The 57,671-nt window shown below is 40.1% G+C and carries 50 protein-coding genes and 1 pseudogene (2 of these 51 cut by a window edge); 27 read left to right on the top strand and 24 right to left on the bottom strand.

What is annotated here, in order from left to right; all coding sequences use genetic code 11:
• The 4 genes from A33Q_RS17665 to trxA form a co-directional block, all read right to left on the bottom strand.
• Window positions 1–99, bottom strand: the 5' end (the start) of a protein-coding gene (locus A33Q_RS17665) for a YeeE/YedE family protein (RefSeq protein ID WP_009035388.1). The gene continues 483 nt to the left of window position 1, outside the view; the window shows 99 of its 582 coding nt (coding positions 1–99); its start codon is at window positions 97–99; the stop codon falls past the left edge of the window.
• Between the two features lie 20 nt (window positions 100–119).
• On the bottom strand, window positions 120–1,511 hold the full coding sequence (locus A33Q_RS17660; protein WP_009035389.1) for an OprD family outer membrane porin: 1,392 nt from the start codon (window positions 1,509–1,511) through the stop codon (window positions 120–122).
• A gap of 115 nt (window positions 1,512–1,626) precedes the next feature.
• Complete coding sequence (locus A33Q_RS17655) at window positions 1,627–3,048, bottom strand: MBL fold metallo-hydrolase (RefSeq protein WP_009035390.1); 1,422 nt, start codon at window positions 3,046–3,048, stop codon at window positions 1,627–1,629.
• Window positions 3,049–3,139: 91 nt separating this feature from the next.
• Window positions 3,140–3,460: a thioredoxin gene (trxA, locus tag A33Q_RS17650; RefSeq protein WP_009035391.1), complete on the bottom strand. Its 321-nt coding sequence runs from the start codon at window positions 3,458–3,460 to the stop codon at window positions 3,140–3,142.
• Between the two features lie 146 nt (window positions 3,461–3,606).
• Here trxA and A33Q_RS17645 point away from each other — a divergent pair, with 146 nt between their 5' ends.
• On the top strand, window positions 3,607–6,588 hold the full coding sequence (locus A33Q_RS17645; protein ID WP_009035392.1) for a glycosyltransferase family 117 protein: 2,982 nt from the start codon (window positions 3,607–3,609) through the stop codon (window positions 6,586–6,588).
• Between the two features lie 96 nt (window positions 6,589–6,684).
• Here A33Q_RS17645 and A33Q_RS17640 read toward each other — a convergent pair whose 3' ends face one another.
• On the bottom strand, window positions 6,685–7,461 hold the full coding sequence (locus A33Q_RS17640; RefSeq protein WP_009035393.1) for a class I SAM-dependent methyltransferase: 777 nt from the start codon (window positions 7,459–7,461) through the stop codon (window positions 6,685–6,687).
• 49 nt (window positions 7,462–7,510) lie between these two features.
• On the opposite strand from A33Q_RS17640, the gene A33Q_RS17635 reads away from it, so the two are divergent.
• Together A33Q_RS17635 and rlmB are read left to right on the top strand one after the other, a co-directional pair.
• Complete coding sequence (locus tag A33Q_RS17635) at window positions 7,511–8,761, top strand: GWxTD domain-containing protein (RefSeq protein WP_009035394.1); 1,251 nt, start codon at window positions 7,511–7,513, stop codon at window positions 8,759–8,761.
• Entirely contained in the window at window positions 8,734–9,510 is a 777-nt protein-coding gene (gene rlmB, locus A33Q_RS17630) for a 23S rRNA (guanosine(2251)-2'-O)-methyltransferase RlmB (protein WP_009035395.1), read from the top strand. Before A33Q_RS17635 ends, rlmB begins: the two co-directional genes overlap by 28 nt.
• A gap of 34 nt (window positions 9,511–9,544) precedes the next feature.
• Here rlmB and A33Q_RS17625 read toward each other — a convergent pair whose 3' ends face one another.
• Entirely contained in the window at window positions 9,545–12,052 is a 2,508-nt protein-coding gene (locus A33Q_RS17625) for a mechanosensitive ion channel family protein (protein WP_009035396.1), read from the bottom strand.
• A gap of 210 nt (window positions 12,053–12,262) precedes the next feature.
• Here A33Q_RS17625 and A33Q_RS17620 point away from each other — a divergent pair, with 210 nt between their 5' ends.
• The 3 genes from A33Q_RS17620 to fic all read left to right on the top strand — a co-directional run bounded on the left by A33Q_RS17620 (window position 12,263) and on the right by fic (window position 15,722).
• Window positions 12,263–12,691 carry an Hsp20/alpha crystallin family protein gene (locus A33Q_RS17620; protein WP_009035397.1) on the top strand — a complete coding sequence of 143 codons (429 nt, stop codon included), beginning with the start codon at window positions 12,263–12,265 and terminating at the stop codon, window positions 12,689–12,691.
• A gap of 191 nt (window positions 12,692–12,882) precedes the next feature.
• Window positions 12,883–14,379, top strand: coding sequence for a Do family serine endopeptidase (locus A33Q_RS17615; protein WP_009035398.1), 1,497 nt, complete (start codon window positions 12,883–12,885; stop codon window positions 14,377–14,379).
• 476 nt (window positions 14,380–14,855) lie between these two features.
• Window positions 14,856–15,722 carry a protein adenylyltransferase Fic gene (gene fic / locus A33Q_RS17610; protein WP_009035399.1) on the top strand — a complete coding sequence of 289 codons (867 nt, stop codon included), beginning with the start codon at window positions 14,856–14,858 and terminating at the stop codon, window positions 15,720–15,722.
• A gap of 715 nt (window positions 15,723–16,437) precedes the next feature.
• Here the strand turns inward: fic and A33Q_RS17605 are convergent.
• On the bottom strand, window positions 16,438–18,225 hold the full coding sequence (locus tag A33Q_RS17605) for a glycoside hydrolase family 9 protein (RefSeq protein WP_009035400.1): 1,788 nt from the start codon (window positions 18,223–18,225) through the stop codon (window positions 16,438–16,440).
• Window positions 18,226–18,339: 114 nt separating this feature from the next.
• Here A33Q_RS17605 and A33Q_RS17600 point away from each other — a divergent pair, with 114 nt between their 5' ends.
• Both A33Q_RS17600 and A33Q_RS17595 read left to right on the top strand, forming a co-directional pair.
• On the top strand, window positions 18,340–19,626 hold the full coding sequence (locus tag A33Q_RS17600; RefSeq protein WP_016255489.1) for a serine hydrolase domain-containing protein: 1,287 nt from the start codon (window positions 18,340–18,342) through the stop codon (window positions 19,624–19,626).
• Between the two features lie 65 nt (window positions 19,627–19,691).
• The gene (locus tag A33Q_RS17595; RefSeq protein ID WP_040490641.1) at window positions 19,692–21,173 is read left to right on the top strand and encodes an FAD/NAD(P)-binding protein; all 1,482 of its coding nucleotides are present in this window, start codon (window positions 19,692–19,694) and stop codon (window positions 21,171–21,173) included.
• Window positions 21,174–21,542: 369 nt separating this feature from the next.
• Here A33Q_RS17595 and A33Q_RS17590 read toward each other — a convergent pair whose 3' ends face one another.
• A complete protein-coding gene (locus A33Q_RS17590; protein ID WP_009035403.1) occupies window positions 21,543–23,180 on the bottom strand; it encodes an ABC-F family ATP-binding cassette domain-containing protein in 1,638 nt (545 codons plus the stop codon).
• 164 nt (window positions 23,181–23,344) lie between these two features.
• On the opposite strand from A33Q_RS17590, the gene A33Q_RS17585 reads away from it, so the two are divergent.
• A complete protein-coding gene (locus A33Q_RS17585; RefSeq protein WP_009035404.1) occupies window positions 23,345–23,617 on the top strand; it encodes a hypothetical protein in 273 nt (90 codons plus the stop codon).
• Here the strand turns inward: A33Q_RS17585 and A33Q_RS17580 are convergent, their stop codons facing one another.
• The 5 genes from A33Q_RS17580 to sucD form a co-directional block, all read right to left on the bottom strand.
• Complete coding sequence (locus tag A33Q_RS17580; RefSeq protein ID WP_009035405.1) at window positions 23,618–23,896, bottom strand: hypothetical protein; 279 nt, start codon at window positions 23,894–23,896, stop codon at window positions 23,618–23,620. It lies immediately after the preceding gene.
• Window positions 23,897–24,145: 249 nt separating this feature from the next.
• Entirely contained in the window at window positions 24,146–24,397 is a 252-nt protein-coding gene (locus tag A33Q_RS17575) for a DUF2442 domain-containing protein (RefSeq protein WP_009035406.1), read from the bottom strand.
• An 11-nt stretch (window positions 24,398–24,408) separates the two neighbouring features.
• The gene (locus A33Q_RS17570) at window positions 24,409–24,672 is read right to left on the bottom strand and encodes a DUF4160 domain-containing protein (RefSeq protein ID WP_009035407.1); all 264 of its coding nucleotides are present in this window, start codon (window positions 24,670–24,672) and stop codon (window positions 24,409–24,411) included.
• A gap of 195 nt (window positions 24,673–24,867) precedes the next feature.
• Entirely contained in the window at window positions 24,868–26,247 is a 1,380-nt protein-coding gene (gene nhaA, locus A33Q_RS17565) for a Na+/H+ antiporter NhaA (RefSeq protein ID WP_040490631.1), read from the bottom strand.
• A 323-nt stretch (window positions 26,248–26,570) separates the two neighbouring features.
• The gene (gene sucD, locus A33Q_RS17560) at window positions 26,571–27,452 is read right to left on the bottom strand and encodes a succinate--CoA ligase subunit alpha (protein WP_009035409.1); all 882 of its coding nucleotides are present in this window, start codon (window positions 27,450–27,452) and stop codon (window positions 26,571–26,573) included.
• Window positions 27,453–27,580: 128 nt separating this feature from the next.
• On the opposite strand from sucD, the gene A33Q_RS17555 reads away from it, so the two are divergent.
• The 5 genes from A33Q_RS17555 to A33Q_RS17535 are packed head-to-tail and all read left to right on the top strand — an operon-like array spanning window position 27,581 to window position 34,581.
• On the top strand, window positions 27,581–31,009 hold the full coding sequence (locus A33Q_RS17555) for an ATP-binding protein (RefSeq protein ID WP_009035410.1): 3,429 nt from the start codon (window positions 27,581–27,583) through the stop codon (window positions 31,007–31,009).
• 52 nt (window positions 31,010–31,061) lie between these two features.
• Window positions 31,062–32,240 (top strand): hybrid sensor histidine kinase/response regulator, encoded by a 1,179-nt coding sequence (locus A33Q_RS17550; RefSeq protein ID WP_009035411.1) that lies wholly within the window; start codon window positions 31,062–31,064, stop codon window positions 32,238–32,240.
• A 2-nt stretch (window positions 32,241–32,242) separates the two neighbouring features.
• Window positions 32,243–32,875 (top strand): ABC transporter ATP-binding protein, encoded by a 633-nt coding sequence (locus A33Q_RS17545; RefSeq protein ID WP_009035412.1) that lies wholly within the window; start codon window positions 32,243–32,245, stop codon window positions 32,873–32,875.
• Window positions 32,872–34,098 (top strand): ABC transporter permease, encoded by a 1,227-nt coding sequence (locus A33Q_RS17540; protein WP_009035413.1) that lies wholly within the window; start codon window positions 32,872–32,874, stop codon window positions 34,096–34,098. The genes A33Q_RS17545 and A33Q_RS17540 overlap by 4 nt, the downstream gene beginning before the upstream one ends.
• Window positions 34,099–34,140: 42 nt before the next feature.
• Complete coding sequence (locus tag A33Q_RS17535) at window positions 34,141–34,581, top strand: hypothetical protein (RefSeq protein ID WP_016255485.1); 441 nt, start codon at window positions 34,141–34,143, stop codon at window positions 34,579–34,581.
• Between the two features lie 10 nt (window positions 34,582–34,591).
• Here A33Q_RS17535 and A33Q_RS17530 read toward each other — a convergent pair whose 3' ends face one another.
• Window positions 34,592–35,416: an aminotransferase class IV gene (locus A33Q_RS17530; protein WP_009035415.1), complete on the bottom strand. Its 825-nt coding sequence runs from the start codon at window positions 35,414–35,416 to the stop codon at window positions 34,592–34,594.
• Between the two features lie 197 nt (window positions 35,417–35,613).
• Between A33Q_RS17530 and A33Q_RS17525 the strand changes: the two genes are divergently transcribed.
• On the top strand, window positions 35,614–36,075 hold the full coding sequence (locus A33Q_RS17525; protein WP_009035416.1) for a hypothetical protein: 462 nt from the start codon (window positions 35,614–35,616) through the stop codon (window positions 36,073–36,075).
• Here A33Q_RS17525 and A33Q_RS17520 read toward each other — a convergent pair.
• From A33Q_RS17520 to A33Q_RS17510, 3 genes are read right to left on the bottom strand one after another with little or no spacing between them, the layout of a single operon-like run.
• Entirely contained in the window at window positions 36,058–36,516 is a 459-nt protein-coding gene (locus A33Q_RS17520) for a c-type cytochrome (protein ID WP_009035417.1), read from the bottom strand. The genes A33Q_RS17525 and A33Q_RS17520 overlap by 18 nt on opposite strands.
• Window positions 36,509–37,177: an SCO family protein gene (locus tag A33Q_RS17515; protein ID WP_009035418.1), complete on the bottom strand. Its 669-nt coding sequence runs from the start codon at window positions 37,175–37,177 to the stop codon at window positions 36,509–36,511. Before A33Q_RS17515 ends, A33Q_RS17520 begins: the two co-directional genes overlap by 8 nt.
• The gene (locus A33Q_RS17510) at window positions 37,170–37,724 is read right to left on the bottom strand and encodes a CopD family protein (protein WP_009035419.1); all 555 of its coding nucleotides are present in this window, start codon (window positions 37,722–37,724) and stop codon (window positions 37,170–37,172) included. Before A33Q_RS17510 ends, A33Q_RS17515 begins: the two co-directional genes overlap by 8 nt.
• Window positions 37,725–37,773: 49 nt before the next feature.
• Between A33Q_RS17510 and A33Q_RS17505 the strand changes: the two genes are divergently transcribed.
• The 3 genes and pseudogenes from A33Q_RS17505 (at window position 37,774) to A33Q_RS17495 (ending at window position 39,977) form a co-directional block, all read left to right on the top strand.
• The gene (locus A33Q_RS17505; protein ID WP_009035420.1) at window positions 37,774–38,178 is read left to right on the top strand and encodes a hypothetical protein; all 405 of its coding nucleotides are present in this window, start codon (window positions 37,774–37,776) and stop codon (window positions 38,176–38,178) included.
• Window positions 38,179–38,275: 97 nt separating this feature from the next.
• Window positions 38,276–39,217 (top strand): annotated as a pseudogene (meaB, locus tag A33Q_RS17500) (methylmalonyl Co-A mutase-associated GTPase MeaB).
• Window positions 39,207–39,977, top strand: coding sequence for a DUF3298 and DUF4163 domain-containing protein (locus A33Q_RS17495; RefSeq protein ID WP_084328504.1), 771 nt, complete (start codon window positions 39,207–39,209; stop codon window positions 39,975–39,977). The pseudogene meaB and the gene A33Q_RS17495 overlap by 11 nt, the downstream one beginning before the upstream one ends.
• Here A33Q_RS17495 and dnaA read toward each other — a convergent pair.
• From dnaA to A33Q_RS17480, 3 genes are all read right to left on the bottom strand, one after another.
• Window positions 39,974–41,395 (bottom strand): chromosomal replication initiator protein DnaA, encoded by a 1,422-nt coding sequence (gene dnaA / locus A33Q_RS17490; RefSeq protein WP_009035425.1) that lies wholly within the window; start codon window positions 41,393–41,395, stop codon window positions 39,974–39,976. The two genes, A33Q_RS17495 and dnaA, sit on opposite strands and share 4 nt — an antisense overlap.
• A 121-nt stretch (window positions 41,396–41,516) precedes the next feature.
• Window positions 41,517–42,425: a bifunctional metallophosphatase/5'-nucleotidase gene (locus tag A33Q_RS17485; protein WP_009035426.1), complete on the bottom strand. Its 909-nt coding sequence runs from the start codon at window positions 42,423–42,425 to the stop codon at window positions 41,517–41,519.
• Between the two features lie 14 nt (window positions 42,426–42,439).
• Complete coding sequence (locus A33Q_RS17480) at window positions 42,440–43,192, bottom strand: 5'-nucleotidase C-terminal domain-containing protein (RefSeq protein WP_009035427.1); 753 nt, start codon at window positions 43,190–43,192, stop codon at window positions 42,440–42,442.
• 132 nt (window positions 43,193–43,324) lie between these two features.
• On the opposite strand from A33Q_RS17480, the gene A33Q_RS17475 reads away from it, so the two are divergent.
• From A33Q_RS17475 to A33Q_RS17445, 7 genes are all read left to right on the top strand, one after another.
• Window positions 43,325–44,746 (top strand): methylmalonyl-CoA mutase family protein, encoded by a 1,422-nt coding sequence (locus tag A33Q_RS17475; protein WP_009035428.1) that lies wholly within the window; start codon window positions 43,325–43,327, stop codon window positions 44,744–44,746.
• The gene (scpA, locus tag A33Q_RS17470) at window positions 44,743–46,869 is read left to right on the top strand and encodes a methylmalonyl-CoA mutase (RefSeq protein ID WP_009035429.1); all 2,127 of its coding nucleotides are present in this window, start codon (window positions 44,743–44,745) and stop codon (window positions 46,867–46,869) included. Before A33Q_RS17475 ends, scpA begins: the two co-directional genes overlap by 4 nt.
• Window positions 46,870–46,888: 19 nt before the next feature.
• On the top strand, window positions 46,889–48,775 hold the full coding sequence (locus A33Q_RS17465; RefSeq protein WP_009035430.1) for a DUF389 domain-containing protein: 1,887 nt from the start codon (window positions 46,889–46,891) through the stop codon (window positions 48,773–48,775).
• 340 nt (window positions 48,776–49,115) lie between these two features.
• The gene (locus tag A33Q_RS17460; protein WP_009035431.1) at window positions 49,116–49,583 is read left to right on the top strand and encodes a hypothetical protein; all 468 of its coding nucleotides are present in this window, start codon (window positions 49,116–49,118) and stop codon (window positions 49,581–49,583) included.
• Between the two features lie 47 nt (window positions 49,584–49,630).
• The gene (locus tag A33Q_RS17455; RefSeq protein ID WP_009035432.1) at window positions 49,631–50,470 is read left to right on the top strand and encodes a hypothetical protein; all 840 of its coding nucleotides are present in this window, start codon (window positions 49,631–49,633) and stop codon (window positions 50,468–50,470) included.
• Window positions 50,467–51,141 (top strand): response regulator transcription factor, encoded by a 675-nt coding sequence (locus A33Q_RS17450; protein WP_009035433.1) that lies wholly within the window; start codon window positions 50,467–50,469, stop codon window positions 51,139–51,141. Before A33Q_RS17455 ends, A33Q_RS17450 begins: the two co-directional genes overlap by 4 nt.
• 6 nt (window positions 51,142–51,147) lie before the next feature.
• Entirely contained in the window at window positions 51,148–52,467 is a 1,320-nt protein-coding gene (locus tag A33Q_RS17445) for a sensor histidine kinase (RefSeq protein ID WP_009035434.1), read from the top strand.
• A gap of 33 nt (window positions 52,468–52,500) precedes the next feature.
• Here the strand turns inward: A33Q_RS17445 and A33Q_RS17440 are convergent, their stop codons facing one another.
• From A33Q_RS17440 to A33Q_RS17425, 4 genes are all read right to left on the bottom strand, one after another.
• A complete protein-coding gene (locus A33Q_RS17440; RefSeq protein ID WP_009035435.1) occupies window positions 52,501–52,821 on the bottom strand; it encodes a 2Fe-2S iron-sulfur cluster-binding protein in 321 nt (106 codons plus the stop codon).
• Window positions 52,822–52,836: 15 nt separating this feature from the next.
• The gene (locus A33Q_RS17435) at window positions 52,837–53,841 is read right to left on the bottom strand and encodes an NAD(P)/FAD-dependent oxidoreductase (protein WP_009035436.1); all 1,005 of its coding nucleotides are present in this window, start codon (window positions 53,839–53,841) and stop codon (window positions 52,837–52,839) included.
• A gap of 96 nt (window positions 53,842–53,937) precedes the next feature.
• Entirely contained in the window at window positions 53,938–54,369 is a 432-nt protein-coding gene (locus A33Q_RS17430) for a MarR family winged helix-turn-helix transcriptional regulator (protein ID WP_009035437.1), read from the bottom strand.
• A gap of 83 nt (window positions 54,370–54,452) precedes the next feature.
• Window positions 54,453–55,319: a toxin-antitoxin system YwqK family antitoxin gene (locus A33Q_RS17425; protein ID WP_009035438.1), complete on the bottom strand. Its 867-nt coding sequence runs from the start codon at window positions 55,317–55,319 to the stop codon at window positions 54,453–54,455.
• A gap of 128 nt (window positions 55,320–55,447) precedes the next feature.
• On the opposite strand from A33Q_RS17425, the gene A33Q_RS17420 reads away from it, so the two are divergent.
• Window positions 55,448–56,650 carry a pyridoxal phosphate-dependent aminotransferase gene (locus A33Q_RS17420; protein WP_009035439.1) on the top strand — a complete coding sequence of 401 codons (1,203 nt, stop codon included), beginning with the start codon at window positions 55,448–55,450 and terminating at the stop codon, window positions 56,648–56,650.
• A 633-nt stretch (window positions 56,651–57,283) separates the two neighbouring features.
• Window positions 57,284–57,671, top strand: partial view of a DUF4421 domain-containing protein gene (locus A33Q_RS17410; protein WP_009035440.1) — the 5' end (the start) only. It continues 638 nt past the right edge of the window; the window shows 388 of its 1,026 coding nt (coding positions 1–388); its start codon is at window positions 57,284–57,286; its stop codon lies off the right edge, out of view.

Genomic DNA, 57,671 nt, shown 5'->3' with positions numbered 1-57,671 from the left:
GTTGCCTAGGATTAACAAGGCTGGGACAGTCAGTCCGATTAAAGGCCCTGCCACATACCATGGCCAAGGTTGGATGACCCATTCGATAAATTGTTCCATATTGTTTTTTTTTCTGTTATTTAAAATTTGTAATCCATAATAATATTAATATTCCATAAATCTACCCGGTTGATTCTCAGATTTTCCGGGACCAAACTGGGCTCTTTTGCTGTTTTGTTTGCGATGAGAAGCTGTAGGTTAAGTCCTTCAAAATAATCCTTGAATCTATAATCCACTGATCCTGTAAAGTGATAATAGGATGGAATTCCATACTTGTTTGTTCTAAAGTCGGTTACATCAGAATGGTTTACCAAACCTGCGCCAAATTGAGAAAATAATCCTTTCACAGGAGTCACCAAATCATATTTGACCACATAGGCTCTCATACTTCCTGATCCCTCGTACCTTTCTCTTGGAAGACTTGCATATAGATTTTCTCTTCCCCATTCTCTAGGAAAAAGAAATCTGCCATTGTCATTGATGCCAAGGAAGTTGAAAGAAAGGTTGTGCTTCCTGTAAAAAACTCCCAACTTTCCTCCCACTGCAGTCACATTTTCATTGGGCATAATGTATGTCTTTTCACTTTCTGAATTCCCACCATCATTGACGGCAAATTGATGCAAGCTTTGTAATCCTGCATGTAACCTGATGCCATTATCCAGGCTTTTCTGGTAATCTACTTGGCCAAATGTGAGATTGAACACATTTTCTGCCAGATAATTCCAGCCTTGAATGGTCCAGCCATTTTTATGAAACTGTGTCCCGAGCATCGCAATGCCTTTAGAATCCACATTTCCTTTATAACCAGATGGCTGGCCAAAAGGATTTCTTCCGAAAGGATAAACTCCATAAGAATCCTCTACACTATACCAATCTACGGTGCCTCGGATAGTTACAGATTCAATCCACATTGCCGTAAGCTTCCAATTGTTAGCCGCATACACAGCAGAAAGGCCTCCAAATACATTTGGCCGCATTCGGTTGTCCTGTTCGTTTAATAAAGGACTTTGAACTTTTTGTCTTCCCAATTTGAACCGGAATCTGTTTTTGCGGTAGCTGAGATACAACTCTTCTAAGCGATCCAGTTTGTTGGTGTTGTTGACATCATTCATGTCATACAAAAGGATTTCGTATCGATTGCCTGCACCTGTAGCAGGGTCGGCAATCCGAATGTTGTTTTCAAAGAGCTGAAAGGTAAAGAAGCCGTTGAACCTGACCTGAAATCCTTTCCATTCCGGAGTAGTATATCCAATGCCCGCCCCAGTGGCTAGGGTGGAATAATCTAATAATTCTCCCTTGTTGATGGTCGACATAAAGAAAGATTTGATGTGGAAATCCACTTCTCCTTTTTTCAGATCTTCCCCCAGTTTTCTGGATTGAAGGGCAGCGCTGTCCTGACTACTCAATTCATTTTGTGCATTTACTTGCATCGCAAAAAGCAATAAAATGAACAAAACCAGACTCCGAAACATTTTCAAAACTCTTTAAATCTATTTTTTAAAACTGTGACAAATATCACCTAGGCTGTTTATAAACTAAAAATGGCAGAACTCAAGTCCTGCCATTTTACTCGATATTATATTCTGCTTAAAGTAGGGTAGTCGGGCAAACGTATTCACTTACTTTAATTTCACCTGAATCCTTGATCGCTGCAAAGCCTCCTTTTACATCGATAAGATTTTCAAAACCTCTCGCTTTCAAGATGGATACAAAAATCATAGATCTGTACCCTCCTGCACAATGCACATAGTATGTCTTGTCTTTGTTCACTTTTGACATGCTTTCGTTGATGTAGTCCAAAGGTGCGTTTTCGGCTCCCAAAACATGTTCGCTGAGGAATTCAGAATTTTTTCTGACATCCAATACTTCCAAGTCCTGGTCCTTATCCATCAGGGAGGCCAATTCTCCTGCAGAAATGGATGTGATGGAATCTACTTCGTTTCCTTCATTTTCCCATGCTTCAAAACCACCTTTGAGATAGCCAATTGCGTGATCATATCCTACTCTTGCCAATCTGGTCACTACTTCTTCTTCCCTTCCTTCATCTGCAACTATCAACAACTCCTGCTTCAAGTCTGGAACTAAAGCTCCTACCCATACAGCAAAGCTTCCGTCGATGCCAATATTGATGGAATTAGGGATAAAACCTTTGGCGAATGTCTGTGCATCTCTGGTGTCAATCACAACGGCACCGGTTTCATTAGCAGCCGCTTCAAATGCAGCCGGGCTCAGCGGGTTGATGCCTCTGTTCAGTACCTCGTCAATGGAATCATACCCTTGGATATTCATCATTACATTTTGTGGAAAATAGGATGGTGGAGGAGTAAGTCCTGTAGTGACCTCTTTTATAAATTCCTCCTTGGTCATTTCCTGCAAGGCGTAATTTGTTTTTTTCTGGTTACCCAAAGTGTCCGTAGTTTCTTTGCTCATGTTTTTTCCGCAAGCACTTCCTGCTCCATGGGCAGGATAGACGATAATATCATCAGCCAAAGGCATGATTTTATTTCTCAAAGAATCATAGAGGTGTCCTGCGAGTTTGTCCTGCGTGAGGTCTTTTATGACTTTTTGTGCCAAGTCAGGACGTCCCACATCCCCAATAAATAAGGTGTCTCCGGTAAATAGAGCTTCTTCTTTTCCCTCTTCATTGATCAAAAGGAAACAAGTACTTTCCATGGTATGCCCAGGAGTATGGATCACTTTAAATTTGGCTTTTCCAAGAGGAAATTCCTGTCCATCTTCAGCAATGATTGCATCGAATCCCATCTTCATACTTGTAGGGCCAAATACAATCGGGGCACCCGTTTTGGAAGAAAGATCCTGATGACCGGATACAAAATCAGCATGGAAATGTGTTTCAAAAACATACTTGATTTTTGCACCTCTTCTCCCTGCCTTTTCAATGTAAGGCTGCACTTCTCTCAATGGATCGATGATCGCCGCTTCTCCATCTGACTCAATGTAATAAGCTCCTTGAGCTAGACACCCAGTGTATATTTGTTCTATTATCATTTTATTCTTTTGGTTAATTGTGTTTATAATTTCTATACAATATTAGCTTGTGATGAGGATTGCCTAAATGACTTTTGTCACTTAATTCTTTTTAGGCATCAACGGGAATATTTTGTTCAATTACCTTGACCAATTGGTGGGCAGGTACTACTCCCGATTGTCTCCAGACAGGTTGTCCCTTATGAAACAAAATAAGTGTGGGAACTCCCCTTACTTGAAATTTACTTGCGGCAAGTGGGTTTTTGTCTACGTCTACTTTGATGATTTTTACTTTTTCACCTACCTGCCTGGAAGTGTCTTCCAAAATAGGTTGCATCATCTGACAGGGTCCGCACCATGTGGCAAAAAAATCTACCAACACCGGTGTGTCACCTGCTATCAATTCGCTGAATGTTTTTGCTTTATCGCTCATGGCTGTTCTGTTAATTTACTTTACAAAAGTAGGCGAAGACTGGAGGGATATCAGTAATTTTTATCACAAACCTTTAAATGCTGTTAAAATACACCCCAATTATTAATTATTGATTAATTTCGCCCGACACATCATTTTCAAAAACAATGCTTGATTTCAAAAAGGTCAATAACCTGACAGGTTGGCTGGTTTTTCTGGTAGCTACTTTAGTCTATTCACTTACCGTTGAACAAACTGCGAGTTTTTGGGACCCAGGGGAGTTTATAGCTGTTTCTTACAAGCTTCAGGTGCCCCATCCTCCCGGAGCTCCGTTTTTTTTGCTCACTTACAGAATGTTTGGATTTCTGGCTTTTGGTGATGGGCTTTCTGTGGCCTATTGGATGAATATAGGGAGTGCTTTGTTTTCAGGCCTGACAATTTTGTTTTTGTTCTGGTCAATCACACTCTTCGGAAGAAAACTTTTTCAGATAGAAAAAGGAAAAGAAAGTAAGGGAGAGACTATTACGCTTTTGGGTGCTGGAATCGTAGGGGCTTTGGTCTATACTTTTACGGATAGTTTTTGGTTCTCCGCTGTAGAGGCTGAAGTTTACGCCATGTCATCTTTTTTTACAGCAATTGTAATTTGGGCCTTTTTGAAGTGGGATGTAATAGAAGATCCCAGAGATGAAAACAGGTGGATGATTTTTATCGCCTACTTGGTAGGGCTTTCTATAGGTGTCCATTTGCTCAATTTGGTTACACTGCCTGCTCTTGCTCTGATTTATTATTTCAAAAAATATAAAAATCCAAATCTCAAAGGTGGAATCATCGCATTGGCCTTGGGAGGCTTGGCATTGATCATTATCAACAATATCATCATCCCGGGATTGCCGAGTATGGCGGGGTCTATGGAGATATTTTTTGTCAACAGCCTTGGCCTTCCGTTTGGATCTGGTGTAGTTGTATTTATTGCGCTTTTTGTAGGCTCTTTGGTTTATGGAGTTATCTATTCCATCAAAAACAGCAAAGTTGTTCTCAATACTATTTTAGTATCATTGGTCTTTATCATGATTGGTTATGGATCCTATGCATTGATCGTTGTCAGGGCCAATCAGGATACCGTGATCAATCAAAATGCTCCTAAGGACATTATCAGTTATGTCTCTTATTTGAAAAGGGAACAGTACGGCTACAGGCCTTTGATGCATGGTCAGTATTTCGATGCTGAGCTTATTGATCAGGCGGAAGGTTCTCCGATCTATCTCAAAGGAAAAGACAAGTATGAGATCGTAGATTACAATACAGTGAATACTTACGATCCGGCCAGGACTACGATTCTGCCGAGAATTTATTCTACCCAGGAAAGGCACAAGCAAATATACAGGTCTAAGCTGGGATTGAGAGAGGGTGAAAAACCTACTTTTGGAGATAATCTTTATTTTATGTTTTCCCATCAATTGGGTCATATGTACTGGAGGTATTTTATGTGGAATTTTTCCGGAAGGGAAAGTGATTTCTCTGATGCGCCTTGGTTGGGGATTGGTGATTTTTTCTCGGATAAATTCCCGGATTATATCAAAGAGAACAAAGCACACAATAATTACCTGATGCTACCTTTGCTATTGGGGATTATAGGCTTGATTTTTCAGGCAAAAAATGACCCCAAGTCTTTTTACATCACCACCATGCTCTTTTTGATGATGGGAGTTGTATTGGTCTTGTACCTGAACTCTCCACCAATTGAACCCCGGGAAAGGGATTACATATATGTAGGTAGCTTCTATGCTTTTGCGATTTGGATAGGAATAGGAGTCATGGCCTTGGCCCATTGGATAGGTAAGCTCAACAAGAACCTGGCTTTTGCCGGAATCATCGCGACCTTGATTACTTTCCCGATACCGGTTTTGATGGCTTCTCAAAATTGGGATGACCACAACAGGCAGGGGAGGTTCTTTTCGGTAGATTCAGCCAGGAATTTCCTGGCTTCTTGCGCCCCGAATGCAATTTTATTTACAGGAGGAGATAATGATACTTTCCCGCTTTGGTATGTACAGGAAGTAGAGGGGTTCAGAACAGATGTAAGAGTGGTGGTGTTGAGTTATTTTGATACAGATTGGTACGTGGACCAATTGTCAAGGCCTGCATACGAATCGGAAGGTTTGCCTTTTTCGTTGGAATATGAAAATTATAAAAAAGGCACCAATGATGTATTGTATGTCATGGAGCGACAAAATTTGGAGGCGATTTCGGCTAAAGAATACCTCCGACTTCTCAAGAACAAAAGCGAGGTTTTGAAATTGTCTGCCGGAGGAAGAAGCAGTTACAATATGGTCCCTTCCAAAAACCTGATTCTGGATGTTGATATTCAAAATGTATATGAAAAAGGGCTTATCCCTGAAGGCATGGAGTCTTTGATGACTGACCAAGTGAATTTGAGGGTGAAAGGAAGTTACATGACAAGAGGTAATTTGATGCTTGTTGACCTGATTACAAGCAATAACTGGGAAAGACCCATATACTTCAACAATACATCGCTTGCAACCATTGGCTTGGATATAGAGGACTACGTGGTGCAGGAAGGCTTGACTTATAGGTTGCTTCCTGTAAGAAGACCGCAGAATATGAGGTCTGAACTTGTCAATGCAGACCTGGCATTTAAAAACGTCATGGAGGAGTTTGCCTTTAGAGGCATGGACAATCCGGACAATTACTTCGATGATGAGTTCAGGAGATTTACATCCAATCACCGTTCAGCGATCAATGCCATAGCCATCGCACTTTTGGATGAAGATGATCTTGATAGGGCAGCAGAGATTTTAAGATTCAGTTTGGAAAAAATGCCTCATGAAGCCGTTCCTTACGATTTGGCGAGTGGACAGATGGTACCTTTGTTGTTTGAGGTCGGTGAAGATGATTTGGCCTTGGATATAGTGGAAAAAATCTCCCACAAGTCTGTTCAGATGTTGGAATTCTATGCCAGAGAGGGCAGGGATTATGACAGGGAGGCAATGATTTCTATAGAGATGCTGAAATACTTTATCCCATTGCTGGACGAAAGAGGCTATACTGAACTTTCTTCTCAATTGAAGTCCGGTCTGGATAGAATCATGGGCTCTTCATCTGGAGGTTCATTATTGGACAGAAGATAAAAGGGAGCTCAAACTTATCATAAAAAATTCCGGGCTGAAAAGTCCGGATTTTTTTATGATAACTGACCTGATCTATCAGGTATATTTAAAGGGAAATCAGGATTTTTTCAAAATATAAAACAAGTCTAAACCTTTATCGGGATGGTCTACCAATAAGTAGTCTTCATGGGAAATATCTGTCACCTGATTGCCTTTTTGTTTGTGTAGCTTATTTCTGTTCAATCGGTTCAATACTTCATAAGGCCATTTTAATACACTTGCAGGCAGTTTGTGCTGCAGATCCAGGATGTCAAAACGCATGATTTTATTCACGGATTTTCGGTTTGCCTCGTGATAATCCCAGACTTTGGAATTGCCACCTATTCCCAAAGATTCCACTTCCTCAAATATGCTTTTGCAAAGCCGTGTCAATTCAGGTCCTGTATATTCCCGGATATGCCAAGGGTTCCTTGACAGCGTATGCCGGATATTTGGAGTGGAGATAATGGCTTTGCCTCCGGGTTTCAAGACCCTGTAAATTTCTTCTAAAAACAGTCTGTCGTTTTCTATATGCTCGATCACCTGAAAGCTCACCACTGTATCAAAATTATCACTGGGAAGCTCTGAGAATGGAGGGATCACCGCCTGCTGAAATGTAGCATTTGGGTATTTCTCGCTGAGAGAATTGATTACTTCCTGAATTTTGTCAATCCCCAGATAAGAATCTACATGTTTTAAAAGTACTTCTACCCCTCTGCCTTCTCCGCATCCTACCTCCAGCAACTTACCGTTCACAAGTGGTTTGGCAGCAATATATGCTTTAAGCAGTCGTTGGTGGATGGGGTTATCACTGACCAACTTATCAGAAGTGATTTCCGTTGTATAGGTAGCCATTCAAAATTTCGTTAATTTGAGCAAAATTAAGCTTAATTTTTAAAAGCAGATGATCAGACAAAAATTCCCTTCAAAAATAACACTCTTCATAGGCCTTGTAGTCATACTATTTTCCCATTCTCCATCAGCATATAGTCAGCAGACTTTGGAACAGCTCAATCAGGCATTGAGGTATTCCAGGTACTCTAGGATAGCACCTAAAGTTATTCCTGTGTTGGAAAGTGATCGGACTTTTATCTTGAAAATGCCAGTGGAAAAAATCGAGGAAAATATTGATTTCGGGGTATATAATTTTTCTTATGGGATTTTATCTTCCTTTCAAGAGCCGATAACAGCCCAAAATATGATCAACTTGGTGGAGGAAGATTTGGTGAGGGAGACAAATTTTCATTATTATTTTGAGAAAAAAGTCACTATTCCCGAAGGTCAGGAAATGGCATTTGCCCTTTTCCGGGCTACAGACACCCGTCAAGGTGATGAGTATTATTACCATGCTGATCTGATCAGTCCCTTTGTTTTTGGGTATTCGGATTTTTGGGCTTACTACGGAGATGATATTCCTTTTGACCAAAATTTCATTGTAAAAAATGACGCCTTGGTTTTCAAGGGAAGTGGTCCGGTAAGTCTTCATAATTTCCACTACCCGGCCAATTTTGATCCACCCCTGCCGCCCATGGAGATCAGACCGGCTTCAGTTCCCAGAGAAGTTACAGTGGATTATAAGGGGGACTTCCTGCTTAATACACCAAAACGATTTCCCGAGGATGGATATTTTTTTATACAGTCTGACACCAATTCCACAAAGGGGATGATGCTGAGGACTGTTCACGATGCTTTTCCCAAAGTCAGGGATTATGATGAAATGGCAGAAATGGTAGTATATATCTCTACCAGAAAAGAACATGAGTCTTTACAAGCTGCAGAAGATAAAAAAATAGCCCTGGATCAATATTGGATAGGCTTGACCAAGGATGAAGAGACCGCCAAAAAGCTGATCAGCGAATATTTCAAACAAATTGAGTTCGCAAATATCCTTTTTACTGACTTTAAAGAAGGCTGGAAAACTGACAGGGGAATGGTCTACACGGTGATGGGCCCACCAAATGAAGTGTCCTTTAAGCTTAACGGGGAGATATGGTCTTACCTTAGCGCCAACTCTAATTCAAAAATTACTTTTACCTTTGCACGCGTCAAAAATATTTTGACCCCTAATTATTATATACTCAACCGCTCCAGAAGCTTACAGCCGGAGTGGTTCAAAAGCATCACACTATGGAGAAGCGGACAGATGGATTTCTGATCAATAAAGGCGAACAGGATAAGGATTTTATTTTTGGGACCAGGGCAGTCATGGAAGCCATACATGCACAAAAGGAATTGGACAAAATTCTTGTTGATAAAGAAGTCAATAATGAGCTGATCAAAGAATTGTTGAAATTGGCGAAGGAAGAGCGGATTCCTGTAGTCAGAGTACCGGAGGGAAAGCTTAACAGAATCACCAGAAAAAATCATCAGGGAGTCATCGCCCATATGTCTTCCATTCAGTACGCTTCTTTGGATAATGTCATTGAGGAATGCTTTTCCAAAGGGATTGCACCTATGATTTTGGTTTTGGATAGAATTACTGATGTAAGGAATTTTGGAGCTATTGCCCGTACCGCAGATTGTGCAGGCGTTCACGCTATTGTAATTCCTGAAAAAGGGAGTGCACAAATCAATTCAGATGCCGTGAAAACATCAGCAGGAGCCTTGAATCACCTTCCTGTATGTAGGGTTAAAAACCTCTACTATACCCTGAAGGATCTTAAGAAAATGGGACTGAATGTAATCAGCGTCACGGAGAAAACAGAAAGGCTAATGTACGATGCAGATTTCACCTTGCCTACAGCTTTGATTATGGGTTCGGAGGAAGACGGGATCTCTCAGGAATTGATGGGGCTGTCGGACGAATTTGTTAAGATTCCTTTGGCGGGAAATATTGAAAGTTTAAATGTTTCGGTTTCTGCTGCTGTAGTGATATATGAAGGCATCAGGCAAAGAAGGTCCTGATCTAAACGCCTCTTTTAAATAACCCTGACAGATTTTAAGTTTTGTCAGGGTTTCTTTTTTCACCTTCATTCGCGCTTTCCTCTATATCTAAAGCTTTTGAAATACTTTCTTTGATCAGTCCAGGGAAGCTTTTGACATGTAGGTCCCTCTGAGGGAACGGAATTTCCACCTTATTTTCCTTGAATGCTTTCCAGATGCTGCGCATGACCTGGTCTCGGAGGATTACCCAAATATCGATGTCATTGACCCAGAAGAGTACCCTGAAATTGACGGAGTTATCAGCGAAAGTCTGCAGATAAACTCGGGGCTGAGGATTTTTGAGAATTTCTTCCTGGTCGAGTTCCTTTTGGATAAGCTCAGTCACGAGATCCATATCAGCATTGTAACTAACTCCGATGATCAGTTCCACTCTGCGTTGTTTGTCAGAGAGTGTCCAGTTTGTCAGTTGTTGGGCGAGAAGGTCACCGTTTGGAATGATCACCTCTGCACCGTCCCAGTTTTTGATTTTACTGGCCCTAATCCCAATTTCCCTGACAGTACCCTCTATACTTCCGACCTGTATGACATCCCCGATCTGAATGGGTCTTTCAAAGGCCAGAATTACTCCGGATACCAAGTTGTTGACTATGGTCTGCAGGCCAAAACCAATACCCACGGACAATGCCCCAAGGACAATGGCAATTTTGTCCACCGGTATGCCGGATGCCGCAATAGCGATCAGAAAACCTACGGTCAATACTGCAAGACGGATCAATAGAATAGAAGACCCCAGTCTTTTATTCCTGAAGTTCACATTTTGCTGGTCCTTGATATTGGCAAAATAAGCTACGGTGTTGGCAAGGAATGTGGAAATGTAAACCACCAATATAAATACAGCGATTTGTGCAAATGTGAATGTGGCATTAAGGATATTTCTAGGCTTGGAAAGAAATTCTCCTATTCCTTCCAGTAAGGTTTCCAGAATTGTAAGACTTTCAAAAAAGTAATATGCCCAGATGGCAATGGCCAGATAGGAAAAAAGGCTGTTGATTCTTTTTTGGATATCATAAAAATCAATGACCGAAGTGAATTCATTCTCATTTTTACGGCTGACTTCAATCTGAAGGTAGATGAATTCCTTGATGATGATGATGAAAATAATCAGACTAATAGCATGCAAAAGGCTGAGTGTCGCAGTGATTCCTATCATTTTTGCAAGACTAAATCTTCCAAAAATATTTGCTAGGATGGATACAGAGCAAAATGAGATATAAATTTTGGCCAAAATGTGGACATATTCCGGAATGGACTCTTTTTCCATTTTTTGCAATCTGATCAACTTCAGTCCCAATAAAATCCCAGCTACATTAAAAAATAACAGGTGCCATCTTTCTTGAAAGGCTATTTCCCAATATAGGTTGCTGGCAGCACTAATTACAAATAATCCGTAAAGAAGCAGCCAAACTTTCATTCCTCTTTTACCAATCCTAAGTCTGAGTAAAATGCCCGAAATGCTGACTGTCAGAATCAAAATAAATATAAAAAACGATACAGGAGGATTAGTGAATAAAAGAGGCGCTATTGCCAAAATAAATAATAAACTGGACAAAAATGGATGCCTGGGAAGGTACCTGATCCGGGCCATAATAATGGTGGCAAATTCCTTTTCACTTCGGATTTTTTTAAGGTTGGTGCTTGCCCATCGGTACATCAGCAAAGCCAATATGATCAAAAAGGCAGTCAGTCCAAGGTGATTGTTGATATAGCCACCCAGAATGATGATGTTGAATCTTAAGGAATCCCTGAAAATATCTATCAATCTTTCAGTGTTGGGAAACTCTCTCGGTTCCCAGATGTAATTGGTTTCTTTGGAAAACAAAGCCCTTTCCAATATCCTTTTTTCGCTGTGCAATCTTTCATCTATTTCCTTGATCCGAATGTTGAGATTGGCGACCCTTGATTGGAACCTTGCTACACTCAGTCTTTGGGCATTGAGGGTGCTGTCGGCAAGTTCTAAATTGGTTCTTAATGTTCTTAAAGACTGTTGGTATTCGGGAAGCAGCGTAGTATCCCTCAATTGGCCTCGGATAATATCATCCTGCCTTATGGAGTCGAGTTTTTGTTTGACCAATGCCAGTTGTTGAATACGATTGCTGATATTCTTGTCCTCATTATTGATTTTTTCTCCTATGCTTTCTCTCCAATTGAGAAGGGCATTGATGTATCTGAGGTTGATTTTGGATTCCGGATTGTCTAGCCTCGACTCTACCGTCTGGGTAAATCTATCTGCTTGAGGGATCAAAAGTGCAATATCCGTGGTGTCTAGTTCCTTCCTTAAAATCTGATTGACCCTTCCAATTTTAAAAGAGGCTTCCTGTGTCCGCTGAATACTGGCTTCAAGACTTGTTCTGGGCATGCTTGGGACGGTATCAACAGGGGGCTTGTCTCCATTGCTAATCAAGAGAGAGTCCACTGATCGACTTACACTTTCCTCTTGTCCAAAAACCGGCAAAAATGAAAGGCTTAGAAGGAGAAAACCTGAAAAAACAATTTTGAATGGCATACTGCTTCGATAATTAGCTGCTAAAAGATAGAGTGATTCTTACTCAAAGACAAATGTAGGATAAAACCCTTATTTTTACTGCCAATATGACCTGTTTATTGGTGATTTAGGTATTAACCACGTCAATATGGCGCAGAATATCCCCTGGTATATAATTTATGGAAGAGTAAGTGTGATCATTTTAATCAATAATCTAAAACTATTACCACTATGAAACTCGCAAGATATAACCAATTGGAGCCTCAGTATCCAGCTACATTTTCAAGTATGTTGGACAGATTCTTCAACGACAGCATAGGTCAGAGTGTGAAAAAATTCACACCGGCCGTGGATATTGCAGAAGATGATGAAAAATATGAAATTCAGGTTTCTGTGCCTGGAATGAAAAAATCGGATTTCAAACTTGAGATGGAAGATGGCAGACTGATCATTTCAGGAGAAAGGAAGATGGAAGAAAAAAAAGAAGGTAAAAATTACCATTCTGTGGAAACCCACTACGGCTCTTTCAGCAGGTCTTTTTATTTGCCGGAAGATGTAGATGGAGCAAATATCTCTGCCAAATATGAAGACGGATTGCTGAAACTCATGCTTCCGAAAACAGAAAAAAAGGCCAATAAAACCACTATTGAAGTAAAATAGGCAAGTGGGGAAACCCACTTCCTTTTTTTTTGTTTAGATTGTAGTAGTTTACAATAAACCAGCTTGATTCAATACTAATGATTCGGTTAAACCTTGTTAAAAGCGCTTAGGGTTTCTTGATTCAGTCTGATTTTTGCAAACGGTAGAAAGTAAATTACGTGTATCAAATACAGAACTTAAACCACGTTGAAATGAATAAAAAACAATTCTTCCTAGGGATTATCTTAGCTTCTTTGATTGGAGGAGTAGTTGCATTGGCCGGAGCCAGCTACCTTTCGAAGCAGAATTCCGCAACCAATTTTACAGATAAACAAGACACCAGTTTGGTCAACTGGCTATCCAATGACAAATTTACGGTACCTGATGGTATCAATTTCGTGGCTTCCGCACAAATGGTCACCCCTGCTGTAGTCCATGTCAAAAGTAGTGTGACTGTTTCCCAGAGGCAAAGAGGAGCAGATCCATTTGAAGAGTTTTTTGGTTTTAGATCTCCTGATAGGGGAGGCGCTCCAAGAGAAGGAAGGAGTTCCGGATCGGGAGTGATTATATCTGAAGATGGATATATTGTCACCAATAACCACGTGATAGAAAATGCCACAAGAATAGATATTTCTTTGGAGGACAATACAAGATACTCAGCAAGAGTAATCGGGACCGATCCTACTACTGATTTGGCTCTGATCAAAATTGAAGCTAAAGGGCTGCCTTTTGTTAGGTTTGGCGATTCCGATCAGGTAAATGTAGGTGAGTGGGTGTTGGCAGTGGGAAACCCTTTTGATCTCACCTCTACAGTAACCGCAGGAATCATCAGTGCCAAGGCTAGAAATATTGGCATTTTAAGAGATCTTGAAAATAATCTTCAGATAGAGGCCTTTTTGCAGACAGATGCTGTGGTCAACCCTGGGAATTCAGGTGGAGCTTTGGTTAACTTGGCGGGTGAACTGATCGGGATCAATACCGCTATTGCTTCCCGTACAGGAACATTTAATGGATATGCGTTTGCCATACCTACTTCTATTGTGAAAAAAGTGATGGATGATTTGTTGGAATTTGGCACTGTTCAGAGAGGTTTGTTGGGCGTGCAGATCAGAGATGTTAGTCCAGAGTTGGAAGAATATTTGGGTGAGACTATAGGGCTTAACCGCGGCGTATATATCATGGAAGTCAATGAAGGTTCCGGAGGAGAGGAAGCAGGGCTGAAAAAAGGTGATGTTATCGTCGGAGTAGATGGAACGGAAACCCACAATGTGGCCAAACTTCAGGAAATGGTAGCCAGAAAACGTCCTGGAGATAAAGTCGAAGTCCGCTACATGAGAAAAGGTCAGGAACAGACAACAATGGCTACGCTGAAGAATATTTCAGGAGATACCAAAATTATCCGTAAAGAAGCTCCAAAAAGAAGTGTATTCAGTGGGGTGACATTTGAGGATGTTAAGGCAGATGCCAAAACCAGGTTAAATATCCAGGGAGGTGCGGCCATAGTTAGCATTGACAATGAAGCATGGAAGAAATCAGGTGCTAAGGTTGGATTTATAATTACCTCGGTGATCGGTCAGGACGGCAGGTATAGAATCTCCGGAGCTGACGATCTTTCTGAAATCCTGCAAAACAATAAAGGAGAAGAGATAGTTATATTAGGTGTGTATCCTAATGGTCAGGAGTATTACTTCGAGATCAAGATAGATTAGGTAAAGTGTTAAGTTGTTTTGTGTTTGAAATAAGGTCAGTCCACTGGACTGGCCTTTTTCGTTTTTTAAGGGGTAACGGTAAGGTTCACGCGGAGTTTGATTTCTCGCAAAGGCGCAAAGAAGAAAAGAGATTAGTGAATGGAATTACCTGATTATTTGCGATTTGACTGAAAACCTTTAAAGGTCTTAAAACGGCAATAATAACCTAGGTCATGCTGAGTTATTAAATTGACAATTACATCATCGAGATGACTAGAAAACCCCGGAGGGGGTTAAACCATGAATAGCCCCGGGTAGCAACCCGGGGATTTTATAAAATTGAGTTGAGATCCAACCCTGAAAGGGTTGAACCAAATTGGTAATAGATTTATTTCAATTTCAAAAAGTAAAAAATGACTTAGTTTCAGGTTCTAGGATAATTAGATCTTCATGTATATGAAGTAAATTGGACAAATCGAATATATTAGCCAATAGCCATGAAACTATCCATCCGTTTTTTTGATGACCGTGAGGTACGCGCCGTTTGGGACGATGAAAGTTCCAAATGGTGGTTTAGTGTTTTGGATATTGTTGGAGTGTTGAATGAAGAGCCAGATTACAAAAAAGTCCGAAACTATTGGAAGTACCTGAAAGCTAAGCTGAAAAAGGAAAACCTTCAGTTGGTTAGTGACACTACCCAACTGAAATTAAGAGCCGCAGACGGCAAAAGTTATAAAACGGATATGTTGGATAGTGATGGAGTAATTGAACTATGCAAAAGTTTCCCCAATAATAAGGCAAATAAGTTTTTAGACTGGTTTCTCTATAGCGATACTAGCATTGATGGTCAAAGTAAAAAGAAAGCCTACACTCTCTTTGATAGCAATCTCATCAACGCAATAGAAGTAGGCACTACCAAGGGATTACAACAGATTCATGCCTATTTATTTGGAGGTTTGTATGACTTTGCCGGTCAAATCAGAGAAAAAAGTATTTCAAAAGGAGGGTATAGGTTTGTATATGCCCAACACTTAAAGAGCACCTTGCAACAAATAGATGACATGCCTCAAAGCACATTGGAGGAGATTATTTTGAAGTATACGGAAATGAATAAAGCACACCCCTTTTTGGAAGGTAATGGCAGAAGTACAAGGATATGGCTGGATTTGATGCTTAAAAAGCAATTGAAAAAATGTGTGGACTGGAGTAAAATTAGTAAGGATAGCTACATGAATGCAATGATTATTAGTACGGTTGACAGCAGTGTTCTTATGCAACTGATAGAAAATGCGCTCACTTCAAAGATCAATGACAGGGAAATGTTCATGAAAGGGATTGATTACTCCTATTATTATGAGGAGTGAATAGGAGAGGGGTTTTATTTCTCACCCGGATAGTTCACGCAGAGTTTTAAGAGGGGTAAAACTTGTCCTAATTTTTTTCGGTAGGATCGCGGAGTTTTTTTCTCGCAAGGACGCAAAGAAGCAAAGGAATTAGAAAATTTGAATGCCTGATTCTATACGATTGAACAGAAAATCAATAAAGGTCTTAAACCGGAGGTAAAAAGATGACGTCATGCTGGGATATTGAAATTTTGCATTAACAGAAAGGAAATGGCAGTTGGTGTACGTCATTCTGAGATTTTAAAATTTTGCATTTACAGAAAGGGAATGACATCTGCAAACCCGTCATTCTAAGTGAGGAACGAACGAAGAATCTCCTGCACTCAAGTCAAAGAGACCCTTCGTTTCACTCAGGGTGACGTGCCGCCCCCAATGTATGTCAATGGTCCGAACGAAGAATCTCCTAACTTTTTTATCAAGAGATCCTTCGCATCACTCAGGGTGACGACCCCTCCACATCTGTCAATGGTAGTGAGAAATAAACGAAGGATCTCCTGAACCTTAAATCGGGAGACACTTTTCCAAGATAAAAACTGGGAAATCAATGATAAATAGCTATTTCTCGCGGCACTCGCTGCGTCCTCGTTGCGTTCGACGCGTGAAACCAAATCTTTGAATAAGGGAGAGTTTGATTTCTCGCAAGGATGCTAAGAAGCAAAGAGAATATTGAAGCAAATTACCTTTTTCCACTGAAGTGGGTCATCATTAGAATGGCACCGGCAGTGCCATCCATGGTGGGTTCATTGGTGCTGTAATCCCCCACATCATCGTGATACACCACTCTCTCGTTTTGTACTCTTTCAAATTTATCAGTATTGTGGAGTGTCAGGCCAATGAGGTTGTTATAAATGTACCTGGAAATAGGCCCGTCTACCAAGCCTCCAGGCACTTCCATGCCGAGTAGGACATAAGTACTGGTATGTACCTCTACCGGATATTCTCCATCTTCCGGAATCCCGGTAAACATGGATGTTCCCCAAGGATTCCTGCCAAACAACCAGTCCCTTTGTGCGGTCAGAAAGGGCTCAAAACTCTTGTCCCCACTCATTTTTTCATATAAAATCACCTGTGTGACCAAAGAGGTCAGTAGGTTGTTGCTGCACCAGATAAATGGAATGCCAATGTGGAAAGGGTTACGCTCTGCTCTGGCCAAAGTGTATTTGATTCCGTCCAGGTAATAGCCTTCCAAAGTCTTTTTAAAATCTTCGTCTGCCACTTCGTGAAGGGAATAATGTCCCATGTTGATAAAAGGGTATAGCTGATAGTGTGCAGCGGAATCACGTACCGTCCAGCTGTCTTCGGTATTGCTCATTAGGGCATAGTGCTTGGCCTGATCCAGGTACTTGGCTTCCCCTGTCAGTTTGTATAGCTCCGCAGCAGCCCACTCCATATCATCTGCCCAAGTTTCTTCATTGTACCGGTATGGGGCGGAGTAGGAGTTTCCTTGTTGGTACCCTTCTTTTTCTCTGCCTAGGGCATAAAGCGACAAGGCAGCTTTCTTGCATTTTTCCGCAAAAACCGGGTCGTTCAGATCCTCCTCCCAAATCTTGGCGGCCAATGCCATGGCAGCTGCACTTCTTCCGGCCAGATTGGCTATTCCTGTAGCTTCGCTTTGGTATTGCATCAAGCCTTGAGGTCTGCCGGTAGCAAAATAGCCCACACGGTAGGAATTTTCTCCCCATCCATAGTCTGAGTTGTCCTTATTGGGGATCTTAAATCCACGGTGATCCCTATCATCTGCGACCTGGTGAAAAAGCTGATCAGGAGCAGGATGCATTTTGTGTATCCAGTCTAGCCCCCATTTGGCTTCATCCAGAATATCAGGAATCCCGTTGGGCATTGCTTGTCCCAAAGCATTTACTTTGTCCTCAAAGCGGTCAGGGTACATTTTATAGGCCATCAACATGTGGGCTGTCGCATAGCTTGACGTTATGAGGTATTTCAATTGGTCTCCTGCATCATGCCAACCGCCGCTCAGGTCTACAAAGGTGCTGTCCGGCATAGGACCAAAAAATGCCCTTCCATCCTTCTGATGGCAGACCATGTCCAAGGTGGGGTTATACCCACAGCGCTGCTGTCTCATAAATTCGAGCAAGGTTTCCTGATGGTTGGAAAAGGCATTGTTGCCAATTTTGAATACAGGAGACTTGGTTTTTGACCTTTTGCTCTGGAGAAAATATTCCCCTTCTTCCCGTACTTCACTGAAATCTGCCTCCCAATATTGAAAACCGCCCCAATTTTCCTTTTCCATTCTTTTAGGCTTGATTTCTTTGATGAGCTTATCTGAACGGGATTGAATCAATTGAATAGTTTCAGGTTTGGTGTTGTGGCTGAATAGTACTGCAATTTTGCTGTCTTCGGGAAGGTATCCCAGCTGATTGATACGGATATAAAGTTCCTCGTCTTTTTCCGCTTGGCTTGTCAGAAAGAAGTTCAAAAGGAGGATGATTTTCAGAATGGTCATAGTGATAGGTTTTGGGATTGACTGATCTGGAATGAAAATACTGATTTATGGTAAAAAATAAGTTTTTTTATCCCATAAGCGGTACTAAATTACTTTGGCTAAAATATAAAAGAAATGATACGACTCTACAGCACCCTCTTTTTCTTATTTTATGTATGCTCTGTTTTTGCTCAAAACCTATCTTCAAAAAATCCCCAATCTCTATTGGAAGGCACTCCTCAATCTGTTGGCATATCTGCCGAAAGATTGAAAAAACTTGATGCCATGCTTGAGGAGGCTATTAGAAATGATGAAATTCCCGGATTGGTTGCCTTGGTAGCCAGAAATGGTAAAATCGTCTATCATCAGGTCAAGGGGAAAGCAGATGTGACGGAAAACAGAGCCATGGAGAAGGATGCTATTTTCAGAATAGCCTCGCAGACCAAAGCCATTACTTCCACCGCGGTGATGATGCTTTGGGAAGAAGGACACTTCAGGTTGGATGATCCCATTTCCAAATGGATACCCGAATTCAAAAACCCTAAAGTCTTACAGCAGTTTAGGTATGCAGATACCAGCTACACAACCGCTCCAGCGAATAAGGAGATCACAATCCGTCACTTGCTCACCCATACTTCAGGCTTGGGCTATGGAATGATCGATGGAGATGAAAGAATGAGGATGATTTACCAAAAAGCAGGAATAGTGGATCTGTACACTACAGAGGACATCAGCATTGCTGAAAATGTAAAGCACCTGGCCAACCTACCTCTGCATCACCATCCTGGGGAAAAATATACCTATTCGGAAGGATTGGATGTATTAGGTTATTTTGTGGAGATCATTTCAGGAATGCCTTTTGACAAATTTTTGAAGGAAAGAATTTTTGACCCTTTGGAGATGAAAGACACTTGGTTTTACCTGCCTGATGAAAAATCCAATAGACTGGTTACGGTTCATAAGAAGGAAAACGAAGAATGGGTCCGCTATGCAGGCAATTTTTATGATGCAGATTATCCCATAAAAGGAGCTAAAAGCTTTTTTTCAGGAGGGGCGGGTCTTTCAAGTACAGCTAAGGACTATGCTCAGTTTTTACAGATGTACCTCAATGGGGGTAATTGGAACGGCAAAAGATTGCTGAGCCCGCTTACCATACAGACCATAATGTCCAATCAGATCGGAGACCTTTGGTCAGGATCCAAACATTATGGTCTGGCTTTTGGGGTAGTGACGGCTGATGGTGTGGCTGAAGGCGGTATTGGCAGTGAAGGGACCTTTGATTGGGGAGGCTATTTCAATACCCAGTATTTTGCGGATCCACAGACCGGAATAATCGGCATTCTGATGAAACAGACACGGGATTCCCCTGCAGAAGACAGTGCCTGGAAATTCAGGCAGATGGTTTTCTCCTTAATAGATTAAGCTTGACCTTTTCCAAAGTTTGGAACTTTGGAAAAGGTGTTTTTAAAAACTACAACATGGTGAAAATGAAAATAGCAATTATAGGTGGAGGGGCTTGTGGTGTAGCTGCTTTTGTGGACTTGGTGGTCAGGATATGTGAGGAAAGTATTCAGGATAATACTGAGCTTGTATGGTTTGAAAAGAAAAAAGAACTGGGCTACGGTTTGGCTTTTGGTACTGATCAGAAGGGGCATATACTCAATACGGAAACAAATTTGATGGGTATTTTTTCCCATGAGCCGGGTCATTTTTCTGAATGGATAAAAGAACGTTATCCAAAGCTCTATGAGCAAAATGAGAAGGTCTTTACTCCGAGAAAAGTTTATGGGGAATATCTTTCAGACATGGCTTCACTTTTTATCAAAAAAGCAAAGAAAGAAAAACTTTCAGTAAGTAGAATTGAGGAAGAAGTATGCGAATTGGATTACACCGATGGGATTTATGAATTGTCCTATGGTGAGAGTGAAAAGCTTTGTGCAGATTATGTGATTTTGGCTTTGGGAACTCCGTCTCCCAATACTTATGAGGAGTTGATGCCCTATAATAAATATTACCACAGTCCTTGGCCGGGTGACCCTATAGTAGAAAAAAGTAAGGATGCAGGGACGGTTGGAATCATGGGTACCAGCTTAAGCGGGATTGACTCGGTGATGACCTTGATGGACAACGGATTTGATGGGAAGATTTATATGTTTTCTCCTGATGGTCTGCTACCCAAAGTGCAGCCTTATGAAACCAAGCCTTTTAACCGGAAGTGTTTAACCCTGCCCAATGTACATGAGTATAGACGAAATGCACTAAAAAAACCTTCACTTAAGCAGCTTTACTGGCTTTTTATAAAAGATGTGAAATTGGACTGCCCGGATATGGATTGGCAGATTGAGAGGAGGTTTGGGTATGATGCTTTGACCTTGCTGGAAAAAGACTTGGAATGGGCTGAAAAAGGAGGGGATCCGCTGCTGCGAATGGCCTATGCCCTAAGACATGATGCCTCTACCCTTTGGTCTTGGCTTTCCGAAGAGGATAAGCTGCATTTTCATCAATGGTTGGGGATTCACTGGGGGATTAACAGACATGCTATGCCAATTCAGAATGCTGAAAAACTTCAGAAACTGCTCAAGTCAGGGAAGTTGAAGGTGGTGTCTTGTGTGAGCAAAGCCAAAGCAGTGAGAGATGGAGAGGCTTTTGAACTGAAATCAGATGCAGGGCAGAAATTTGAGATGGATCTTTTGATCAATGCCACAGGAAGTCCTTCAGGACTTGAGCAGATGGATCTGAAATTGGTAAATGGAATGCTTCAGAAAAAGATGCTTCTTCCGTATAAGGCAGGAGGAGCGGTGATCAGCAGCAAAACCATGCAGTCTATGGCCCCTCAGGCCGGATCTGATTTATACGTGACCGGGCACCTGGCCAATGGTATGTTGATGGATGTCAATGCTGTTTGGTTCAATGTGCAGATGATTTCCAAAATGACTGAAGAAATTGTCTGCAGAATGCTGGGGAGTTAAAGATAGAGAGAGGTGATTTTTCTACAGGTTTATATAAGAAAAAAATAACCACAGATCACACAGATAAACACAGATAAAGCTTCGCTTTTCATCTTTCTCCCAGCACCATAAATTTTCTTTATAAGTCCCGACCTTGTCAATAAAAGCAGTTCTAAAACTTGATTTCTATATCGCCGAAGTCATATTTCTATTTATCCCGAATCGCTTTGCTCTCGGGATTTCCGCTTCGCTTCAATTTCGCGCAGCATATATCCATTATCCCGAATTCCTTTGCCCTCAGAATTCCCGCTTCATTTCAATATCGCGCAGCAAATATCTTCTTTATTTCGCCGAAGGCATATTTCAATATATTTCACAAAGTATATATCATTAAGACTTTCTTTCCACCTCCCTCAAATTCTCCAGCTTCTTATTTCTCAGGAATCCATTGATGTCTTCAAAGTGTTCTTTGACCCGCTTATTGCCAAATTCAAACACCTTGTCCGCCAGTCCATCCAGAAAATCCCTATCATGTGAAACCAGTATCAAAGTGCCATCAAAAGCTTTCAACGCATCTTTGATGATGTCCTTGGTCCGCATGTCCAGGTGATTGGTAGGCTCATCGAGAATCAGGAGGTTGACTGGTTCCAATAGAAGCTTAATCATGGCCAGTCTGGTTTTTTCTCCTCCTGAAAGAACTTTGACCTTTTTGTTGATGTCATCTCCTTTGAACATAAAGGCACCCAGGAGGTCTTTGATTTTGGAACGGATTTCTCCTACAGCGATCTGATCAATGGTCTCGAAGATGCTCAGACTTTCGTCCAGGAGAGAGGCTTGGTTTTGGGCAAAATACCCAACCAATGCATTGTGGCCCAATTCGCATTTCCCTTCAAAGTCGATCTCCCCCATGATGGCTTTGATCATGGTGGATTTGCCTTCACCGTTTTTTCCTACGAAAGCGACTTTTTGGCCCTGTGCGATTGTCATGCTGGCATTTTTGAATACCACATGATCACCGTAAGATTTGGTGAGGTCCTCTACGATCACAGGGTATTTTCCGGACCTAGGAGAAGGAGGGAAACGTAGGCGTAGGGCTGAGGTGTCTACCTCATCTACTTCTACAATCTCCAGCTTTTCCAGCATTTTCACCCGGGATTGGACCTGAAGGGTTTTGGAATAAGTGCCCTTGAACCTTTCGATAAATTGGGTTGTCTCGGCTATAAATTTCTGTTGCTCGTCGTACTGCTTTTGTTGTTGCTCGCGCCTTTCTTTCCTCAGCTCCAGGTAATGGGAATATTTGGCCTTGTAGTCATAGATACGTCCCATAGTCACTTCTATGGTCCGGTTGGTGATGTTGTCTACAAACGCACGGTCGTGGGAGATGACCACCACAGCTTTGGCTTTTTCAGTCAAAAATTCCTCCAGCCACTGTATCGATTCTATGTCAAGGTGATTGGTCGGTTCATCCAAAAGGATCAGGTCGGGCTTTTGTAAAAGTATTTTGGCCAGCTCTATCCTCATCCTCCAGCCACCTGAAAATTCGGAAGTAGGCCTTTTAAAATCACTTCTTTCAAATCCAAGGCCCAAAAGCACTTTTTCAACCTCTTCCTCATAATTTACTTCTTCTATGGAATAGAATTTTTCGGAAAGCTCAGATACCCTTTCAATGATTTTGTAGTATTCCTCAGATTCGTAGTCTGTTCTAACAGTAAGTTCTTCGTTGAGCGCATCTATTTCCGTCTTCAGGTCCAGATAGGAAGCAAAGGCTTTGGCTGTCTCGTCAAAAACAGAGCAGTCGTCTGCCGTAAGCAAGTGCTGGGGAAGGTAGGCAATGATGGCATCCTTTGGAGCGGAGACCCCTCCTTTGGAAGGCTTGGTTGCTCCGGCGATGATTTTGAGCATGGTGGATTTTCCTGCACCATTTTTTCCCATCAGAGCGATTTTATCATTGGGATTGATGGAAAAAGATACATCGCTGAACAAAGCATGCCCGCCGTGAATTACTGCAATATTGTCTACTGAAATCATGAGAATTGGAATTGAAGCGGCAAAGGTAAGGAATTGAAAATTTAAAAATTTAAAGATTGTAAAATTAGTAAGGCATGGGATGTTTTATATTGCCTATTTACTCTTTAAGGCCTCTTCGGAACGGTCTTTGCGCAGTTTTGACTGATTAACCAAATAAATGAACAATGAATAACAGAGAAAAATTAGAAAAAATGGATAGGGCGCTGAGGCTGTTGGAAGATTTGAAAAACAGTCAGCAGGCTATGGTAGAAAAAGCTTCTCAGTTACAGTTGGATGCTATGGAATTTAATTTTTCAGATATGGAAAAAAACATGGGAGAATTATTCAGCCGCTACAATGAATCTCTGGATTTTGTCAATCAGGAAATCGAACGGTTTGAAATCAAACGAAATCAATTCGAACAAAAACACGGATTGGATAAAATGGAGGAGGAGTAATCAATTGAAATTCAATTTTTTAACAATTTTACTGGCCGTTTTTTTAATCTTAAATAATAAAGCGCCATCTACCTGTATAGATGGTGCTCCTTTTATTTCTACCCATTGGTCATGACTGGAATTTTTCATAAATGTTTTTCCAAATGGATAGGACGTGCTAATAGTGAGTATCCCGGAGTTATTTTGGTTTTTATAGGAAATCCACTCCAGCCCAATCAGGTATTTTCCATTGATGATGATGTCGTATGGGGTCAAATCGACTTCTAATAGACTGTCCATTTCTTGTGTCAACTCTTGAAGTATCTCCCCATTTTGGGGAAGTAGATCATAGGTTTCATTGTCTAATAATTGAAAAATACTTCATGGACTAATTTTTTTTGAAAAATACGTTTTTGGGTTCTAAGTTGTGAGTTAAAAAACTTTAAGTAATTCGGATTTCTCTATTAAAACCGAAAGTTTCAGGAATTAAAACTTTAATCCCATAGATCCAATTCATACTTGTATCTAAGCAATGCTTTTGTCTTTTGCTTAAATACCTAATTCAAACAAAAAATCAGGACAAAGATCTATGCCATTGTCCCACACCAATGATTGAAACTCTGGATCGATTTTTACTTTTAGAAAATTCTTGGGTTCTTTTAAATCGGCAAATTTAGATTTTGGATTTTCCCCCCATTCTATTAGTTTTTTTTGAAGATCGACATTTCTAATTTCACCTGACTCAAATTTCAAAGTCAATTTGAAAGGTTCAATGTGAATAATATCTATAATAGCATGCATCTTGAATATAATTATTGAAGTGGATCAATTTTTCGTAACTCTGGAAAGTCTGTTTGGGCAGTTTCCCAATTAGCCATCAATTCTTCCTTTCTTAACTCAACCCAGTCTTCTATTAAACGAAGAGCTCTCTTAGGTAGTTCACCTTCTATCAGTTCCCCTGTTTTTATGTTGAAAATGCCTTTATACTCTCCGTATTTTGCATGGAAGTGAGGTGGATTGTGATCTTTGGCAAACATATAAATAACGATTCCATAGAATCTGCTTATTTCAGGCATTTTTCTTTAAAAATAGTAAAAAATACTTTCACCAGAAATTATTTAAACTCAAGAAAAAAACCACTCAGAATTTACCCTGAGCGGTTTTATTTATATTCATCAATTAACTATGAACTATTCTCTCTCTCAAGCCTCAACTCCCAGCACCTTGGCCATAACAGCACAATCCGCCTAAATCAGAAGATGGTGCTTCTTTTATGCCGAAACTTCTACAACCGTGGCTTCGACTTTTTCTCCCTTGTTTTTACTTGGCTGATGAATTGCCTTTCTAAGCACCCAGTAACCCAAAAATCCCGATGTCAGTGAGGCCAAGAGTATCCCCATTTTGGCCTGCTCGATATATATGGGGTTCGTAAATGCCAGTGCATTGATAAATAGGGACATGGTAAAGCCGATGGCGGCCAAAAACGAGGCACCCAAGAGCATTTTGGTATTCAATCTATCCGGAATCCTGAACCATCCCAGTTTTAGGCCCAGCATGCACAAGCCGTAGATCCCGATGACTTTTCCAAACACCAGTCCAAAGCTTACCCCCATCGCAATGGGACTGCTGATCATTTCCATCCAGTTACTGTCCAATACTACACCTGCATTGGCCAAGGCAAAGACGGGCATGACAAAAAACTCCACCAAGCCATGCATGTTTCGCTCCAGTCTCTGCAAAGGGGAGATTGATGCTTTGGAAACCCTTTTGATTTCTCCGATAATGTTTTCTTCCTCACTGGACAAAAGATATTTTTCATCTCTTGCTTTGTTGGCTATCTTGAATTTGGAAGCAAGTTGATTGATATTGTCCAGGTAATTGGACTTGTCAATTCTCCGGTCTGCGGGGATGGCAAATGCTGCCAGCACAGCAGCGACTGTAGCATGAACTCCGGAGAGTAAGGTTGCTAACCATACTCCTCCAATTCCCAAAATCGCAAAAATTAAGACTCTTCTGATACCCATTTTATTTAGGGCAAACATCAAGGCCAATATGATCGCTCCTATAGTAAGGTTGACCAAGGAAATTTCAGAGGTATAAAATATAGCTACGATCAGCACAGCGCCCAAATCATCTATAATGGCTAGAGCTGTTAAAAATACCTTTAACTGAACCGGAACTTTAGGCCCCAATAAATACAGTACTCCCAAAGCAAATGCAATATCCGTAGCCATAGGAATACCCCAGCCTCTCATTACCTCTGTTGAGCCTCCGGCATTGATAGATAGGTATATCAAAGCAGGAATTACCATTCCCCCTATTGCGCCGACTATCGGCATCAATACGTTTTTGGGGGTAGATAATTCCCCAGCTAAAATTTCCCTTTTCAACTCCAGCCCAATGACAAAGAAGAATATTGACATCAGACCATCATTTATCCACAGCAACAAGGGTTTTTCAACTACAAAGCTACCTAGGCTGAATCCAATACTTTGACTCAATAACCATTGAGTATAGGCTTGCGCTGGAGAATTGGCCAATATTAAAGCCAATGCAGCTGAGAAAAATAGCAAAAAGGAGCTGAATGTGCTATTCTTGATAAACCGCATCATGGGGTCCAGCATATTGATTTTTAGCATGTGAGTAGTCATGACTTTGCCTTTAATGGGTTGAATAACTTGGGTTTGAGCAAAATCTTACGGACTGTATTAAAAAAAGGATAGGAGGAAAAGTCTCGCTTTTGACTTATCCTTCCTGTTGAGATATAGTTCTAGACGTTAGAAATGAATAGAATTATAGGAAAATGATTTTCAGATAAATCGAGTATAAAATGAAAAAATATAGAAATGAACAGCTAATTATATTGTTTTAACTGTTCATAAAAATAAAAAAATAAAAGCCACCTAAGAACAGATTCTTAAGTGGCTTTTAAGCATTTGTGAAAATATATTAATCTTTTTTATGATTTGTATAATTAGGCTTCAACTCCCAATACCCTCGCCATTACAGCTCCGATTTCGGCAGGTGATTCAGCTACGTGAATACCGTTTTCGGCCATGATACGCATCTTAGCAGCAGCAGTATCATCAGCACCGCCAATGATGGCACCTGCATGACCCATTCTACGTCCCGGAGGTGCAGTCTGTCCTGCGATAAAGCCTACCACTGGTTTTTTATTCCCGTTTTCCCTGATCCATTTGGCAGCTTCTGCCTCATAGTTTCCGCCGATTTCACCGATCATAACGATTGCGTCAGTTTCCGGATCTTCCATCAACAACTGAACGGCGTCTTTGGTAGAAGAACCAATGATTGGATCACCGCCAATACCGATAGCTGTAGATACACCCAAACCGGCTTTTGCGATCTGGTCAGCTGCTTCATAAGTCAAAGTTCCTGATTTGGATACAATACCCACTCTGCCTTGCTTGAATACAAAACCTGGCATAATGCCTACTTTGGCTTCTCCCGGAGTGATGACTCCCGGACAATTTGGACCGATCAAGGTAGCGCCCCTTTCCTTGATGTAAGGCTTCGCCTTCATCATGTCAGCCACAGGAATACCCTCAGTGATAGCTATGATAACTTTTATACCTGCATCTGCGGCTTCCATGATAGCATCTGCTGCAAAGGCCGGCGGAACAAAAATAATGGAAGTATTAGCACCTGTTTTTTCAACAGCCTCTTCCACAGAATTGAAGACTGGTTTTTCCAAATGGGTAGAACCACCTTTGCCGGGAGTAACCCCGCCAACGACATTGGTTCCGTATTCTATCATCTGCTGCGCATGGAATGAACCTTCAGATCCGGTGAAGCCCTGCACAATTACTTTTGAATCCTTATTTACTAAAACACTCATGTTTTGATTTTTAAAGTTTCGACAAAAATAAAAGATTAAGCCCGTTGACAAAAAGAAAAGGGAAACAATATCCAATTAATTTACAGTGTGCCTATCTTTTTATAATTTAGACGGTATTTAATTAACAAATGAGAAAATCCCTTTTCCTCTTTATTGCATTTTTGTTTTTTCATACCGGGTATGCTCAGGTATTCCAATTTAACCGACTAATCAAAGGTTTGGATTTACCTTCCGACAATGTATTTGACATGGTTCAGGATGATGAGGGTAAAATGTGGTTCAATACAGGAGCGGGTGTTTTTTATTCAGATGGTTTTTCCACATACGGATTGCCAGATTATATAGTAGATTCTCTTTCAGATAAGATTGGGCTTTTGAAGGATGGAGAAGGTAAAATCTGGATTTATAATCAGACGGGGCCGCTGAAGGCTTATTTTTTGGAAGGGTCAGAATGGGTTGAAGTCAATTTTCCCAAAAGTATCCAAGATTTGGCCTCTCCGCTTCATGTTCAGTTGTTTGTGAAGGGCAAAGCAAAGCAAAAAGCGATTATTCTTCAGTCAGAAGGGCTTTTGGCATTTCAGAAAGATGATACTTGGGATACCAAACAAATACCTTACTCAGAATTAGGGTTATTTCAGTCTGTTTTTCCCTTAGAGGAAGGACATTTACTCCTTTTTAGAAACGGATCGCTGCTGCTCAAAGACGGTGAATTGTCTGATTTTCATTTCAAAGGTCTTGAACTTCCGGCTCCAGTAAGCCACATAGCCTTCAATGATCACGATGAAAGGTTTTATTTTCTGGGGAAAGACTTTTTAGCTTCTGGCCTAGCGTATGATCAAGCGGATCAATTCCACCATACTGGTTTTGTGCGTAATATTTACAGTCTTTTGGATTACAGTGGCCTCCAAATAATCGAGGGGGATATTTATTACCATTACAATTCCCACTTGCACCACTTGAACCCTGAATCAGGGGGCATGTTGGTGATTGACGCATTTGACGAATTGAAGTCTTATAATATATATCACGCATTGGTTGATAGGGAAAACATTCTCTGGATAGGATCCCATAGAGGAGTGCTCAATATCAAATCCCTAAGATTTCAGAATTTTAAATCCGGCCTTCTTTTGGATGATGAAGTGACTGCTCTGCTGGAGTTTGAGGAAGGTAAATTTATACTTGGATTTAATAATGGAATTCAGATTCTACAAGGGAAGCAATCCCAGGTTGTCATTGAAGATCAAAATTTACGTGGTCAGCCAAGAAACAGGATCACCAATTTTTCAAAGGACAGGAACGGAATTATTTGGTTTTCTTCAAATCTTGAAGGCCTGGGAAGGTTTGAACCACAGAGTCGGACAATTGAATACGCTCCAAGTCCATTGGATAAGTTTGTTACAGCGGTAGCTGCCATAGGTGACTCTTTGTTTGTGGTGAGTAGGGACAGGGTCTACCTTTCATCTATCCACGCCTCCGTCAAGGAGCATTTTAACAATGATATTACTAGGTTTTTCACAGCCAAGCTTGAACAAGAGGAAGTTTTTTTCAGAAAAGTGGATAAGCTTAAAGATGGGCGCATGGTTTTTATGCAGGGGAGCAATAGTGCCTTAAAAAATGGTATTATTGAATTTGAAGACATGGTATCTGTTGTGGGCTTTGATTTTTTGGACATGAAAGACTCTGTGCTTTATGGAACAGAAACGGGGCTCAGGATATGGAAGAATAATAGCTTTAAACTTTGGGAGGTAAATGGCCAGGTAATCCAAAGGCCTGTTTATGCGCTTTTAAAAGATTCCAAAGGAAATATCTGGGCAGGGACAGATAAGGGAGTTTACAAATACGATGGTCAGACGATCAGGAATTTGGATGAGAAGAGTGGCTTGTCCGGATCAGAGATCAATAGAGGAGCCTTTAAAGAAGGGAGTGATGGGCGGATTTATATCGGGACGCAAAGAGGTTTGTCTATTTACGACCCAGAGGAAGATAAGAGGTGGAATTTCCAACCTAAAGTCAAGATGGGAGGAATTAGTTTTTTGAATGCTCCTGAACAAAACTTTGATTTAAGAAAAATTCCATTTGAGCAAAATTCCATCAAAATAGATTTTGATGCGGTCACTTTTCTCCAGGTGGATGATTTGGTTCTCAAATATAAACTGGAGGGCTATCATGAAGGTTGGATGGAGCTGGTTAATCCTAGAGACAATTCTTTGATTTTCAATAATCTTCCAGCCGGAGATTACCAACTTTTTTTGAGAGCTGGTTTAAGAGGCTTGGATTTTTCCGAAGTGGTACTATCAGAAAAATTCACCATTCGTAAGCCGCTCTATCTGCAAACATGGTTTGTAATTTTGGTTCTCCTGGTATTTCTGGGAATTGGGTTTTTGTTCAGTGTATTTCTAAGTCAGCTTAAGCGTCATGGGGCTTTGAAACAGAAAATCGACCAAAAAACCGAAGAAGCGAAAGTCAGTGATGATCAATTTAGAAATGTTTGGAAAAGCTCTCAGGACGGATTGGTACTTTCTGTAGAGGGAGGAAAGGTGATGTTTGCGAACCCTGCAATGGCCCAACTGGCAGGGGTAGACTTGCAGACTATCAAAGATCCTACCGTTTCTGATTTATTTACTGATCCTGATTATTACTTTGACAAAAGAGGGATGATGCTCGAAAAAATAAAAGAAAATCCCGGTACCCCCGTTAAGTTCGATTTAAAAATGCCTTTTAAGGCTGGGGTGAAGGATGTGGAGTTTTACATTACAAAACTAAGTGCACCTATTGAAGGGAAGGCTGTGTTCCTCAGTGTATTCAGGGATATAACAGACAAAAAGAAATATGAAAAGAGTTTGGAAATAGCTAAGGAAAAGGCAGAGGAGTCAAGCCGGCTTAAGTCCAGTTTTCTTTCTAATATGAGCCACGAAATCAGGACTCCACTCAATGGAATTCTTGGAACCGCTGAGAATATCATTATGGAAAGGCAGGAAGATGCAGCATTGATCAGTCAACTTGAAATCATCCATGAATCAGGAGAAAGACTTTTGCAAACTATCAACAGTATTCTTGACCTTTCAAAAATAGAGGCGAACAAAATGGAAGTGCTTTACAGAGAGACCAACTTGAATGATTTTCTCAGCAAATTGCTGGTTCCACTAAAGCCATTGGCATTGAAGAAGGGACTCTTGATCAGAGCCAAATACGAAACCAAGCCTTTTATTGCAGCAACAGATCAGCGGTACTTTGAGATGATTGTCAATAATCTGGTAGGCAATGCCATCAAGTATTCGGAAAAAGGTGTCATCACCATTACACTGAAATCGGAATCAGACAAAATTTATCTGGAAGTCAAGGACGAAGGTGTAGGAATCAATGAAGAATTCTTAGGGAAACTATTTGAGCCCTTTGAACAGGAGAGTAGGGGGTACGGCAGGTCATTTGAAGGTACGGGACTAGGTTTGGTTATTACCAAAAACCTTGTTCAGTTGATGAAGGGTGAGATCAAAGTGAAAAGTAAAAAAGGGCAGGGGACCTCTGTGATAGTTTTCTTGCCTGTTGATCCAAATTGATTTTTGAAATTAGATTAAACTAGTAATTTGCACCTTATTATAGACTAGAAATATGTTTCCACTCAGGATTTTAATTACAGAAGATGATCATGTATCAGCGCTTCTGCTCAAAAAAGCACTGGAAAAAAACAACCACCAGATTATTGGTATTTCTGATTCGGGAGAGCGCGCATTGGAAATTTTGGAAGAGAATCCTGCAGATATAGTCATGATGGATATCAATCTGGCCGGAGAGCTGGACGGTATTCGTACTACTGAAATTATCAACGAAAAGTATGATATCCCGGTGGTTTATCTCAGTGCAAGTTCAGATGCAGAAACCCTGTCAAAGGTAGTGGGAACCAATCCTTCTGCTTATGTAATCAAGCCTTTTAATATCAGGGAGCTGAATATGGTGATTGAGTTGGCCATATTCAAAGACAGGAAGGAAAAGGAGCTTCAGAAGCTTAACAATGAATTAGAGGAAAAAGTAAAGCAAAGAACTGCAGATCTGGCTGAAGCAAATAAGGAATTGACAAGGGCTTTGGAAAAAGAAAGGGAGATAGGTGAACTTAAGTCCAGGATTGTACTCAATGTATCGCATGGGTTTAAAACACCTTTGACCTCTATCCTGAGTTCTGCCCAACTGCTGCAGAAGTATGCTGAAAAGGAGCATCCTTTCAAGGCCAAGATCATGAAGCATGCAGACAAAATCGAAAATTCAGTACGAAGCTTGAACAGCCTGCTGACATCTGTGTTGTTTTTCGGAAAAGCCGATGCCAATAAGATTGATTATAAGCCTCATAAGATGTTTTTGATGGCCATGTTCAACGAGGTAGTAGATGTGGTCAAAGCAGGCAGTGAAAATGACGTGAAGATTAATTTTACTCAAGGCAAACTGCCCAAAACCATTTTTTCTGATCACGATCTACTTTATCAGATTTTCGAAAACCTGCTTTCCAACGCAGTAAAATACTCGAAAGATGGCCAAATTGTGAGTTTTGAAGTCTTTGAAGAAGAGGGAGTCCTGAAAGGAATCATCAAAGATCAAGGAATTGGTATACCTGAAAAGGAACATGATCAGCTCTTTGACCGTTTTTTTAGAGCAAAGAATGTAGGCATCATTGAAGGCTCAGGCCTGGGCTTGTCTATCGTGAAAAAATGCATCGATGTACTGAAAGGAGAAATTACATTTGAAAGCAAACCCGGAAAAGGAACAACTTTCTATGTGAGTATTCCATTAACCAAATAAACATGCTTGAAGCAAAAAACCTAGAATTCTATTATCAAAAAAACCAACCCTTTAAAATCCCTGATATCCATCTCAAGCAGGGGGAACAGTTGCTGATTATCGGTAAATCAGGAAGCGGCAAAACCACCATTTTAAATATGCTTGGAGGCTTGCTGAAGCCAATTAAGGGGGAAATAATCATTGACGGAACCTCCCTGTACTCGCTTTCAGGAGCTAAGTTGGATAAATTTAGAGGCAAGAATATCGGAATCATTTTTCAAAAGCCACATATACTTGCCCCCCTCACTGTAGAAGAAAATTTGAAGCTGGCTAATTTTTTTTCAGGAAAAAGTAATAGTAAAATCACAGGTTTACTGGCTGAGTTGGGTATCTCAGAAAAGCGGACTTCCAAAGTGAATACATTATCTGAAGGAGAGGCACAACGTGTTTCCATAGCCCGTGCTCTGGCCAATAGTCCAAAAGTTATTCTTGCAGATGAACCCACGGCAAGCCTGGATGATGCCAATGCTGCCAATGTGGTAAAGCTATTAAAAGAGCAGGCCGAAAAATTTAAAGCTGCATTGGTCATTGTTACTCACGACCAAAGAGTAAAGGATCATATTGCTAATCAGATAACGATGGGAGGTTTATCATGAACATGTTGAAATTGAGTTGGAAGTATTTGGTAGCAAAGCCAATGAATACTGGGTTGAATATTCTTCTACTGGCACTTGGACTTGCAATAATTACTGTGCTGATTTTGATTCAGGATCAGTTCGAGAATAAAATGACCAAAGACTCCAAAGGAATTGATCTTGTAGTTGGTGCCAAAGGAAGTCCTTTGCAGTTGATACTTTCCAGCGTATATCACATAGATTTTCCCACGGGGAATATAGACCTGGATGAGGCTGTTGGCCTGACCCGAAATAGATTGGTGAAGAATATCATACCTCTTGGTCTTGGAGATAATTATCAGGGCTATAGAATAGTAGGTACAAATTATGACTATTTGGATCTATATGAAGCCCAAGTCCAGGAAGGAGAAAAATGGGTGAAACCCTTTGATGTAGTCCTAGGTTATGAAGTGGCTACAAAATTAGAACTGAAAGTTGGGGATAATTTTATAGGCTCCCACGGGATTGGCAGTAGCAGCCATGAGCATGATGAGCACCCGTATACAGTAACGGGAATCTTGGAGCCCAAGAATAATGTACTCGATAAGCTTGTATTGACAAGTGTAGAATCGGTTTGGTATACTCATGATGAAGAGCATGATCATGAGATATTTGAAAATGCTGTTGCGACTACAGGTTTCCCGGACCCAGGTGATGAGGATAGAGAGCTCACCTCCCTGCTGATCCAATACCGTAACCCCATGGCAGCCGTTCAACTGCCTAGAATGATCAACAGCAGAACAGCCCTTCAGGCTGCCTCTCCTTCTTTCGAAATATCCAGACTTTTTGAATTGTTGGGAATTGGAGTAAAGTTGATACAGGGGCTAGCTTTGGTGATCATCGTCATTGCAGGCCTTAGTATTTTTATTGCGCTGTACAATTCTCTAAAAGAAAGAAAATACGATCTGGCAGTGATGAGGACCCTGGGAGCATCTAGCGGTCAGCTATTCTTCCATATTATACTTGAAGGGGTGATTCTTACTTTTATAGGGGCCTTGGTGGGAATTGCTATGGGGCACCTTTTTCTAGGTATCATCGTTATGCAGAATGAACAGGGGGCTATTAGTAGTTTGAGTGCTGCAGTATTCTTGGTAGAAGAACTGTATATTCTGGGCTATGCTGTTGGAGTAGGGGTTTTAGCCTCTCTTATACCAGCTTGGAACGCTTATCAAACAGATATTGCCAAGCAGCTGACCAATTCGTAAAATTGAAAATTAAATCAAGCATTGAACATGAATCAACCACATATGTCAATTAAGAAAATTGGATTGTCTTTTTTGTTTCTCTTATTTATAGGTTCCACTTGGGCGCAATCTTCCCAAAATGTCTGGAGAGATCTGTCAGAGGTGACCTACAAAATCGGTCAAGATGAATTTGGAGAATTATATATTCCGGTCTTTGGAGATAAGATTAAAAATCTCGAAGGAAAGACTGTAGAAGCTGATGGATATATTATCCCTTTTGAGGGTATGTTCAAGCCTGAGCACATCATCCTTTCTTCCTTGCCTTTGGCAGAATGTTTTTTCTGTGGATCGGGTGGTCCGGAAACAGTCATGGAAGTGTTGATGAAAAATCCGATTAAATACACCTCAAAAAGGGTTAAGGTAAGGGGGACACTTACCCTCAATGATTCTGACCCGGAAAAGCTGATGTATATATTGAAAAATGCAGAATTGCTTACAAACTAAAAAAAAGCTCTCAGGTTTGAGAGCTTTTTTGTTCCATCTTCGCAAAAGCAGACATCAGCTTTTGGGTTTCAGGACCAACTTTACCAATGCCAATTGCTTTCTCGCCTACCTTGGTTACAGGCAATATTTTTTTGGTTGTGGAGGTGATAAATGCTTCATCAGCTTGCAGCAATTCTTCATAGGAAATAGGCCTGATAGCTACGTTTTTTGCCAGTTCCAATACCCTTTTGCGGGTAATCCCATGTAGAATATGCTTGTCAGGAGTGGCTATTTCCCCGTTTTTTATGATGAAAATATTGGATCTTGAACTTTCTGAAATATAACCGTTCATATGGTATAGTACATCTTCAGCACCTTCTTGTTTCCAGATTTTACTATGCCATACCGGAAAAGCGTAGTTGGTGGTTTTGATATCTGCAATATACCGGACATGCTCAATGGGTAAGAGTTTGATCCCTGCTTCATATTTTTCTTTGGGAGGAAAATCCAAATCCTCGTTGAATATAAAAAGGCTGCCATCCGTAGGAGAAAAATGGTTTTCCGAAACCCCACCACTCAACAGCATCCTGATGCCTCCGTCGGAAAGGTTATTTTTCTCAATCAATTCCAGAATGATCTGCTTCAACTCCTCTTTTGAGTAATTGAGTGTCAAGTGGGTTTTTTCTGCAGACCTGATAAACCTATCCAAATAGTCACTTAAAAAAAGCGGGGCGTAGTTGGACGTTCTGAAAAAATCAAAAATACCATAGCCTCTGATAAGACCTATGTCCATAGGGTGAATGCTGGCTTCAGCTGCAGGGATGATCTGATCTTTTGCAAAGCAAAACTGTTTCATAATAGGGTTTTATTAGCAATGCTAAAAATAGTGATTCATGAATAATCGACACCCTTTTATAAAAGAAAATATTTTGATTCGAAAATCACCCAATATTTTTAGGTTTTAGTTTTAAAAAAGTGAATATTTTTATTTAAATATGTATTTAACTTATTCATTTGTGATTTAAAATAATTAAATTATTGTTTTAATAAAATATGTATTACTTTGCAAAGGATATCCAACCTTCTATGAAAGACATTTTTAAGCATGCATTCAGTATAATTTTCTGTATAATTCTCATGTCGGGATGTGCAGAGAAAAAGGAGAATACTGAGGAGTTAAGAGATGAAGTAATCGCCATCCATGATGAGGTCATGCCCTTAATGGGTGAAATTAAATCCTTGAGAAAAGATATTTTAAAAGTATCTGAAGGCTTGTATCAGGAAGACTCAGTGGATAATGCTGAAAAAATCAAAAGTCTTCAAGCCTTAGCCAATAAACTGGATGAAGCTTTTGACGGGATGTTTGTCTGGATGCGGCAGTATCAGTCTTCTCCTGAGGCATTGTCTGAACAAGAGTACAGGGAGTACCTTTTGGATCAAAAAGAAAAGGTCGAAAAAGTAAATTCTGACATCAAAACGGCTATGGCAGAAGCCAAATCAGTCCTCAGCAGTTGATTTTTCCTGAAGATAATCGCCCACTCTGTTGGCGTCAATCACTCCTTCTTTGTTTCCCCAAATATTGTAGATATAAGTCATAATTTGTGCGATTTCCATATTGGTCAGGCGTGGATTGGAAGGCATAACTTGGTCATATTTTACGCCATTGACTTCTATTTCTCCTTTTTGTCCATGTTTGATTATTCTGGCAGTTCTTCCAATATCAGCTAGCATGTAATCAGAAGGATTGAGAGGAGGAATTAACTTTCCCAGACCTGTTCCGTCTTTTTGATGGCAATTGGCACAGTAATTTTCATATAGGACTTTTCCCTCTATGGCATATTGAAGTATTTTGGTGTCTTTGATAGTAGCCAAAGTATTTTCATTGGATGTTTTACTTTGCCCACATGAAGCAAATATTAGAATTAAGAGTGTCAGGCAAATGGAGTTTTTACTCATTATTGGGAAGTAATTTTGGAATATCTCTCATCAATCTATTGACCTGGTCTTCCTTGGTGCCATCATATACACCTCGGATTCTGCCTTTTTGGTCAACCAGTACAAATGCTCCTGAATGAAGTATGCCTCCCGGCTCATCTTTGTCTGACATGGCAGTGGTGAGGTAAGAAGTTTGACCGATTTCAAATATTCTCTCTTGATCGCCAGTCAGAAACTGCCAGGTGGCATCATCCTCCACTCCGATTTTGGCGGCATAGTCTTTTAACAATTCCTGTGTATCATGTTCCGGATCTAATGTGTGGCTTAGAATCATGAAGTCAGATTCATCCTGGAATTTTTCATAAATCCTCAGCATTTGGGTTTTCATTATTGGGCATATGGTTGGGCAGGTAGTAAAGAAGAAGTCTGCCACATAGACTTTTCCGTCAGTTGTATTATTACTGATTTCTTTACCTTCTTGATTGGTGAATGAAAAATCTGCGATTTTGTGGTAGATGGTGTCTTTGACCACTTTTCCTTCCATCTCAAATTCATTGATATGAGAGTTGCCCAAGATGGGTAATGGTTTGTTGGCTTCTTCCGCTTTTTCTTTACTTCCTGGGTCACAAGCCCAGATAAATGCTGCAGATAATATGAGAAAGTAAGCTGTATATTTATTCATTTTTCGTCCTTTTATTTTTTTCTCTTTTGTATTTATACCATTTGATTCCTGCCATCATCAGTACGCTGAGCGCAATCAGACCCAATATCCCCCAAACAACGCTAATCAAACTTTTGAGCACTATCAGGAAAACGATGGCAAATAGCAAAATGGTTGCAACTTCATTCCATATTCTTAACTGGGTTGAGGTCCATTTTGTGATGCCATTTTGCAAATCTTTGTAAATTTTATGGCAAATAAAGTGATAAATGTACAATAGAAAGACAAAGCCAAGTTTGGCATGCATAAAGCCCAGCTGCATATATCCCCATCGGTAATAAAGCACCCAAAACCCAAAAATCAGTGTTAGGATGGCGGATGGCCAGGTAATGATCATCCAAAGTCGATTAGCCATCAGGTTCAGCTGCGGGGCAAGAATACTTCTTTCAGGCTCAGGTTTTTCGTAAGCTTCGGTCTGATAAATAAATAAACGTACGATATAGAAAAGGCCTGCAAACCAAGTGATCACAAAAATGATATGCAGGGCTTTGATGTATTCGAAAGCCATTGTTAAATTTTTCCCCTAAATTAAAGCTTTAAATTTAATCAAAGGGAAAATGCAGGCTAAGAAGGTTTATTATTTAATAGCAGGGATTGTAGTTGGTCTGGTAATTTACATGATTGCGGATACTTTGATGCAGCCTGGAGTCGCGGATTTGAGAGGTGATTATAGAGAAATAGCTTTTTTTAGAAATGAAAATAATACAGGCCCTGTTATACGGGTATATGCCGTATTTGCTGCAGATACGCTATGGGATGAGTTTCAACAGTACGGTGATTTTATGCCCCACACCAAATACGGGAACACCAAGGTGTTTTTCTTCCTTGATCAAGACCATATCCCAAATCAGGTTTCCGGCAATTCGCCTTATTTTCCTGCTGAGTTTGAATCTTACTGTGTGGGTATGTATGAAAAAAGTGCGATGGGCCAAACCAAATTACTCAGGTATCCTTTCAGATAAAGCTTAACTTGGTAGGATTATTAACTTGAAAATTGAATTGAAAAGAAATAGACTTTCGGTAGATACATATGTTTCAGGAGTTCTGAATGGCGACAGGATGATCCTCAGCAGGGCGATTACACTGGTAGAAAGCACCTTGGAGGAGGATCAGATTCTTGCCGAACAAGTGATGGAAAAAGTGATCCCTCATTCAGGTAAATCTATCCGAATAGGGATTACAGGTGTTCCAGGTGTAGGGAAAAGTACTTTTATAGAGAGCTTTGGGAGCCTTCTGGTAGCTAGAGGTCATAGATTGGCCGTACTGGCCATAGATCCAAGTAGTCAAAAATCAAGGGGAAGCATTTTGGGTGACAAAACCCGTATGGAGAGACTTGCATCAGATAAGAGAGCATATATCCGGCCCAGTCCAGCAGGTAGCACCTTAGGAGGGGTCAGCGCCAAAACCCGTGAAGCCATGTTGCTCTGTGAAGCAGCGGGTTTTGATGTGGTTTTTATAGAAACCGTGGGGTCGGGCAATCGGAAATTGCCGTCAAAGGTATGGTTGACTTTTTTCTGCTACTCATGCTTGCAGGTGCAGGAGACGAATTGCAGGGGATCAAAAAAGGAATTATAGAAATGTGTGATGCTCTTGTAATCAACAAGGCACACAGGGGATAATCTGGAAGCTTCAAAAAGAGCCAAGAGAGAATATGCCAATGCTTTACACCTTTTTCCTTCAAAAGAAAATGGCTGGTCACCTAAAGTCAAGGTTTGTTCAGGGATATCAGGAACTGGGTTGGAGGATATTTGGGAAATGATTTCGGGATATGAAGAAAAAATGAAATCAAATGGTTTTTTTGAAGCCAATCGTGCAGATCAAAGATTGAATTGGATGCATGAACATATTCGGTTTTTACTTGAAACCAAGTTTTACCAAAACCCCCTGATCAAAGGAAGTATTGAAGCAGCCAAAACAGGAATTCAGGAAGGTACCACTTCTGCAATTGCAAAGGCTAGAGAGCTTGTAGATTTGTTTATAAAAAAAGTAAATGATGAATAACTGGATCAGGACGGGATTGATCAGCATAATTTTACTCAACATATCCTGTAGTGGAGAAGTGGGAGAAGGGCGCTTAAGCTATGAACAAAAGGAATTTAGGGAAAAAGTCTGTCACCAAGATGACTGCGCGCTGGTAATCCTTAGCTATCCATATTTTAAAGATGATTCTCAGGCTGCTTCAGTTCTTAATGAGTATATAGAGCAACAACTTTCTATGATGATCTCCAAGGAAGAAAACAGTGATGTCATTTCGCTGTCTGCATCTGTAACAGGATTTTTAGGAGCCTATCTCAGTTTTGTTGAAAGTGAAAATATGAGTCAAAGTTGGGAATTGGAAATTGTAGCTGAGCTAACTTTTCAAAACTCTAAAATGTTGAGCATAGTCTTTGACGCATATTCCAACACAGGAGGCGCTCATCCAAATACTTTCAGACAATACATCAACTTTGACAAGGGGTCTTTCAAGTTGATAAAGAATCATGAGCTTGTTTTGGAAGAGCAGGGGCTTCTGGATCTAGCAGAAGAAAAGTTCAGAGAGTTTCACGATGTAGCTCATGGGACTGAATTAAAGGATGATGGAAGGTTTTTTCTTCAGAATGAAATTGGTTTTTTCCTTCCCTTGGCCATGGGTTTTGAACAGGAAGAGTTTGTGCTTTATTACAATCCTTATGAAATTGGACCTTATGTAATGGGGGCAACACTGTTGAGGTTTTCCAAAAATGAAGTAAAGGGAATAATTATCAACAAGGCCTTTGATTAGTAAGACCTCATTTTGAATTTTTTCTTCAGGTCATTGACGGAATTTCTAAAGGCAGTATCTGTCTCCATCAGGTCATTAACCGTCTGAACGGCATGGATTACTGTACTGTGGTCTCGGCCCCCAAAGTGGTACCCTATGGATTTGAGGGAATGGTTGGTGAATTCCTTAGAAAAATACATGGCGACCTGCCTAGCAGTAACGATTTCTTTTTTACGTGTTTTTGCCTTTAGGTCATCTAATTTGATTTCGAAGTAGTCTGAAACTGTTTTTTGAATAAAATCAATTCCTACTTCAGTTTCAATATCCTTGACGATATTTTTCATGATCGTCTTGGCCAAAGTCAGATCAATCTCTACCCTGTTGAGTGAAGCATGTGCTATCAGTGAAATCATGACTCCTTCCAGTTCTCTGACGTTGGTGTCTACTGTATAAGCTAGGTATTCAATGACATCGTCAGGAATATAAATTCCTTCAGATTGCATTTTTCTTTTGATAATGGCTACCCTGGTTTCGAAGTCGGGCATTTGAAGATCTGCTGTAAGACCCCATTTAAATCTGGACAAAAGTCTTTCCTCAAGGCCTTTTAGGTCTTTTGGAGGACAATCGGAAGTCATGATGATCTGTTTCTTGCTTTGGTGGAGATGATTGAAAATATGGAAAAACATTTCCTGTGTCCTGTCTTTTCCAGCCAAAAACTGAATATCATCAATGATCAGCACATCTACTTGCATGTAAAAATTTGTAAAGCTTTTGACATTGCCATCTTTGATGGAGTCCATAAACTGATTTACGAATTTTTCAGAGGATACGTATAGTACAAATTTTTCTTCAGGGCTGTTTTTGATTTCATTACCTATGGCCTGAACAAGGTGGGTTTTTCCCAACCCAACACCTCCGTATACCATAAGCGGATTGAAAGAGGTAATACCGGGCTTGGTAGCTACTGCAAATCCTGCAGATCTTGCCAATCGGTTACAGTCACCTTCGATGTAAGTATTGAAGGTGTAATTTGGATTTAAGTTGGATTGAAGAAGCATGTCGCTGTTGAGCGATTGCATTTCAAATGGGCTTTTATGATCTTCTTTTTCCGGTGCTTTTTTAGAGTTTGTAGAGTTGTTGCCCTGTGGATATGAGACCACATAGGGTTGGTTTTGAGAGTTGCCCCTATCTACGACTACGGCATACTCCAGACGGCCGTTTGGCCCCAAAGTGGACTTGATGGCGAGTTTGAGTACCTGAACATAATTATCTTCAAGCCACTCGTAAAAAAACTGACTTGGTACCTGAATCGTCAGGCTGCTTCCTTCTAATCTTACAGGATTGATTGGCTTAAACCATGTAGAATAGCTTTGTTCATTAACGTGCTGTTCTATGACACGCAAACACTCACTCCATACTGCATTAGCCTCTGAACTCATTAATTAGATAAAATAACTATGCTTAAAAGAATTGAAAACCCCTGAACCCTGCCACATATAGGGGCATCAAATTTGGGGAAAATATATCTAAATAAAAAATCAAAATTTATTTGACTTTTCATTATGTGGTCAAACTTTTTGCCATGGCAAATTTCATTTTATTTTCCTTTGAAAACACAAAATCCACTTTGCCTAATCGCAAGGCACCTGTTCCAACTTGGTGGACTAAAGTTTCGAAACCTTCAGGGTTTTTGACCACAGTTGGCTCATCCAAAAAAGTATGGGTATGCCCTCCAATGATCAAGTCAATTCCACTGACCATGGCTGCCAGTTTTAGATCATCAATTTTTTCAGATCTATAAGAATACCCCAAATGGGATAAGCAAATGATCAAGTCACAATTTTTTCTTTTTAACTCGGCTACCATATCATTTGCTACAGCTACAGGGTCAAGGTATTTGGTGTTTTCGTAATTTTTTCTCCCCACCAATCCGTCAAGTTCTATCCCTAATCCGAAAACCCCAATTTTTAATCCTCCCTTTCTGTAAACTTTATAAGGCAGAATACTTCCATTCAAAATGGTATCCGAAAAATCATAGTTGGAGCAAATGTGAGAAAAATCTGCATGCGGAAGCTGATCGTAGATTCCTTTGAGTCCATTGTCAAATTCATGGTTTCCGATTGTGCTAGCATTGAAGCCTATTTTGCTCATCATTCTAAACTCCAGCTCACCTCCATAAAAATTGAAATAAGGAGTGCCCTGAAAAACGTCTCCTGCATCAAGTAATAGAATATTATTTTCCTCTCTTCTGATTTGGGAAACAAGATTGGCTAGTTTTGTCAAACCTCCCTGATTGGCATTTCTTCCTCCGTCGTTTGGGAAGGGGTCAATTCTCGAATGAATGTCATTGGTGTGAAGAATAGTGATCCGCTTATCAGCTATATTGGGTGCGGAGGCCAATAAATTGCCTGAGTACCCAAGCCCAAATCCTGTAATCAAAGATTTAAGTAAAAAGTTTCTTCTGTTCATAATTCAATAATTTGTCAGTCTAACTTTTGTCTTCCTTCTACTTTTGCACTGATTTTCTCACCTTTGGCACTGATTGCTTTGATGCGCTCTATCAGTACGTCTCTCAAGACTATCGTTGTTTGCTCCTTTCTTGGAGCCTCTATCAGAAAGTCCAGATTGTCCCCACCTGAGGCCATATAGTCATTGACGGCCAATAGATATGTTTGACCTTCGACTACCATTTTCCCATTGACCAAATAACTGACAAGTTGACCTTCCTTACTTGTTATCTCCATTCCAGAGAGACCAAGGCTCTTTTTGTTGACGGCATATTCTGCAAGCTGCCTGACCTTAGCCGCATCTAGCTCAAGCACATATAGGTAGTTGTCAAAAGGCGAAAGTTCATAAATATTCCCTAATGTAATTTTCCCGGCAGGCAGGGTATTCCTGATCCCCCCATTGTTCATTGCAGAAATGTCAATAGGGTATCCAAAGGTGATTTCTGCATGTTCTTTTTGTAAATCTGAGATCAGGTTTCCAATAGCAGTTTCTCCTTTTCCTGATTTGTTGATTTCTCCACTTGTCTCCCCTATAACTCTCCCCATAGCTTCCTGTAGATCTTCTCTGTAAGGTCTTACAAAAGAGTCGATTGAGGAATCCACTTCCACTGAGGCGTCTGAAGGAATAAAGGCTACGCTACTGCTTTTGTGCAATTGCGGAGCGCAGGCACTGAGATAAAAAAATGCAAGCAGCAATAGGAAGCTTAAGTGTGCTTTATGTTTTTCCATGTTCCAAATTGATGTCAAATAATCGGTTTTAAAACTTGTAAGTCTTATTTTTGATTGCTAAAGATAAAGGAATTCCCATTTGGGAGAGACCTTGAATGAAACTTTTAGCAAAAGCTTAAACTAAACCCAAATATGAAAGAAGATCTTTTTGCTGACTTCCAGAGTTTTACAAAAGAAGACTGGATCAGTCAGGCTACAAAGGACATCAAAGGCAAAGATTTTGAAAAGACCCTAATTGCAAGAGGTTTTGATGGTATTGATCTTTTCCCGTTTTATACCAGGGAAGACCTGGATAATATCCAAGGGTTACAAAACTTTCAAAACCAAATCAATCCTGTTTCTGAAATACCGGGAATGGGAGTGAGGTATTGGTCTAATACATTCGCCATTAAGGTTCAAAATGAAACTTTGGATAACAAACGGGTTCTGGAAGCTCTGATGAATGGAGCAGATGCCTTGCTTATAAAGCTCGACGGTAAAGTGGATTTTGGAAAACTTCTCGAAGGAGTAAACCTGAAATATATTCAGGTTTTTTTGGAAATTTCAGATGATCTAGAAGTTCAGTTTGATGCCTTTATCGAATGGTACCTGTCTTTAGGCGAGCAGGCTGGAGATTTGAAGGGGGGATTGCTTTGGGATCCGATTTCCTCTTGTTTGTCTCAGAAAAGCACTTTGTCAAAAATTTCTGATCAAGCTTTAAGTTTTCTGAGTAAATCCCAAGTTTTTGAATCATTCAGGATTTTTAGTGTAGATGCTTCCAGATATCACAATGCCGGGGCTACTCCTGTGCAGGAGTTGTTTATGGCAATAGGAGGGTTTATTGAGCTGGTGGATATTTTGACAGAAAATGGTATTTCGCCTAAAGAAATTTTTTCTAAAACCATGCTTCAAGCAGCAGCGGGTTCCCATTATTTTCTTGAAATTGCCAAACTCCGCTCATTTAAGATTTTATTTCATCAACTGGCAGCCTTGTACGAATTAGATCTTTCTGCAGGGAACACCCCCTTGTTTGTCAGTACAAGTTATTGGACCAAAACCAAAGCTGATGTACATTCAAATATGCTGAGAAGTACTACTGAAGCGATGGCAGCTATATTGGGCGGATGCGATGCTTTGTGGGTAAGGCCTCATGATGAGACTACGGCAGAAGATATCACTTCATTTTCTGAAAGAATGGCCAGAAATATTTCCAACATCTTAAAGGAAGAGAGTTATATGGATAAAGTCTTAGACCCCGTAGCAGGAACATACTTTTTGGAAAATATTACCGATCAATACAATTTAAAGATAAAAAGAGAGCTTCAAATCCTCGAATCAAAAGGAGGATGGTGGCAAACTTATCAAAAAAATGAACTTCAGGACTTGGTGAAAGCTGCCAGGTATGAAAAGCTGGAAGCAGTGAAAAGTGGAGTGAGAGTGAAGGTAGGAGTAAATAAATATCAAGCAGAAAACATAGAGACTGACGAAGATTTCGAGTGGGAAGAAGAAAAATGGCAGCTTCTGCCAGTAAGAGAAAGTTTTTTGATAGAATACCCTAAGCTAGTAAAACCATGAGACCTGACATCAATAAAATGAGCATAAATATTCCCCCGCAGGAGCCACAGGGATTTTCCGAAAAATGGGAGTCAGCTGAAAAAATCAATGTTCCACCATTATTAAATGCTGAGCATATAATGGGGCTGGGACATTTGCGTTTTGGTGCAGGAGTTCCTCCCTACCTTAGAGGCCCATACAGCACTATGTACATTATGCGGCCTTGGACTGTAAGGCAGTATGCAGGGTTTTCAACAGCGGAAGAATCCAATGCTTTTTACAGAAGAAATCTTGCAGCAGGGCAAAAGGGACTTTCTGTTGCATTTGATTTGGCTACTCATAGAGGATATGATTCTGATCATCCAAGAGTTGTAGGAGATGTGGGGAAGGCAGGTGTGGCTATTGATTCTGTGTTGGATATGAAAACCCTTTTTGACGGAATTCCATTGGATCAAATGTCAGTATCCATGACCATGAATGGAGCAGTGATTCCTATTTTGGCGTTTTATATTGTAGCTGCTGAGGAGCAGGGTGTCAATGCAGAGCAGTTGAGCGGAACCATACAGAATGATATTTTGAAGGAATTTATGGTGAGGAACACCTATATCTATCCACCCTTGCCTTCCATGAGGATCATAGCAGATATTTTTGAATATACTTCTCTGAAAATGCCGAAATTTAATTCCATTTCAATCTCCGGCTATCACATGCAGGAAGCAGGTGCAACCGCTGAATTGGAATTGGCTTATACGCTGGCTGATGGCTTGGAATATTTGAGAACCGGTGTGAAAGCTGGTTTGGATGTAGATGATTTTGCACCAAGGCTTTCATTTTTTTGGGCTATTGGGATGAACCATTTTATGGAAATTGCCAAGATGCGTGCTGGCAGGTTACTTTGGGCTAAAATAGTCAATCAGTTTAATCCCAAAAATCCAAAATCTTTGGCGCTTAGGACGCATTGCCAGACTTCTGGGTGGTCTCTTACTGAGCAGGACGCATTCAATAATGTGACCAGAACAGCGATAGAAGCCATGGCAGCAGCTTTGGGGCATACCCAATCATTGCACACCAATTCTTTTGATGAGGCTATAGCTTTACCTACGGATTTTTCTGCCAGAATTGCAAGAAATACCCAACTGTATCTTCAGGAAGAAACGGGTATCACACAGGTCGTGGATCCTTGGGGAGGATCCTACTATGTAGAATATCTGACGAGTCAATTGGTGGATAAAGCCTGGCAGCTTATAGAGGAAGTGGAGGGGCTTGGAGGGATGGCCAAAGCCATTGAGGCAGGAATTCCAAAAATGAGGATTGAAGAAGCTGCGGCAAGAAAGCAGGCAAGAATAGATAGTGGTAAAGATATCATCGTAGGGGTCAATAGGTATCAGACAGACGAGCCTTCAGACTTTGAAATTTTGGAGGTGGATAACAATTCGGTCAGAAAATCCCAGGTTGCGAGACTGGAAAAATTAAAAGCTGAGCGAAACCAAGCAGAAGTAGAGTCAGCTCTTGAAGCAATTACACTGGCAGCTAGGACAGGTGAAGGTAATTTATTGGAATTGGCGGTGAATGCTGCTAAGAAAAGAGCTACTTTAGGTGAAATTTCAACAGCCATGGAAAAGGAATTTGGAAGGCATAAAGCTACCGTCAAATCTATTTCAGGAGTTTATTCCGGAGAGGCAAAAGATGACCAAGGCTTTCAAGAAGCCAAGGCACTTGCAGATCAATTTGCTGAATTAGAAGGGAGAAGGCCCAGGATCATGGTGGCTAAAATGGGGCAAGATGGACATGACCGAGGTGCGAAAGTTATCGCAACAGGTTTTGCAGATCTTGGGTTTGATGTTGATATAGGTCCTTTGTTTCAGACACCCGAAGAAGTAGCCATGCAGGCCGTAGAAAATGATGTACACATTGTGGGAGCCTCTTCATTGGCTGCAGGGCACAAAACACTCGTTCCAGCCTTGATTGCAGAGCTTAAAAAACTGGGCAGAGAGGATATCATGGTGATTGCAGGAGGGGTGATTCCACCAAAGGATTATGATTTTCTGTATAAATCCGGAGTGGCTGCAGTATTTGGGCCGGGAACAATACTCTCCAATGCTGCAAAGAATATTTTGTATCAACTTATGAAAGACACAGGTTGATTTTTTAAAAAAGGCTAACATGAAATCAATAACGTTAATTTATGATGATTCACTGATTGAAAAGGTTGAAAGTGAGGTTTTACCACTTTTTGAAAACAATCTTAAAATCATGGTAGCCTATAAGGACTATAGAAGTTTTAAATTTTCTGTCGATGACTTTCTGGTTTGCTATCTTTCGGACAGACAGCTCAGGGAGTTTTTGGATGATATCATAGAAAATCATTGGAAGGTGGGCTTTTTGCCCCACCCTGAAATGAAGGAAGGCTTGCAGGGCTTTGGGGTGTCTTCCGATTTGGGTTCAGCGGTTGATAATATTTTAGAAACAGAAGAGGTAGTTGAAGTTGACATGCTTTATGCCAACGATGAACCTGTACTCAACAGGCTGATTATTGGAAACACCTTCAGTCTTTTGTACGGGTCCGGTGTGAAGCACGGGTTTTTTGCCAAATTAGGAGGGCGGATTAAGAATTTTTTCAGCTCCTTCAAAAAGCTAAGGCTTCAGCCCTACATCCTTGAATGTAATACTGACACTGACAAAGTAAAGAAAATTGACACAGCTGCATTAGGCATGGTGGTCGTGCAGCATGGGAAGAGTTCAATTTTGTCCAGAAGGATCATCGAAGACTCCAATCCAAATGATGGTTTGCTACACTGCTTAGTATTGGCCCCAAAAAGCTATTGGGAAATCATCAAGTTTGCTTTTTACAGCATTTTCAAATCAAAAAATCAAAGCTTATTACCCTCTTATGTTGCGCATATCAAGACCGATGAGATCAAAATTGAAAGTGATGTATCGATTGATTTTACGGCAGATGGTATAGTAGCCAGTGCAAAAAAGATTCATTTACAAGTCAAAGCAAAAGCTCTTGGGATTGTCCCAGGCAGTCTTTTAGAGACTGAGAAAGAAGTAGAAAAGGAAAGGATCTTTAAAGTGCAGTACCTTCCAAGTGGGGAGTTGAAGAGAGAACTTTTGAAGCGGAACCTGCCTTTTAGCAATCACGCTACCACAGAAGAATTCAAATGGCTTTTCTCTGCGTTAAGAGAAAATTCCAAATTAACGACCAATTACATGGTCTTGATGGCTTTGTCCACTATAATTGCAACTTTTGGTCTTTTTGGTGATTCTTCTCCTGTGATCATCGGTGCGATGATTTTGGCGCCACTGATGTCGCCCATAATTTCACTTTCAATGGGTGTTTTGAGGCAAGACGAAAATTTGATTAAGGATAGCCTTTTGACGATAGCTTATGGGATGGCTATCGGGTATTTGTTTGCTGTCTTGATCACACTTATTACACCTTTAAATACCGTGAACAATGAAATTGTAGCTAGGATCAGGCCCAATTTGTTGGATTTGGGAATTGCTGCGGCTTCAGGAGTAGCAGGTGCGTATGCGCATGCAAAAAAAGAAATTGCCAAGACTCTTGCGGGAGTAGCCATTGCTGTTGCTTTGGTACCACCGCTTTCTGTTTCGGGGATTGGTTTAGGTTGGGCGGACTGGTCTGTTTTTTTTGGAGCCCTATTACTTTTGGGAACCAACCTTGCAGGAATGGTATTGGCTGGTGCGCTGACTTTTTTGTTTTTGGGATTCAGCCCTTTTAGGTTGGCCAAAAAAGGATTATTGATTTCACTAATTCTGGTGGTATTAATCAGTGCACCTTTAGGATTTGGTTTTTCCAAAATGGTAAAAGAAAATAAGCTGATCCAGACACTAAGTGGAAGAGAAATTTCCCAAGGTAAATTAAGATCAGTTAGGGTAATCCAAATGAACCCCATGAGATTATCCATGACGGTCGTATCAGAATCTCCCTTGGATATTTTTGAACTGGAAGAAATTAAGAATGAAATACAGGAGATATTAGGGGAGGAAATAGAATTGGAACTTTCTGTAGCAGTAAAACTTTAACCTTCATTTTTATTTTGCTTTACCCAATGCAACCAGATTTGGAGCAGAAAGAGCTTCATCCGATGGGTGGAGGCTTATTAATCAATCCGATATTGCCGAATATCAACTCCTTCGAAAATTTCAGAGAAACTGTCACAAAGCTTTTCAAAAAGAAATAAAAAAGTATCATAATACCGTTTCTTCATTTTCTCTTCATCTTCTATATCTTATTTAGCTTCATGATATTCATTGTATATCATGGTTTTTCCAGACTGAATAAGTTGTCAAGATTGAAAAATTATTCAACGGCTTGCACTTATTCTGGAAATAACGTTCTTTGAAAGCTAAATAAAGGAAACCTATGAAAAAGTTTTTGATCATGGTATTTGTCGTATGGGCTGGAATAGCCTATGGACAGACCACAGAGAAAGAGACGGCAAATAAGGTTGAACAGAATAAAACCCCAGAAAAAGTCAATCAAGATCCTCAAGCAGGAAGGGAGAGGGGCTTAAGTATTTCGGGTGCTGCAAGAAAAAGTACCTTGAATAGAGAGAGAGGCAATAATGCCAATTCTTCTAGGGGAAATTCAGATTTTGGAAAAGAAAGAAGTGCAGAGCGGGCCAATAATGGAAACAATCCCGGCAGAGCAACCGGAAGGCCGGAAGGCGTGGGTAAACCACAAGGGCCGCCTCAAGCCAGGCCAAATGTCAATGTTCCGCAATCAAGACCCAATGCTCCTGTTGTAAGGCCAAATAGACCTACACCACAACGACCCAACAATCCTCCAGGCAGACCTAATAATCCTCCGGGAAGACCGGGTGGTGGGTGATTCTATGGAAAAGGTTATAGTAGTTTTGTAATGTCTTTATAGACCAAATGAAAAAAAGAGTTCAGCTGTTTATACTGTTTTTATTCTCTGTTTTGGGCAATTCATTTGCTCAAACAAACGATTCTACGCAAGTAGATTCTGATCAAGCTGTTGTGTATGACTTTGTCATATTCAACGCTAGGTTCCAGAATGCATTCACATTTTTGGGGAGAGATTTCGGATTGGATATTCCGGTACTTTCCAACGATATGATGTATTATTTTCAAGGTGGAGTCTATGTCAACCTCTCTGCACTGAAATTCATGGAAGAGAACCTACCCTGGCAATATGCACTTTCCTTAGGCTATGCCACAGACTTGAGTGAAAAGACAGATATAAATTTGAGCTATTCGCAGTTCTTGGTTGCCGGAGAAAGTGCTGTTGCCGGGATTCAGAACCTGGCATTTCTGCAGGGTACTTTTGGCTGGGAATGGGGCCCTTTATACAGTAGCTTTCAAAACCAATTGTTGTTTAATGGAGATATAGATTACTTTTTTGAAACCCACCATTCAAGGTATTTTGAGTTTGATCAAAAACTCTTTAAAAAGATCACTGTTGCTTTCGAACCAAAATTATCCCTGATGGCAGGAACGGATAATTTCTACTTAATGGGATTATATGAAATCAAACCTGAGGAACTTAGCGAGTTCAATAAATTCAAATTTCAGAGTATGGAAATTTCTCTGCCGGTCACATTGACCCGTGGGATGTTTGAATTCGAAATTTTTGGACGATATGTAAGACCGTTTAATGTTCCGGAATTTGATTTTTCAAGGCCTAGATTTATTTATGGTGCCCAAATGAGTTATTCACTTCCAATCAAAAGGACCAAAAAGAGTAAGCTATGAGAATACTCCTGGTAGAAGATGAAAAGCAGCTTGTCACAGAGGTAAAGACTTTTTTGGAATCTGAAGGATATATCTGTGATTTGGCTTTTACGCTTTTGGATGCTTCCAAAAAACTGGCGGATAGCCCTTTTGATTTTATTCTTTTGGATCTAGGCTTACCGGATGGGGATGGATTGGATTTGTTGCCCGAAATAGCAAAGTATCAGGATGGTTCTTCTATAATAATTCTTACAGCACGTACAGAGGTAGATGATAAGGTAAAGGGACTTCAGGAGGGTGCGGATGATTACCTTTCCAAACCCTTTTCATTTTTGGAACTCAAAGCAAGAATGCATGCTATCCTGAGAAGAAAATCGGGATTGAAAAAAGATCAAATTCAACTGCAAGGGTTCACCATTGATTTGTCCGGGAAATCAGTTTTCTTTGGCGAGGAGGAAATTAAGCTTACTGCCAAGGAGTTTAGTTTACTTCAGTTTTTACTGATCAATAAAAATAGAGTCTTAAATAGATTTCAACTGGCAGAACACCTTTGGGGGGATCATTTAGATGATGACTACCAATCCAATTATATTGATGTGCATATCAAAAACATTCGTAAAAAACTGGGCGTCCACAATTCCATCAATTGGCTGGAAACTGTCAGAGGGCTAGGTTATAAAGTTAAAATTTAAACGCTGATGAAACTTTCCGTTAAGTTTTTGATCTATAACTTCATAGCCAAAGGCTTACTTTTATTGATTTTTTTGGTAGCAGGTCCTTTTTTGATTGACTTTTTGGCTATACAGAATACAGACAGACAGCTTATTGAGAAAAAAGCTGAAGTCATCAAAATTATTGAAGAAGAAGGTATTGAAAGTTTTATTTCTGAGGAAAACAGGGATATCGGATATGGAAGCTTTAACTTACTGAAAGAAGAATATATTCTCATAGAACAAGTTGATTTCCAATATGCTTCAGATACTATTTTTGTAGAAGAGCGAATTCTGGATGAAACTTCCGTTTCCTATAGGGTATTGGCAAGTACTTTTAGCGTTAGATCCAATGCGTACTTGATGGAAATTGGGAAAAGTTTACAATCCATTAATGATTTTAAGGAAATAGTCTTTAAGCTTTTTGTAGGGATCACATTGATGTTTTTGGTATTATCATTTTTGCTAGACTATAAATTTTCCCAAAAAATCATGAACCCTTTTCACCAGATCATCAGAAAAAAGCTGGCTGAAATCAATGAGCCCCAACAATTTTTATATCAAAAGGTGAAGACAAATACCAATGAATTTGAGGTTTTGGATGAATCCATTACTGAAATGATGAAAAGAATCCAAAAAGCTTTTAATCAAGAAAGGATATTTATTTCACATGCCTCACATGAACTGAAAACACCTATTTCTGTATTGCAGTCTAAAATCGAGGGTATGTTCAATATCAAAGGGCTCGACCATCATCAAATGGGGAAACTATTGGATATGCAGGCCACCATAGCCCAGATGAAAAAAACAGTAAATGCATTGTTACTCATTTCTAAAGTGAATAATGCGCAATTCATCAAAACAGAATCAGTAGCTTGCCATGAAGTTCTTGAAGAGCTGTATGAAGATTGGTCTGGAATTGCTCAGGATAAAGGTGTGAGTTTGAGCATCATTATAAATACTCCCTATAAGCATGAGAATTGCAATTATTCTTTGTTGCTTATAATGATAAGAAATGCTATTAGTAATGCGATCAAGTATACCCAAGAGGGAGGTGAAATCCATTTGTCAGGAAAATACGTCCAGGGTCATTATGCAGTTGAAGTCGAAGATACTGGAAGTGGAATTCCTGAACATATCCTGGAGCAGGTAAAGCAGGGTGTAGTTTTTCTAAAAGACGCTGAGAAGGACAGATCTGGATTTGGTTTGCAGATTATGTTCAAAATTGCTCTTTATTTAAATCTTGATTTAAGAATTGAAAATACCGGTCAAGGCACTAAAATAAGTTTCAAATTCCCGAAAAGTTAAAAAGGCTTCACGGATTACTGTGAAGCCTTTCTATCAATTATCTTCTCCTCGAAGCCTGATAACAGCACCCTCTAGGAGCGGGCTGATTCTCACTTGGCAAGCCAGGCGACTGGTTGGGAAATATTCAGGAAGATTTTCAAGCTGGTCGAGCTCAGGATCAGTGGCTTCACCAAGTTCATCTTCTCCTTCGATTACTTCTACATGACAAGTGGCACAAAGGGCCATTCCGCCGCATGTGGCCAGGACAGGGTATTCTGAAGCTTTTAATACTTCCATCAAGCTTAGCCCCATATCGTCTGGAGCTTCTATTTCCTGACGGTTGCCATCGTGGTCCTCTACAATAAATTTTACCATTGGATCAAAAGTGAATTAAAATGAGTTGACTCCGTTTACTGTGGTGTATTTAAAACTTAATTTTTGATCAGGATAAACATACTTGAAAGCTGAATGCATCATGATAGCTGCTTCGTGGAATCCACAAAGGATCAGTTTGAGTTTGCCTGGATAGGTATTGATATCTCCGATCGCATAAATTCTCTCCACCCCGGTAGAATAATCTCTGGTATCTACCTCAATGGCGTTTTTATCTATGTTTAAGCCCCAGTCTGCAATTGGTCCGAGCTTTGGGCTCAAGCCAAAAAGCGGTATCAGATAGTCCGTATCAATGGTGATTTCTTCCTTGCTTTTGTTTTCCAGCTTTACAGAATTTAAGTGGCCATTTCCACCAAGTTCTTTAAGATTTGCTGAAAGAATCAAGTCGATTTTCCCGTTGTTTGCCAAATCAAATACCTTAGCTGCAGAGTCTGGCGCTCCTCTGAAGGTTTCATTTCTATGTACTAGAGTGACTTTCTGCGCTACCTTCGAAAGGTATATCGTCCAATCCAAGGCAGAATCACCTCCACCTGCAAGTACAACTTTTTTATCCCTGAATGCTTCGGGATTTTTTACCATATAGGTGACGCCTTTTCCTTCAAAATGCTCTAACTTTTCAATGGCGGGTTTTCTTGGTTCAAATACCCCAAGTCCTCCTGCAATAACAATAACTTGAGCATGTACTTGTGTTTTGTCATTGGTAGTGACAATAAAAGAGCCGTCGCTTTGCTTAGCGAGATGATCTACTCTTTCTCCGAGCGTAAAAGTTGGTTTGAAAGGTTTGATTTGATCCATCAGATTGTCTACCAACTCTTGAGCTTTGACCTCTGGGTATCCTGGGATGTCATAGATGGGTTTTTGAGGGTAGATCTCCGAAAGCTGTCCGCCTACTTGGGGAAGGTAGTCAATCAGATGACAACGCATCTTCAGAAGACCTGCTTCAAAAACTGCAAACAGACCAACTGGTCCAGCTCCAATGATACAAATGTCGGTAGTAATCATGTTTTAATATTTTTATTGATAAAACCTTTCGAATTACGAATTGTTCGTGCAAATATAATTAGTATGACAAGTAATTAATATCTTTTCTGACCAAACTTACTCCAAGTTAGAATAAATGGTATTCAATATTCTTTTAAACTCCAAGAAATCTGATTCATTGAGGTTCTCCCAAGCCTTTTCTCTGATAGAAGCTACTTGGGGTTTGAGCTCTTTTACCTTGTCTTTCCCCAGCTCGGTAAGAACCAGCTGAAAACTCCTCCTGTCCTGCGGGTGCGGAAGTCTTTCGACGTAGTCTTTTTTAGTAAGGATATCAATAATCCTGGTTAGGGTAGGTTGATCCTTGAAAACCAATTGTGCCAATTCTGATTGGCTGAGAAGTTCGTTTTCAGAGAGATTTTTCATTACCAACCATTGATCTACAGTGATATCAAAATCGCTGAGTTTAAATTTTCTCTGAGCATATTGCTTCACCCTTCTCGCTGTCCTGTCCAATAAAAAAGAATACTTACTGAATTGTTCCTGTGTCATACCAATAATTAGTGTGACAAATATACTAAGAATTTTTACGCAAAAACAACAGTCTATAAAAACTATAGGGAAAAAAGGGTTACTTAATTTGAACCGAGCCCGTCTTTTCTATAAATGAGATTGCCTTCTTTATCCCATTCAGCACGGATATAAGGTCTGAATCCTTTTGAAAAAGGAACTTCTTGGTATTGTATTTCTCTCTTTCGGACTACTTTGGTTTTGGAGTTCCAGTATTCTGTCCAAAGCCCGACCTTTTCTCCATAACGGTATTCTCCTGTTACAGCCACCTGCCCATCTTCGTAAAAATGATAGAAATTCCCCTCCTTTAACTCATATTCTATTGGAGTGAGCTTTTCAATTTTATTATCAGCACGGTTATAATAAGTTACCCTGGAATCTTTTGGCCATCCTTCAGAAAAGTGCAGCTTGTCCTGAAGGACGTGCTTGTCATTAAATGATAGCCAGGTACCATGTTTTGTTCCAAAAAAGTAATGCCCCTCCTCAATGAGTTTGTCGTCTATCACTTTTTCATAAGGACCATGCAACAAATATCCCCGACTTGGGTCAAAATCTTTGGACCTGATCATTTTATCTTTGGTATCAAACCAATAGATGTCTCTTATATAAGGATCAGCCTTTCGGGGTTCATTAGTATAGTGGAAAAACACATACTGAACCTGATTTCTTAAATTACTTTTAATTCGACCTTTTTTGGTTTTTACTCCATAGAAGATGTTTTTCTTCCTTTTTTTCTTATCCTTTTTCTTTTTTTCTTTCTTTTCACTGTCATCAAAAAGTAGAAGGGGAAGCGTAGTGGGCTGGAGTTTTTCTGAAACTACACCTGTAGAGTCAGGGTCAAGAGTTTCCTTCTCCTTTTCCTTTTTTTGTTTTTGCGCAAAAGAATAGGTGGTAATTAAAAGGAATAGAATCAGAAGGGTGAATCTTTTCATGTTGGGAAAACGAAAAGGGACTTGAATTATTTTTGCGTAAAGTTACAAAGACAGAATCAATTTTACTTCAGGCTTAGAATTAATCATTGTTATCCTTATTTTTGGCGGAATTTAAAAATAACCATAAAATGAACCATATATTATCAGACCGCATCAATCAAATGGAGGAGTCGGCTACTCTGGCTATGGCCAAAAAAGCAAGAGAGCTCAAAGGGCAGGGAATTGATATTATTAGTTTGAGTCTGGGGGAGCCCGATTTCAAGACGCCAAAGCATATACAGGAAGCTGCAAAATCAGCTATAGATGAAGGCAAATATTTTGCATACCCTCCTGTAGCAGGGTATCAGGATCTGAGGGAGGCAATTGCCAAAAAATTAAGAGAAGTCAATCATATCGCTGACGCTAAGGCTGAAAACATTGTTGTTTCTACAGGAGCAAAACATTCTATAGCAAATATTTTTATGTGCATGTTGAATGAAGGCGATGAAGTAGTCATCTTTTCCCCTTATTGGGTGAGCTATGCAGAGATTATCAAGCTGGCAGGTGGAGTACCTGTCTTAATTGAAGGTAATTTAGAGAATAATTTCAAAGCGACTGCAAAACAGCTTGAAGAGGTCATTACAGATAAAACCAAAGCAATCATCTATTCTTCTCCATGTAATCCGACAGGATCTGTATTTAGTAAAGAAGAGCTTGAGGCAATAGCCGATGTAGTGAAGCAAAAAGAGGGTTTATTTGTCGTAGCAGACGAAATATACGAATTGATCAATTTTACCGGTAAGCATGCAAGTATTGCAGCTTTTCCAGGGATGTTTGAAAGAACCATTACTGTAAATGGATTTTCGAAGGGCTATGCAATGACTGGTTGGAGAGTAGGTTATATCTGTGCTCCTGTATTTATAGCAAAAGCCTGCGAAAAAATGCAAGGTCAATTCACTTCCGGAGGTACTGGGATAGCTCAAAGAGCTGCATTGGCTGCTATAAGTGGAGACCATACGCCTTCTTCTGAAATGGAAGAAGCATATTTCAAAAGGAGGGAACTTGTATTAAACCTATTGAAGGATATCCCGGGGATCAAAACACATATTCCTGAGGGGGCATTTTATTTCTTCCCTGATGTAACAGCCTTCTTCGGTAAAAAAGCCGGAGATTATAAAATTAATAATGCTGATGACTTTTGCCTTTACATTTTGGAAAAAGCCAATGTATCTCTAGTTACTGGGGCGGCTTTTGGTGCGCCTAACTGTGTGAGACTTTCTTACGCTGCTTCCGAGGAGGAATTGGTAGAGGCACTTAAAAGAATTAAGGAAGCGTGCTCGGCACTCAAGTAAATTTATTTAAAAATGATTTGAAAGGCGGGGTTTCCCGCCTTTTTTGTTTTCATTAAAAAATCACTCAAAATATTTGTTTGATTTTTCCATTTCATGGAAATATAAAATTTAACTATTTCAAGAATTATTTAATTTTACGGGTATTCATGTTTATACATTTAATTAATCATATAGTTATTTTTTTCTTTATGTAATTTTTACAAATAAGGAAACTCAGAATACCTAAAGTAATTCTCTGTAAATCATTTTTGTATTAAAAATCAACTAATCAGTGTTTTATGAAAATATGCAGGAAACTTATTTAAAGGAGGAACGATTTTGTTTTGGTAAAATACTGCTAAAATAGGTTGGTTATTAGGGGTTGTGATCGGGCTAAAATTCAGGAGCTGTTTTTGGCAATGTAAATTTTTCAGTAAAAAACCGAAAAATACCAAGTAGGATTTCTTGCATTCAATGAAATTAATTTTATATATTTGTCACGGGTGATTAAGCAACTTTTTCTGCTACACATTTTATCGTAATTTGAATGGAGGTTATTATGAAAGTTATTTTTTCTAACCTCCATTTGTTTTTTTCTCGGGTTAGTTTCATTACTTTCATCAAACATTCTTAGCTAAATCTTATTTCATTGGTATGGGAAAGGAGTTTTATTTTTTTCTGTTTTTCATCGTGATTTCGATTGGCGTATTTGGTCAGGAAAAAGAAGACGTGAAGGCAAATGATTACTATGAAGATTACCCTGGTTTATTGACCACTCGGTTTTATACTTCAAGAAAATACACTTCTTTCACAGTTGCAGACAGGGTCAATAGCACATTTGACCCTAATTCTACTTTAAATTTAGGTATTGGTGCGACTTATAATGATTTCACTTTAAACTTGGCTCTTGGCTTTGGTTTTCTCAACCCTGGAAGGCAGGATGTGCAGACAACATATCTGGATTTACAGGCCCACATGTATCCGAAAGACTGGATAATAGATCTCTTTGGTCAATTTTATACAGGTTATAGGGTGGAAGGGT

The organism is Indibacter alkaliphilus LW1, assembly GCF_000295935.2.
Taxonomy (GTDB): Bacteria; Bacteroidota; Bacteroidia; order Cytophagales; family Cyclobacteriaceae; genus Indibacter; species Indibacter alkaliphilus.
The sequence above is the reverse complement of the archived record's forward strand: the minus strand, read 5'-3'. Positions and strand labels throughout refer to the sequence as shown.

What these genes read in the sequence shown, in the direction of transcription:
- A33Q_RS17615 (WP_009035398.1), top strand. Translation starts at nt 12,883, where the DNA reads ATGAATAAAAAACAATTCTTCCTAGGGATTATCTTAGCTTCTTTGATT.
- A33Q_RS17595 (WP_040490641.1), top strand. Translation starts at nt 19,692, where the DNA reads ATGAAAATAGCAATTATAGGTGGAGGGGCTTGTGGTGTAGCTGCTTTT.
- A33Q_RS17550 (WP_009035411.1), top strand. Translation starts at nt 31,062, where the DNA reads ATGTTTCCACTCAGGATTTTAATTACAGAAGATGATCATGTATCAGCG.
- A33Q_RS17655 (WP_009035390.1), bottom strand. Translation starts at nt 3,048, where the DNA reads ATGATAATAGAACAAATATACACTGGGTGTCTAGCTCAAGGAGCTTAT.
- A33Q_RS17480 (WP_009035427.1), bottom strand. Translation starts at nt 43,192, where the DNA reads ATGGAAAAACATAAAGCACACTTAAGCTTCCTATTGCTGCTTGCATTT.
- A33Q_RS17635 (WP_009035394.1), top strand. Translation starts at nt 7,511, where the DNA reads ATGATCAGACAAAAATTCCCTTCAAAAATAACACTCTTCATAGGCCTT.
- A33Q_RS17420 (WP_009035439.1), top strand. Translation starts at nt 55,448, where the DNA reads ATGAACCATATATTATCAGACCGCATCAATCAAATGGAGGAGTCGGCT.
- A33Q_RS17450 (WP_009035433.1), top strand. Translation starts at nt 50,467, where the DNA reads ATGAGAATACTCCTGGTAGAAGATGAAAAGCAGCTTGTCACAGAGGTA.
- A33Q_RS17475 (WP_009035428.1), top strand. Translation starts at nt 43,325, where the DNA reads ATGAAAGAAGATCTTTTTGCTGACTTCCAGAGTTTTACAAAAGAAGAC.
- A33Q_RS17575 (WP_009035406.1), bottom strand. Translation starts at nt 24,397, where the DNA reads ATGCATGCTATTATAGATATTATTCACATTGAACCTTTCAAATTGACT.
- A33Q_RS17505 (WP_009035420.1), top strand. Translation starts at nt 37,774, where the DNA reads ATGCAGGCTAAGAAGGTTTATTATTTAATAGCAGGGATTGTAGTTGGT.
- A33Q_RS17580 (WP_009035405.1), bottom strand. Translation starts at nt 23,896, where the DNA reads ATGGACAGTCTATTAGAAGTCGATTTGACCCCATACGACATCATCATC.
- A33Q_RS17525 (WP_009035416.1), top strand. Translation starts at nt 35,614, where the DNA reads ATGTATTACTTTGCAAAGGATATCCAACCTTCTATGAAAGACATTTTT.
- dnaA (WP_009035425.1), bottom strand. Translation starts at nt 41,395, where the DNA reads ATGAGTTCAGAGGCTAATGCAGTATGGAGTGAGTGTTTGCGTGTCATA.
- scpA (WP_009035429.1), top strand. Translation starts at nt 44,743, where the DNA reads ATGAGACCTGACATCAATAAAATGAGCATAAATATTCCCCCGCAGGAG.
- A33Q_RS17605 (WP_009035400.1), bottom strand. Translation starts at nt 18,225, where the DNA reads ATGACCATTCTGAAAATCATCCTCCTTTTGAACTTCTTTCTGACAAGC.
- A33Q_RS17425 (WP_009035438.1), bottom strand. Translation starts at nt 55,319, where the DNA reads ATGAAAAGATTCACCCTTCTGATTCTATTCCTTTTAATTACCACCTAT.
- rlmB (WP_009035395.1), top strand. Translation starts at nt 8,734, where the DNA reads ATGGAGAAGCGGACAGATGGATTTCTGATCAATAAAGGCGAACAGGAT.
- A33Q_RS17555 (WP_009035410.1), top strand. Translation starts at nt 27,581, where the DNA reads ATGAGAAAATCCCTTTTCCTCTTTATTGCATTTTTGTTTTTTCATACC.
- A33Q_RS17485 (WP_009035426.1), bottom strand. Translation starts at nt 42,425, where the DNA reads ATGAACAGAAGAAACTTTTTACTTAAATCTTTGATTACAGGATTTGGG.
- fic (WP_009035399.1), top strand. Translation starts at nt 14,856, where the DNA reads ATGAAACTATCCATCCGTTTTTTTGATGACCGTGAGGTACGCGCCGTT.
- A33Q_RS17645 (WP_009035392.1), top strand. Translation starts at nt 3,607, where the DNA reads ATGCTTGATTTCAAAAAGGTCAATAACCTGACAGGTTGGCTGGTTTTT.
- A33Q_RS17625 (WP_009035396.1), bottom strand. Translation starts at nt 12,052, where the DNA reads ATGCCATTCAAAATTGTTTTTTCAGGTTTTCTCCTTCTAAGCCTTTCA.
- nhaA (WP_040490631.1), bottom strand. Translation starts at nt 26,247, where the DNA reads ATGACTACTCACATGCTAAAAATCAATATGCTGGACCCCATGATGCGG.
- A33Q_RS17430 (WP_009035437.1), bottom strand. Translation starts at nt 54,369, where the DNA reads ATGACACAGGAACAATTCAGTAAGTATTCTTTTTTATTGGACAGGACA.
- trxA (WP_009035391.1), bottom strand. Translation starts at nt 3,460, where the DNA reads ATGAGCGATAAAGCAAAAACATTCAGCGAATTGATAGCAGGTGACACA.
- A33Q_RS17455 (WP_009035432.1), top strand. Translation starts at nt 49,631, where the DNA reads ATGAAAAAAAGAGTTCAGCTGTTTATACTGTTTTTATTCTCTGTTTTG.
- A33Q_RS17515 (WP_009035418.1), bottom strand. Translation starts at nt 37,177, where the DNA reads ATGAATAAATATACAGCTTACTTTCTCATATTATCTGCAGCATTTATC.
- A33Q_RS17535 (WP_016255485.1), top strand. Translation starts at nt 34,141, where the DNA reads ATGTCAATTAAGAAAATTGGATTGTCTTTTTTGTTTCTCTTATTTATA.
- A33Q_RS17585 (WP_009035404.1), top strand. Translation starts at nt 23,345, where the DNA reads ATGAATAACAGAGAAAAATTAGAAAAAATGGATAGGGCGCTGAGGCTG.
- A33Q_RS17660 (WP_009035389.1), bottom strand. Translation starts at nt 1,511, where the DNA reads ATGTTTCGGAGTCTGGTTTTGTTCATTTTATTGCTTTTTGCGATGCAA.
- A33Q_RS17440 (WP_009035435.1), bottom strand. Translation starts at nt 52,821, where the DNA reads ATGGTAAAATTTATTGTAGAGGACCACGATGGCAACCGTCAGGAAATA.
- A33Q_RS17545 (WP_009035412.1), top strand. Translation starts at nt 32,243, where the DNA reads ATGCTTGAAGCAAAAAACCTAGAATTCTATTATCAAAAAAACCAACCC.
- A33Q_RS17520 (WP_009035417.1), bottom strand. Translation starts at nt 36,516, where the DNA reads ATGAGTAAAAACTCCATTTGCCTGACACTCTTAATTCTAATATTTGCT.
- A33Q_RS17445 (WP_009035434.1), top strand. Translation starts at nt 51,148, where the DNA reads ATGAAACTTTCCGTTAAGTTTTTGATCTATAACTTCATAGCCAAAGGC.
- A33Q_RS17530 (WP_009035415.1), bottom strand. Translation starts at nt 35,416, where the DNA reads ATGAAACAGTTTTGCTTTGCAAAAGATCAGATCATCCCTGCAGCTGAA.
- A33Q_RS17590 (WP_009035403.1), bottom strand. Translation starts at nt 23,180, where the DNA reads ATGATTTCAGTAGACAATATTGCAGTAATTCACGGCGGGCATGCTTTG.
- A33Q_RS17465 (WP_009035430.1), top strand. Translation starts at nt 46,889, where the DNA reads ATGAAATCAATAACGTTAATTTATGATGATTCACTGATTGAAAAGGTT.
- A33Q_RS17510 (WP_009035419.1), bottom strand. Translation starts at nt 37,724, where the DNA reads ATGGCTTTCGAATACATCAAAGCCCTGCATATCATTTTTGTGATCACT.
- A33Q_RS17435 (WP_009035436.1), bottom strand. Translation starts at nt 53,841, where the DNA reads ATGATTACTACCGACATTTGTATCATTGGAGCTGGACCAGTTGGTCTG.
- A33Q_RS17495 (WP_084328504.1), top strand. Translation starts at nt 39,207, where the DNA reads ATGATGAATAACTGGATCAGGACGGGATTGATCAGCATAATTTTACTC.
- A33Q_RS17620 (WP_009035397.1), top strand. Translation starts at nt 12,263, where the DNA reads ATGAAACTCGCAAGATATAACCAATTGGAGCCTCAGTATCCAGCTACA.
- A33Q_RS17540 (WP_009035413.1), top strand. Translation starts at nt 32,872, where the DNA reads ATGAACATGTTGAAATTGAGTTGGAAGTATTTGGTAGCAAAGCCAATG.
- A33Q_RS17460 (WP_009035431.1), top strand. Translation starts at nt 49,116, where the DNA reads ATGAAAAAGTTTTTGATCATGGTATTTGTCGTATGGGCTGGAATAGCC.
- A33Q_RS17600 (WP_016255489.1), top strand. Translation starts at nt 18,340, where the DNA reads ATGATACGACTCTACAGCACCCTCTTTTTCTTATTTTATGTATGCTCT.
- A33Q_RS17640 (WP_009035393.1), bottom strand. Translation starts at nt 7,461, where the DNA reads ATGGCTACCTATACAACGGAAATCACTTCTGATAAGTTGGTCAGTGAT.
- sucD (WP_009035409.1), bottom strand. Translation starts at nt 27,452, where the DNA reads ATGAGTGTTTTAGTAAATAAGGATTCAAAAGTAATTGTGCAGGGCTTC.
- A33Q_RS17570 (WP_009035407.1), bottom strand. Translation starts at nt 24,672, where the DNA reads ATGCCTGAAATAAGCAGATTCTATGGAATCGTTATTTATATGTTTGCC.